Origin of the sequence: Streptomyces sp. NPDC007896, from assembly GCF_042959425.1 — a bacterium.
Taxonomy (GTDB): Bacteria; Actinomycetota; Actinomycetes; order Streptomycetales; family Streptomycetaceae; genus Streptomyces.
Genome location: NZ_JBIBKX010000017.1, coordinates 56028 through 113698, shown reverse-complemented (window position 1 = coordinate 113698; position 57671 = coordinate 56028). Strand labels below are relative to the sequence as shown.

The 57671-nt window shown below is 70.7% G+C and carries 48 protein-coding genes (2 of these 48 cut by a window edge); 20 read left to right on the top strand and 28 right to left on the bottom strand.

What is annotated here, in order from left to right; translation table 11 throughout:
• The 4 genes from ACFZDJ_RS41765 to ACFZDJ_RS41750 all read right to left on the bottom strand — a co-directional run.
• A protein-coding gene (locus ACFZDJ_RS41765) for an ATP-binding cassette domain-containing protein (protein ID WP_391067077.1) crosses the window boundary here: on the bottom strand, positions 1–1225 show its 5' portion. 284 nt of this gene lie to the left of the window's left edge; only the first 1225 of its 1509 coding nucleotides appear in the window; its start codon is at positions 1223–1225; the stop codon falls past the left edge of the window.
• The gene (locus ACFZDJ_RS41760) at positions 1222–2061 is read right to left on the bottom strand and encodes an ABC transporter permease subunit (RefSeq protein ID WP_391067074.1); all 840 of its coding nucleotides are present in this window, start codon (positions 2059–2061) and stop codon (positions 1222–1224) included. The genes ACFZDJ_RS41765 and ACFZDJ_RS41760 overlap by 4 nt, the downstream gene beginning before the upstream one ends.
• Complete coding sequence (locus ACFZDJ_RS41755) at positions 2058–2978, bottom strand: ABC transporter permease subunit (RefSeq protein WP_391067292.1); 921 nt, start codon at positions 2976–2978, stop codon at positions 2058–2060. The genes ACFZDJ_RS41760 and ACFZDJ_RS41755 overlap by 4 nt, the downstream gene beginning before the upstream one ends.
• A gap of 125 nt (positions 2979–3103) precedes the next feature.
• Positions 3104–4651: an ABC transporter substrate-binding protein gene (locus ACFZDJ_RS41750; RefSeq protein WP_391067071.1), complete on the bottom strand. Its 1548-nt coding sequence runs from the start codon at positions 4649–4651 to the stop codon at positions 3104–3106.
• A 278-nt stretch (positions 4652–4929) separates the two neighbouring features.
• On the opposite strand from ACFZDJ_RS41750, the gene ACFZDJ_RS41745 reads away from it, so the two are divergent.
• From ACFZDJ_RS41745 to ACFZDJ_RS41725, 5 genes are read left to right on the top strand one after another with little or no spacing between them, the layout of a single operon-like run.
• A complete protein-coding gene (locus ACFZDJ_RS41745; protein ID WP_391067068.1) occupies positions 4930–5952 on the top strand; it encodes a TauD/TfdA family dioxygenase in 1023 nt (340 codons plus the stop codon).
• A 46-nt stretch (positions 5953–5998) separates the two neighbouring features.
• Positions 5999–7006: an ornithine cyclodeaminase family protein gene (locus ACFZDJ_RS41740; protein ID WP_391067066.1), complete on the top strand. Its 1008-nt coding sequence runs from the start codon at positions 5999–6001 to the stop codon at positions 7004–7006.
• Positions 7003–8382 carry a Y4yA family PLP-dependent enzyme gene (locus tag ACFZDJ_RS41735; RefSeq protein WP_391067063.1) on the top strand — a complete coding sequence of 460 codons (1380 nt, stop codon included), beginning with the start codon at positions 7003–7005 and terminating at the stop codon, positions 8380–8382. The genes ACFZDJ_RS41740 and ACFZDJ_RS41735 overlap by 4 nt, the downstream gene beginning before the upstream one ends.
• A 55-nt stretch (positions 8383–8437) precedes the next feature.
• A complete protein-coding gene (locus ACFZDJ_RS41730) occupies positions 8438–9472 on the top strand; it encodes a pyridoxal-phosphate dependent enzyme (protein ID WP_391067059.1) in 1035 nt (344 codons plus the stop codon).
• A 5-nt stretch (positions 9473–9477) separates the two neighbouring features.
• On the top strand, positions 9478–10872 hold the full coding sequence (locus tag ACFZDJ_RS41725) for an MATE family efflux transporter (protein ID WP_391067056.1): 1395 nt from the start codon (positions 9478–9480) through the stop codon (positions 10870–10872).
• On the opposite strand, the gene ACFZDJ_RS41720 is transcribed toward ACFZDJ_RS41725, so the two are convergent.
• Entirely contained in the window at positions 10815–11870 is a 1056-nt protein-coding gene (locus tag ACFZDJ_RS41720) for a substrate-binding domain-containing protein (protein ID WP_390933475.1), read from the bottom strand. The two genes, ACFZDJ_RS41725 and ACFZDJ_RS41720, sit on opposite strands and share 58 nt — an antisense overlap.
• Before the next feature lie 127 nt (positions 11871–11997).
• Here ACFZDJ_RS41720 and ACFZDJ_RS41715 point away from each other — a divergent pair, with 127 nt between their 5' ends.
• Together ACFZDJ_RS41715 and ACFZDJ_RS41710 are read left to right on the top strand one after the other, a co-directional pair.
• A complete protein-coding gene (locus ACFZDJ_RS41715; protein ID WP_390933335.1) occupies positions 11998–13152 on the top strand; it encodes a Gfo/Idh/MocA family oxidoreductase in 1155 nt (384 codons plus the stop codon).
• Between the two features lie 166 nt (positions 13153–13318).
• Positions 13319–14761, top strand: a complete 1443-nt coding sequence (locus tag ACFZDJ_RS41710; RefSeq protein ID WP_391067290.1) for an alginate lyase family protein — start codon at positions 13319–13321, stop codon at positions 14759–14761.
• A gap of 52 nt (positions 14762–14813) precedes the next feature.
• Here the strand turns inward: ACFZDJ_RS41710 and ACFZDJ_RS41705 are convergent, their stop codons facing one another.
• The 6 genes from ACFZDJ_RS41705 to iolC all read right to left on the bottom strand — a co-directional run bounded on the left by ACFZDJ_RS41705 (position 14814) and on the right by iolC (position 21963).
• Positions 14814–15557: a GntR family transcriptional regulator gene (locus ACFZDJ_RS41705; RefSeq protein ID WP_282189986.1), complete on the bottom strand. Its 744-nt coding sequence runs from the start codon at positions 15555–15557 to the stop codon at positions 14814–14816.
• 136 nt (positions 15558–15693) lie between these two features.
• Positions 15694–17187, bottom strand: a complete 1494-nt coding sequence (locus tag ACFZDJ_RS41700) for a CoA-acylating methylmalonate-semialdehyde dehydrogenase (RefSeq protein WP_390933336.1) — start codon at positions 17185–17187, stop codon at positions 15694–15696.
• A gap of 44 nt (positions 17188–17231) precedes the next feature.
• The gene (gene iolD, locus ACFZDJ_RS41695) at positions 17232–19103 is read right to left on the bottom strand and encodes a 3D-(3,5/4)-trihydroxycyclohexane-1,2-dione acylhydrolase (decyclizing) (protein ID WP_391067053.1); all 1872 of its coding nucleotides are present in this window, start codon (positions 19101–19103) and stop codon (positions 17232–17234) included.
• Positions 19103–20011, bottom strand: coding sequence for a 5-deoxy-glucuronate isomerase (gene iolB / locus ACFZDJ_RS41690; RefSeq protein WP_168505813.1), 909 nt, complete (start codon positions 20009–20011; stop codon positions 19103–19105). Before iolB ends, iolD begins: the two co-directional genes overlap by 1 nt.
• Before the next feature lie 72 nt (positions 20012–20083).
• A complete protein-coding gene (locus tag ACFZDJ_RS41685; protein WP_097283329.1) occupies positions 20084–20962 on the bottom strand; it encodes a deoxyribose-phosphate aldolase in 879 nt (292 codons plus the stop codon).
• A gap of 29 nt (positions 20963–20991) precedes the next feature.
• Positions 20992–21963, bottom strand: coding sequence for a 5-dehydro-2-deoxygluconokinase (gene iolC / locus ACFZDJ_RS41680; protein ID WP_385382957.1), 972 nt, complete (start codon positions 21961–21963; stop codon positions 20992–20994).
• Positions 21964–22255: 292 nt separating this feature from the next.
• Between iolC and ACFZDJ_RS41675 the strand changes: the two genes are divergently transcribed.
• The 4 genes from ACFZDJ_RS41675 to ACFZDJ_RS41660 are packed head-to-tail and all read left to right on the top strand — an operon-like array spanning position 22256 to position 26178.
• A complete protein-coding gene (locus ACFZDJ_RS41675) occupies positions 22256–23275 on the top strand; it encodes a sugar ABC transporter substrate-binding protein (RefSeq protein ID WP_385382960.1) in 1020 nt (339 codons plus the stop codon).
• A complete protein-coding gene (locus ACFZDJ_RS41670) occupies positions 23275–24351 on the top strand; it encodes an ABC transporter permease (protein WP_168505817.1) in 1077 nt (358 codons plus the stop codon). Before ACFZDJ_RS41675 ends, ACFZDJ_RS41670 begins: the two co-directional genes overlap by 1 nt.
• An 8-nt stretch (positions 24352–24359) precedes the next feature.
• Positions 24360–25274, top strand: a complete 915-nt coding sequence (locus ACFZDJ_RS41665) for an ATP-binding cassette domain-containing protein (RefSeq protein ID WP_099925887.1) — start codon at positions 24360–24362, stop codon at positions 25272–25274.
• 1 nt (position 25275) lies between these two features.
• A complete protein-coding gene (locus tag ACFZDJ_RS41660; protein ID WP_168505819.1) occupies positions 25276–26178 on the top strand; it encodes a sugar phosphate isomerase/epimerase in 903 nt (300 codons plus the stop codon).
• A 114-nt stretch (positions 26179–26292) separates the two neighbouring features.
• Here ACFZDJ_RS41660 and ACFZDJ_RS41655 read toward each other — a convergent pair whose 3' ends face one another.
• From ACFZDJ_RS41655 to ACFZDJ_RS41605, 11 genes are all read right to left on the bottom strand, one after another.
• Entirely contained in the window at positions 26293–27705 is a 1413-nt protein-coding gene (locus ACFZDJ_RS41655) for an aldehyde dehydrogenase family protein (RefSeq protein WP_391067050.1), read from the bottom strand.
• A gap of 2 nt (positions 27706–27707) precedes the next feature.
• Positions 27708–29411, bottom strand: a complete 1704-nt coding sequence (locus ACFZDJ_RS41650; RefSeq protein WP_391067047.1) for a thiamine pyrophosphate-dependent enzyme — start codon at positions 29409–29411, stop codon at positions 27708–27710.
• On the bottom strand, positions 29408–30334 hold the full coding sequence (locus ACFZDJ_RS41645; RefSeq protein WP_391067044.1) for an SDR family NAD(P)-dependent oxidoreductase: 927 nt from the start codon (positions 30332–30334) through the stop codon (positions 29408–29410). The genes ACFZDJ_RS41650 and ACFZDJ_RS41645 overlap by 4 nt, the downstream gene beginning before the upstream one ends.
• Positions 30335–30377: 43 nt before the next feature.
• Positions 30378–32204, bottom strand: coding sequence for an NAD(P)-binding protein (locus ACFZDJ_RS41640; protein ID WP_391067041.1), 1827 nt, complete (start codon positions 32202–32204; stop codon positions 30378–30380).
• Positions 32205–32268: 64 nt separating this feature from the next.
• Positions 32269–33624, bottom strand: a complete 1356-nt coding sequence (locus ACFZDJ_RS41635) for an SRPBCC family protein (RefSeq protein ID WP_391067039.1) — start codon at positions 33622–33624, stop codon at positions 32269–32271.
• Positions 33625–33642: 18 nt separating this feature from the next.
• Positions 33643–34488 carry an SDR family oxidoreductase gene (locus ACFZDJ_RS41630; RefSeq protein WP_391067036.1) on the bottom strand — a complete coding sequence of 282 codons (846 nt, stop codon included), beginning with the start codon at positions 34486–34488 and terminating at the stop codon, positions 33643–33645.
• Complete coding sequence (locus tag ACFZDJ_RS41625; RefSeq protein WP_391067034.1) at positions 34485–36095, bottom strand: SMP-30/gluconolactonase/LRE family protein; 1611 nt, start codon at positions 36093–36095, stop codon at positions 34485–34487. The genes ACFZDJ_RS41630 and ACFZDJ_RS41625 overlap by 4 nt, the downstream gene beginning before the upstream one ends.
• A gap of 109 nt (positions 36096–36204) precedes the next feature.
• A complete protein-coding gene (locus ACFZDJ_RS41620) occupies positions 36205–37314 on the bottom strand; it encodes an acyl-CoA dehydrogenase family protein (protein WP_391067031.1) in 1110 nt (369 codons plus the stop codon).
• Positions 37314–38525 carry an acyl-CoA dehydrogenase family protein gene (locus ACFZDJ_RS41615; protein WP_391067028.1) on the bottom strand — a complete coding sequence of 404 codons (1212 nt, stop codon included), beginning with the start codon at positions 38523–38525 and terminating at the stop codon, positions 37314–37316. Before ACFZDJ_RS41615 ends, ACFZDJ_RS41620 begins: the two co-directional genes overlap by 1 nt.
• Positions 38526–38571: 46 nt before the next feature.
• The gene (locus ACFZDJ_RS41610) at positions 38572–39534 is read right to left on the bottom strand and encodes an acyl-CoA dehydrogenase family protein (protein WP_391067025.1); all 963 of its coding nucleotides are present in this window, start codon (positions 39532–39534) and stop codon (positions 38572–38574) included.
• Positions 39531–40679: an acyl-CoA dehydrogenase family protein gene (locus ACFZDJ_RS41605; RefSeq protein WP_390933348.1), complete on the bottom strand. Its 1149-nt coding sequence runs from the start codon at positions 40677–40679 to the stop codon at positions 39531–39533. The genes ACFZDJ_RS41610 and ACFZDJ_RS41605 overlap by 4 nt, the downstream gene beginning before the upstream one ends.
• A gap of 193 nt (positions 40680–40872) precedes the next feature.
• On the opposite strand from ACFZDJ_RS41605, the gene ACFZDJ_RS41600 reads away from it, so the two are divergent.
• The 3 genes from ACFZDJ_RS41600 to ACFZDJ_RS41590 are packed head-to-tail and all read left to right on the top strand — an operon-like array spanning position 40873 to position 44859.
• A complete protein-coding gene (locus ACFZDJ_RS41600) occupies positions 40873–41856 on the top strand; it encodes an acryloyl-CoA reductase (protein ID WP_391067022.1) in 984 nt (327 codons plus the stop codon).
• A 46-nt stretch (positions 41857–41902) separates the two neighbouring features.
• Positions 41903–43099 carry a MaoC family dehydratase N-terminal domain-containing protein gene (locus ACFZDJ_RS41595; RefSeq protein WP_390933350.1) on the top strand — a complete coding sequence of 399 codons (1197 nt, stop codon included), beginning with the start codon at positions 41903–41905 and terminating at the stop codon, positions 43097–43099.
• 29 nt (positions 43100–43128) lie between these two features.
• Positions 43129–44859 (top strand): AMP-binding protein, encoded by a 1731-nt coding sequence (locus tag ACFZDJ_RS41590; RefSeq protein WP_391067019.1) that lies wholly within the window; start codon positions 43129–43131, stop codon positions 44857–44859.
• Positions 44860–44897: 38 nt separating this feature from the next.
• Here ACFZDJ_RS41590 and ACFZDJ_RS41585 read toward each other — a convergent pair whose 3' ends face one another.
• From ACFZDJ_RS41585 to ACFZDJ_RS41575, 3 genes are read right to left on the bottom strand one after another with little or no spacing between them, the layout of a single operon-like run.
• Complete coding sequence (locus ACFZDJ_RS41585) at positions 44898–46169, bottom strand: acetyl-CoA hydrolase/transferase C-terminal domain-containing protein (RefSeq protein WP_391067017.1); 1272 nt, start codon at positions 46167–46169, stop codon at positions 44898–44900.
• Positions 46166–47059, bottom strand: a complete 894-nt coding sequence (locus ACFZDJ_RS41580) for an aldolase/citrate lyase family protein (protein ID WP_391067014.1) — start codon at positions 47057–47059, stop codon at positions 46166–46168. Before ACFZDJ_RS41580 ends, ACFZDJ_RS41585 begins: the two co-directional genes overlap by 4 nt.
• 20 nt (positions 47060–47079) lie before the next feature.
• Complete coding sequence (locus ACFZDJ_RS41575) at positions 47080–48201, bottom strand: CoA transferase (RefSeq protein ID WP_391067287.1); 1122 nt, start codon at positions 48199–48201, stop codon at positions 47080–47082.
• 150 nt (positions 48202–48351) lie between these two features.
• On the opposite strand from ACFZDJ_RS41575, the gene ACFZDJ_RS41570 reads away from it, so the two are divergent.
• From ACFZDJ_RS41570 to ACFZDJ_RS41555, 4 genes are all read left to right on the top strand, one after another.
• Positions 48352–49926, top strand: a complete 1575-nt coding sequence (locus ACFZDJ_RS41570) for an AMP-binding protein (RefSeq protein ID WP_391067011.1) — start codon at positions 48352–48354, stop codon at positions 49924–49926.
• Positions 49927–49960: 34 nt separating this feature from the next.
• Positions 49961–50764, top strand: a complete 804-nt coding sequence (locus tag ACFZDJ_RS41565; protein WP_168505846.1) for a FadR/GntR family transcriptional regulator — start codon at positions 49961–49963, stop codon at positions 50762–50764.
• 135 nt (positions 50765–50899) lie between these two features.
• The gene (locus ACFZDJ_RS41560; protein ID WP_391067008.1) at positions 50900–51676 is read left to right on the top strand and encodes an SDR family oxidoreductase; all 777 of its coding nucleotides are present in this window, start codon (positions 50900–50902) and stop codon (positions 51674–51676) included.
• 43 nt (positions 51677–51719) lie between these two features.
• Complete coding sequence (locus tag ACFZDJ_RS41555) at positions 51720–52292, top strand: TetR/AcrR family transcriptional regulator (RefSeq protein ID WP_054232974.1); 573 nt, start codon at positions 51720–51722, stop codon at positions 52290–52292.
• Here ACFZDJ_RS41555 and ACFZDJ_RS41550 read toward each other — a convergent pair.
• The gene (locus ACFZDJ_RS41550) at positions 52267–53433 is read right to left on the bottom strand and encodes a CoA transferase (RefSeq protein WP_391067005.1); all 1167 of its coding nucleotides are present in this window, start codon (positions 53431–53433) and stop codon (positions 52267–52269) included. The genes ACFZDJ_RS41555 and ACFZDJ_RS41550 overlap by 26 nt on opposite strands.
• Positions 53434–53509: 76 nt before the next feature.
• On the opposite strand from ACFZDJ_RS41550, the gene ACFZDJ_RS41545 reads away from it, so the two are divergent.
• Positions 53510–54682: an acyl-CoA dehydrogenase family protein gene (locus ACFZDJ_RS41545; RefSeq protein ID WP_390933358.1), complete on the top strand. Its 1173-nt coding sequence runs from the start codon at positions 53510–53512 to the stop codon at positions 54680–54682.
• Here ACFZDJ_RS41545 and ACFZDJ_RS41540 read toward each other — a convergent pair.
• The gene (locus ACFZDJ_RS41540; RefSeq protein WP_391067002.1) at positions 54679–55164 is read right to left on the bottom strand and encodes an HIT domain-containing protein; all 486 of its coding nucleotides are present in this window, start codon (positions 55162–55164) and stop codon (positions 54679–54681) included. The two genes, ACFZDJ_RS41545 and ACFZDJ_RS41540, sit on opposite strands and share 4 nt — an antisense overlap.
• Before the next feature lie 96 nt (positions 55165–55260).
• On the opposite strand from ACFZDJ_RS41540, the gene ACFZDJ_RS41535 reads away from it, so the two are divergent.
• Positions 55261–56277: a zinc-binding dehydrogenase gene (locus ACFZDJ_RS41535; RefSeq protein WP_391066999.1), complete on the top strand. Its 1017-nt coding sequence runs from the start codon at positions 55261–55263 to the stop codon at positions 56275–56277.
• Between the two features lie 161 nt (positions 56278–56438).
• Here the strand turns inward: ACFZDJ_RS41535 and lpdA are convergent, their stop codons facing one another.
• Positions 56439–57671, bottom strand: partial view of a dihydrolipoyl dehydrogenase gene (lpdA, locus tag ACFZDJ_RS41530; RefSeq protein ID WP_391066996.1) — the 3' portion only. 171 nt of this gene lie beyond the right edge of the window; the window shows 1233 of its 1404 coding nt (coding positions 172–1404); the start codon falls outside the window, past its right edge; its stop codon occupies positions 56439–56441.

The following is a 57671-nucleotide window of genomic DNA, read 5'->3' as shown; positions in this document are numbered from 1 at the left end:
GATGGCGGCGGGCGAAGTCGGCGGGCAGCTCGACCTGTTCGAGGAGTTCCGCCACCCGGTCGGACACCTGGCTCTTGGCGAGGGCCCGGTGCAGTCGCAGCGGGCGGGCCAGCGCGGCACCGACGGTGTGGGAGGGGTTGAGCGTACCCAGCGGGTTCTGCGGAACGAGTTGGATGCGCCGATGGTGCGTACGGCTGCGACGGCGTGCCGTGGCCCCGACCGGCTGCCCGTCCAGGGTGACGTTTCCCGCGTCGGGCCGGTGCAGGCCTGCCAGCACGCGCAGCAGCGTGGTCTTGCCGGAACCGGACGGCCCGACGATTCCGGTGGCGCTGCCAGGCCCGGCCGTGAAGTCCACGGCGTCCAGGGCGTGTTGTGCCTGTCCCCGGTGCCGGAAGGCGACGCTGATACCGCGCGCCGTGATGCCCTCGGCGGTGGCAGGTGCCCGTTCGATGGGGAGTGTCTCTGTCCTCGCCCGGGGCACCCGAGGCTGCGCGGGCGTCGGCAGATGGACGACCTGGTCGGCGCAGGCCGCGACGAGTTCGGGGTCGTGGCAGGCCATCACCACGGCGAGGCCGCGCCTGGTGGCGAGGTCGCGCAGCAGCTCGGCGATGTCGTCGCGCAGGGCGGAGTCCAGTCCGGCGGTCGGCTCGTCCAGGAGCAGGACGTCCGGGGTGCGGGCCAGCGCGCGGGCGAGGGCGACGCGGCGCTGCTGGCCGCCCGAGAGCGCGGTGGGGCGCCGGTCGGGCAGCCCGTCGTCGGTGGGCAGTCGGCATTCGCGCAGCAGCGCGAGCACCGCCTCGGCACCGCGGTCCGTGGCGGTCTCGGCCACCAGACGGCGTACCTTCATCCGCGGGTTGAGTGCGGAGCCGGGGTCCTGCCCGACGTAGGCGATCCGGGTGCGGCGTATTTCGCGCAGTGCCGGGGCCGGCAGCGTCGAGGGGTCGTGGCCCAGGACGTCCAGGGTTCCGGCGGACACGGTGGCGCCCGGCGGGAGGTGGCCGACGAGGGCGCGCAGCAGGGTCGTCTTGCCGGAGCCCGAGGCGCCGGTGAGGGCGGTGATCTCCTGGGGGCGTACGACCAGGCTGGTGGGGCGGAGCAGGAACGGGCCGTCGGGGAGGCGGACTTCGAGGTCGGTGACCGTCACCAGGGGAGCCGGGGGCTCGGCGGTGGGTGCCGGGGCCGGCTCGTCGTCGGGGACGTCTTGCGTGGTGGCCGGGTGGCTCACGAGGTGGTCACCGCCTTCCGTACGGGGCGTGGGGCGAGGGAGGAGGAGGCGAGGTTGACGCTGATCGCGAGCAGGGCGATGGCCAGGCCGGGGGCCACCACGGCCCAGGGGTTGAGGAGGATGCCCGGGGAGTTCTCCCGGACCATCAGCGCCCAGTCAGAGGCCGGGGGTTGGGGACCTATCTGGAGGAACCCGGCCATGGAGATGACATAGACGGCCTCCACGAAGCGCAGGCCGAACAGGGCGAGCACGGTGGCGCGCAGGTTGGGCAGCAGTTCGAGCAGGGTGAGGTACCAGAGCCTCTCGCCGCGGGCGGTGGCGGCCTCGACGTAGCCGGACTGTGCGAGGGGGGCCGCGGCGCCGGCGACGACCCGTACGGCGTAGGGGACTCCCAGGACGATGGCCGCGGTGTTGACCGCCAGGCGTCCGCCGTCCGGCCAGGCGAGCGCGATGAGCATGATGCCGAGGACCGGTGGCAGCAGGATGGCCACGTCGGCCGTCCGCTCCACCGCCCTGCCGAGCACGGGGCGCAGCACGGCGACGCAGCCGATCAGGGTGGCGAGGCCGGTCACGACCACGGCGACCAAGAGGGCGCTGCCGATGAGCGCCGTACCGCCGTGCAGGAGTCGGCTCAGGACGTCGCGTCCCAGCTGGTCGCCGCCGAGCGGTGCGCTGTCCCCGGCCGGGGCGTACGGGGCGGTCACAGGCTTGTCGATCGCGTGCGGGGCGAGGAACGGGCCGGTAAGGGCCACCAGGACGAGCAGCAGGCCCGGTGCGACGCGCCGCAGGACATGGGACGGGACGCGGCGGGGTGCCGCGGTGGCAGGCGTGCTCACGGGCGTGCTCCCAGCATCCGGGCGCGGACGAGATCGGCGGCGAGCAGGATGACACTGATGGTGGCGCCCGCGCAGATCACGACCCCGGCGATCAGCGGGGCGTCGCGACCGGCCACGGCGCCCGCCAGTACGGTGCCGATGCCCGGGTAGTTGAACAATGTCTCCACGGCCACCGCACCGCCCAGCAGCATGCCGGTGGAGGTGGCGATGCCGATGGCGATCGCGGGCAGCGCGCCGGGCAGCGCGTGCCGCAGCACGACCCGGTGGACGGGCAGTCCGTCCAGATGGGCGGCTTCGACGTGCGGCGTCGCGGCCTGGTCGGCGAGCGCGCCGCGCACGATCCGGGTGTTCCATCCGGTCTGCGGGATGGCCAGGGCCAGTACCGGCATGATCAGCATGGTCCAGGTGGTGGGGTCGCCGTCGGCGCCGGTGAGTGTGACGGCCGGCAGCCAGCCCGTCCACAGCGACAGGCCGAGCAACAGGCCGACGGAGACGACGAATTCGGGCACGGCGAACGCGGCGGTGGCCGCGTGGCCGATGATCCGGTCGACCGGCCGACCGGGGCGGCAGGCCGCCCAGCAGCCCAGCGCGAGCGCGGCGGCAACGGTGAGGACGAAGGCGACCGAGCCGAGCAGCAGTGTGTTGGGGAACGGGTCAGCGAGCAGGTCGGTAACCTTCTGGCCGCGCGCGGACGTGCCCAGGTCGCCGGTGGGCAGGGCCGTCATCCAGTCCCAGAAGCGCTCCCACAACGGCCGGTCGAGGCCTAGGAGATGGCGCCTGGCCGCCACATCGGCGGCGCTGTCCCCGCGTTCCGAGGTCGCCGTGGCGGCGTCGCCGGGCAGCGCCTCCACCGCGACGAACACCATGGCGAGGAGCACCGCGAGCATCAGGGCCCGCCGTGCCACGGCCGCCGCGATCCGCACGGCGATCCGCACGGCGATCCGCACGGCGATCCGCACGGCGAGCGGGCCCCCGCGACGCGGCGCGGTGGCCGCCCCCGAGCGGGCGGGGGCGGCCACCGTGTCGTCCTCGGCCGTGCGGCTCAACTCAGCCACACGTTCTCGAGCTGGACGCGGCCGTAGCCCGGCAGCTTGGGCAGGTTGCGCACCTTGGCGACCGCGAGGTCGATGCCGTCGGCCATGCCCCACAGCAGATAGCCGGACTTCTCGAACTCGATCTGCTGCAGCCCGTGCAGGGCCGTGGCGCGTGCCGTCTCGTCGGCGGTGCCGATGACCTTGCGGTACGAGGTGTCGAAGGCCTTGTCGTCGAAGCCTGCCTCGTTCTGTCCGGCCTCGCTGACCAGGGTCTTGGAGGCGAAGAAGACCACGGAGTCGTTGGTGCCCCAGTACGTGGTGTACAGGTCGCCCTTGAGCCAGGTCTTCTCGTAGAACGCGCCGGACTCCTGCTTGACGACCTTGAGCTTGATGCCGGCCTCGCGCGCCTGGGAGGCGAGCAGCGTGGCGGACTCGGCGAGGCCCGAGATGTCCTCGGTGGTCACCAGGTCGTAGGTCTTGGAGAGGTCGAACTTCGCGTCGGCGAGCAGCTGCCTGGCCTTGGCGAGGTCGCGCCCCCGCTGCGGGATGTCCTTGGCGTAGTGCGGGTCTCCGGTGCCCATGATGTCGTTGGCGACGGTGCCGTATCCGGACAGGACCTGCTTGACCATGGCGTCGCGGTCGACGGCCAGGCGCAGCGCCTCGCGCACGCGCACGTCGGCGAACGGGCCGCTCTTGGTGCGCATGACTAGGGGCATCGACATGTCGTTGGGGCGGCGGACGACCTGGACGTCCTTGCGGGACTCGGCGGTACGGGCGGCGACGGCGCCGACGTTCGAGGCGACGTCGATCTGGCCGGCGAGCAGCGCGCTGGACATCGCCTGCGGGGTCTCGAACATGGTCACCTCGATGGCGTCGAGGTGGACCGTGCCGCCGTACCACTTGTCGTTGCGGACCAGGCGGGCGTTGCCGCCGCGGTACCAGTCGAGCTTGAACGGGCCGGTGCCCGGCGCCTTCTCCAGCTCCTTGTCGGAGGTGTCCTTCTTCAGGACGAACGTCGTCAGGCGGGTCAGCAGGGGCAATTCGGCGTTGGCGTAGTCGGAGACGAGGACGACCGTGTCCTCACCTTCGGCCTTGATGTTCTTCGCCTCGATGCCGGGCAGCCGCGCGGCGCCGGAGGGGGTGTTGCGCAGCCGCTGGAGCGACCAGACGACATCGGCGGCGGCGACCGGGGTGCCGTCGTGGAAGGCGGCACCCTTGGCGATCTTGAAACGCCAGGTCTTCAGGTCCTCGGAGTGCTCCCACGAAGCGGCCAGGCGGGGCTTGGTGTTGGGCCCCGTACCGGGCACGGTGAGCGTGTCGTACACCAGGGCCAGGATCAGGTAGTCGCTCTCGTTGCCCTGCGTGCCGTGCGGGTCGCGGGTGAGGGCACCGGCCCGTCCCAGGGCTCCGATGCGCAGGGTGCCGCCCTTCATGGGCTTGTCGCCCGCGGCGGCCGGCTCGGCCGAGGTGTCGTCGCCCCCCGAACAAGCGGCCAGCAGTGCTGTCGCGCCTGTCGCTCCGCCGGCCCACAGCACTTGACGCCTGGTGATGTTCACGTACGTCCTCGATCCGATCTCACAGGAAACGAAAAGTTCTTAGGGTTGCCTACCCTAACGACAACCGTTTCCGCAAGGTGACCTAGCGCCGGTTCATCAGGCAAACAGCAGACCGGTCGTAGACAACTGATCCAGATCGATGGGGTGATGACGGTGTTTCAGCCACAGAAAAGTGAGTAAGGTTTGCCTTACCTAAGTTAGGTGCTAGCGTTCCGCCCGTTCACAGCGCAGGCACAGCCAACCCCCCACGCACCCCCAGAGAACGGGATCTCTTCGCCATGAGCACGGCAGCCGCACCTGTCCGCACGCTCGATGCCCACTCCGTGGGCGAACTCCGCCGGGCAGCGGAGAAAATACTGGCCGAATTCGGGACATCCGCCACGTCCGAAGCCCTGTTGAAGCGCGTCGCCCAGGCCGCCGACGCCTTCGGCGACACCCTCCGTCACCACTGCCGCCCCGTCGACACGGCCGACGGCCTGTACGTCCTCGCGGGACTCGATGTCGACGACCACGACCTCGGCCCCACGCCCACCAGTTGGGCCGGCGCGGGCGACAGCGGCGCCCTGCACGACATCACCCTGCTCCTGCTGGCCACCCTGATGGGTAACCCCATCGCCTGGGAGGGGCAGCAGGACGGCCGCTATGTCCACAACATCGTCCCCTCCCCCGGACACGAGGACGAACAGACCGGCGCCAGCAGCACGGTGCTGCTCAGCCCGCACACCGAGGACGCCTTCCACCCCGGCCGCGCGCATCTGCTGATGCTCAGCTGCATGCGCAATCACGACAACATCGCGACCACCGCCGCCAGCATCCGCCAGGTCGAGCTGGACGAGGCCGACATCGGCCTGCTGACCCGGCCGTTGCTGCCGATCCTGCCGGACGACGCCTACGCCGAGGCCCAGGGCTTCGACGGCGGCACGCCGCCCCGCGTACCCACCCTCTTCCACGCCCGGGACGGGCTGACGCTGCGTTTCGACCCGGCGTACACCCCGCTGGAGGACGCCTCCCCGGCGCACCGGGCCGCCTATGCGCGCCTGGCGGCCGAACTCTCCCGCGTCTCCCGCGCGGTGAGCCTGAACCCCGGTGAGGTCCTCGTCGTCGACAACGATCTGGTGGTGCACGGCCGGGTCCCCTTCGGGGCCCGTTACGACGGCACCGACCGCTGGCTCAAGCGTGCCTCCGTACGGGTGCCCGGGCGGAGCTCCCGCCCGCTGGCCGAGGCCCACGAACACGGCTACGGCCAGGCGGCCCTGGAAGCGCACGGCGACCGTGCTGCCCGTCGAGCGCACGCGAGCTGAGTACCCGGCCACCGCCCGGACCCCCACGCCCAGGAGGAACACGACCATGACCGACCTCACCGCCGTCCCCGGCGACGACCGGAGCCTGCTCATCCTGTCCACCGGCGACCTGGCCGGAATCGACATATCCCTGGCCGATGTCGTCGAGACCGTCGAGGGCGCCTACCGCACCCTGCACGCCGGACAGTCCGACAACCCCCGCAAACTGACGGTCAAGCCCGCGGACGGGCACTCGGTCGCCTACGCGATGCTCGGCCGGGACGGCTCCCGCGATGTCGTCGCGATCAAGACCTCGTACAAGCACGGCCTGGACAAGGGCCGCGACGAGCAGCACTACTACACCTCCCTGACCGTCTACGACGACGTCACGGGACTGCCGGTGGCGATGATGGACTGCTCCCGCATCGGCTCGCTGCGCACCCCGGCGGTCTCCGCGCTGCTCGCCCGTGAGTGCGCGGCGCCCGGCGCGCGCAGCGCCCTGGTCATCGGCACCGGGACGCAGGGGCGGCTCGCGCTGCCGTTCCTGCTCACCACGCTGCCGGACCTCGACCGGCTGATGCTGTCCGGCACCCACCCCGAGGGCATCGCCGCGGTGCGCGAGCAGTTGCGGTCGTACGTCCCCGACCGTGAGGTGGAGGTCGTCACCGATCTGCGGGCCGCCGCCGGGGACGCCGACGTCATCGTGGCGACGGCCGGCGGCCACACCCCGGCAGCCGTCGAGGCGGACTGGCTCAAGCCCGGGGCGCTGTCCGTCCTCGTCGGTCACGGTCTCGCGCCGTCCACCCTGCACCGCGCCGACCGGGTCATCGCCACCAGCGAGGCCCAGATGAACGTCACCGGCACCGACATGGCGGACGCCGACGGCAAACTCCCCGCGGTCGACGCGGAGTTCCCGCCGGTGCTGGCGGGCGTGACGGCGGGACGCGGCTCGGCGACGGAGCGGATCTTCGCGTACAACAGCGGTCTGATCGTCACCGACATCGCCCTCGGCCACCGGTTCGCGCAGCTCGCGCTGGCACAGGGGCTCGGTACGGAGGTGGCGCTGTGGCGGTGAGCGATGCCCCCTCCACCGGTTCCTCGCTGCCCTCGCTGCCCCCACTGCCCGATCCCGCGACCGACGCGGTGCTGGGCAGCGGCCTGCTCGAAGAGCTCTCGTACGCGTTCGGAGGGCCGTTCCACTTCCTGCTGCCCGACGCCTTCGACGCGAACCTGCGGGCGATGCGCGCGGCTCTCGACGAGGCGGGCGTGGACGGGTTCGTGTACTTCGCGAAGAAGGCGAACAAGGCCGCGGTGTGGGTGGAGCGCGCCGCGGCCGGGGGCGCGGGAGTCGACGTGGCCTCCCTCGGCGAGCTGAGGGCGGCACTCGGGCACGGGATGCGCGGCGAGCACCTCGTCGTCACCGGACCGGCCAAGGACGCTCTGCTGCTGCGCCTCGCGGTCCAGCAGGGCGCGTTGATCGCCGTGGACACGCTGGACGAACTCGACGCGCTCGTCACCACCGTCGTGAGCGGGCGGGTCCGGCCGGCCCGGGTGCTGCTGCGATGCCTGCCGGGCACCCAGCCGCACAGCCGGTTCGGCATGGACGACGCCGAGCTGACCACCGCCCTCAACCGGTGCGTCCAGGCGGGCGAGGCGGTACGGATGGAGGGCTTCAGCTTCCATCTGTCCGGATACGCCGTCCAGGCGCGGGCCGATCTCGCCGGGCGACTGCTCGAACTGTGCCTCAAGGCGCGCGTGCTGGGCCTGGAGGCGAGTCGGATCAGCGTCGGCGGCGGGCTGCCGATCGCCTACACCGACGCCAACAGCTGGGGCACCTTCCTCGGTGAGCAGCGCGGCGGGCACTATCACGCGGGCCGGACCTTCGACCCCGCCGACTTCTACCCGTACCACTCCCCCGTCGCCGGAGCGGACGCGCTGCGCGCCCTGCTCGCCGCCCGCCCCGAGGGATACGACCAGAGCCTCGCCGCCTTGCTGAACGACTCCGGAGTGGTCCTGCTGCTGGAACCCGGACGGGCGCTGCTCGACAAGGCGGGCGCGAGCGTCTTCCGGATCCAGGGCGTCAAGGAACGCGACGGGTACCGGCTGCTGACCGTGGACGGCACGAGCCTGAGCCTGTCCGAGCAGTGGTTCAACAGCGAGTACCTGCCCGAGCCGCACCTGCTCTCGCTCGGCGCGGTCGCCCCCGTGGGCACCTACCCGGCGGCCGTGGGCGCGGCCACCTGTCTGGAGTCGGACATGCTCACCTGGCGGAAGATCCCCTTCCCCCGGCGTCCACGCGCCGGCGACCTGCTCGTCTACCCGAACACGGCCGGCTACCAGATGGACTCCAACGAGTCGCCCTTCCACGACCTGCCCCTGCCGCCCAAGGTCGTCATCGACCAGACCGAGCGCCCACGTCCGCGCTGGCGCCTCGACCGCCACTTCGCCTGACCCTCCCCACATGCCCGACACCCCCACGTCGCCCGACTCCCCCAGGAGCCTTCGCATGCCCGGAGCACTTCAGCGCCCCGCCGTGGTCTCCCGCGTCTCCGACCTCATCGGATACACCCCTCTCCTCGAATTCGCCGCCACCGAGACCGGCAGCCGACTGCTGCTGAAGCTGGAGATGTTCAACCCGACCGGCACCGCCAAGATCCGGATGGCCCGGCAGATGATCACCGACGCCGAGGATCGCGGCGAACTGCGGCCCGGCGGCCGGATCATCGAGTCGACCTCCGGCAACACGGGCCTCGGACTCGCCGTCGTCGCCGCCGAGCGCGGCTACACCTTCACCGCCGTCGTCGACCACCACGCCAGCGCCGACAAACTGCGCGCTATGAAGGCCATGGGCACGGAACTCGTCTACGTCGACGACGACGGCGGCAGCTCCGAGGAGCTGGCCACCGCCGCGCGCGAGGAACTCGCCGAGGAGATGGCACGCGGCCAGGACAACACGATCTTCACCGAGCAGCACAACAACCCCAGCAACGGCGTGGGTTACTTCCCCGTCGCCCACGAGCTCCACGAGGCGCTAGACGGCAGGCTCGACGTGCTCGTCGGCGCGGTCGGCACCGGCGGCGGTCTCTGCGGCACGGCACGTGAACTGCGTACCCTCATATCCGACGTCACGACGATAGGCGTCGAGCCCAAGGGATCGATCGCGTTCGGCGGCCCCGCGCACGACTACTACCAGTCCGGCACCGGCACTCCCGAGGGCGCCGAGATCGGTGCGCTCGTCGACTTCGGGCTCATCGACGAGGGCGTCAAGGTCGGCGACGTCGAGGCGTTCGCGACCTGTCGTGCCGTGGCCCGGACCGGACTGCTCATCGGCGGTTCGGCGGGCGGTGTCGTGCACGAGGCGCTGACCCGGCTCGCCGCGCTGCCACCGGGCACGACTATGGTCGCCCTCGTCAACGACGGCGGGGAGAAGTACCTGGACACGGTGTTCAACGACGACTGGATGCACGCCCGCGAACTGCTCGCTCCCGCGACCGAACGGGAAATCGACGAGCTCCTCACCAAACTCCGCAGGAACCGATGACCCCCATGCCGACCACACTCCTCCGCGACAGCCGCGCACTCGCCACCCTCGCCGTGCCGCTCGTCCTCACCCAGCTCGCCCAGGTCGCGCTGACCACCACCGACACCGTGATGATGGGCCTGCTCGGCACCCGGGAACTCGCGGCCGGCGGCCTGGCCATCGTGATCTTCAACCAGGTGCGGACCATGGGCGTCGGCCTGGTCACCTCCGTGGGCAACCAGATCGCCGGCGCCGCGGCCCGCGCGGAGAACGCCGCCGAGGCCGAGCAGGGCAAGGCACGCGAGGACGTCCGCGGGATCGTCCGGGCGAGTCTGGCCGTGGCCACACTCGCCGGTGTCGCCGGGGCCGTCCTCATGATCATCGTCGGCCAGTGTCTGGGCCTGCTCGGGCAGGACGCGGCGGTCGTCGACAGCGCCCGGACGATGCTGTTCGCGCTGGCGCCCGGACTGCTGCCCTGTCTGTGGTTCCAGGCGATCCGCCAGTTCACCGTCGGGATGCGGCGCCCACAGGCGCTGCTCCGGATCACCGTGGCGTCCATCGCCGTCAACGCGGGCCTCAACTGGGGCCTGATCCACGGCACCTGGGGCCTGCCGAAGCTCGGCCTCACGGGCATCGGCGTCGCCACGTCCACCGTGTACCTGCTGTCCTTCCTCGCCCTGTACATCTCGGCGCGGCGGGACGCCGAGCTGGCACCGCTGCTCAGCCTGAACGTCGCCAAGGCCGACGCGGACACGGTCGGGCGCCTGGTCGGCCTCGGCGTCCCGATCGCGGCCACCTACGGCTCGGAGGCCGGGTTCTTCTCGCTCACCGCGCTGATGGCCGGTTCCTTCGGGCCGGCCGCGCTGGCCGCGCACACGGCCGTCAACCAACTCGTCTACATCGTCTTCCAGGTGGCGGTCGGCCTCTCCCACGCCGCGTCCATCAACGTCAGCCGCGAGCTCGCGCTCGGCCGTATCGACGACGCCCGGCGCATCAAAAACACCGCGCTCGCCTGCGCGGCGGCCGTGATGACGGTCGTCGGCGTCGTCTACGTCACGCTGCCGAGGCTGGTGCTGGCCCTGTTCCTCGACTCGGGCTCCGACCGGACGCTCGACATCGCCACGCAGCTGCTGGTCGTCACCGCGTTCCTGCAGTTCTTCGACTGCGCGCAGAACATCGGCGTCGGACTGCTGCGCGGCCTCGACGACACCAGGAGCGGCTTCCGGATCACGCTGATCGGCTACTGGGCCGTCGGGCTGCCCGCCGCCTGGCTGGGGGCCTACCCGCTCGGCCTCGACACCGTCGGCATCTGGCTCGGTCTGCTCACCGGCCTCGCCACCACCGCCGTACTCCTGCTGCGCCGCTACTCGGCGTCCCTCACCGCCCGCACCGCCGCCGCTCCGGCACCGGCTCCCGCCTGACCGAATGGGGGCGCCGTCGTACCCCGGACCTCGAGGGCCGGGGCGGTGAGGACGACCTCGCCCGGGCGGGCGGGGTCGGCGATCCGGTCGAGCAGGCACTGCGCGGCACGGCGGCCGACGTCATGGCCGGCGCTGTCCACGGTGGTGAGCCACAGGTGCCGCAGCCGTGAGAGGTAGGTGTTGTCGTAGCCGACGAGGGAGAGGTCGCGCGGCACCTGGAGGCCGAGTTCCTCCGCGGCCGAGAGGGCGCCGACGCAGGCTATGTCGTTGAACGCGAAGACGGCTGTGGGCCGTTCGCCGGTGCTGAGCAGCCGTACCGTGGCACGGTAGCCGCCCTCCTCGGTCAGGTCGCCCTGCTCCACGACCGCCTCCGCGGCCAGTCCGTGTTCGCGCATGACGGCCTCGAAGCTGCGGCGGCGCAGCTCACCGACCATCCCCTGCCCCGCGATGTGCGCGATCCGGCGGTGGCCGAGGCCGATGAGATGCTCGGTGGCAAGGCGGGCGCCGCGCTCGTCGTCGTTGGCGACCACGTCGACACCGGGCAACTCGGGCTCCCGGGCGCCCGCGACCACGGTGGGGATCTGCCCGGCCGCCGTCCGCAGCGCCTCGGCGGCCGGGAGGGTGCCGACGGCGATCAGACCGTCGACACGCAGGTCCACGAAGGTACGGGTGAGGTCCTCGCCCAGACGCCGGTTGAGATGGCCGTCGGCGAGCAGCATGTGCAGACCTGAGTCGTGCAGCCGGGAGTTCAGACCGTCCAGCAGCTCCACAAACCAGGGGTTGCGCATGTCGTTGAGAAGCACCCCGACCGTGCGGGTGCGCCGCTCACTGAGGCTGCGGGCCGCGGCGTTGGGCCGGTAGCCGAGCTCCTCGACGGCGGCCAGCACGGCCTGCCGCTTCTCGTCACGGACCTGGTCGGAGCCGCGCAGCACGAGGGAGACCAGCGACTTCGACACTCCGGCCCGCTCGGCGACGTCGCGAATCGTCGGTGCTCTCATGGTCTGCATGGCTCCATTCCTGGACCGTTCCATACGGTGGGTGAGCTTGTCAAAGGGGTTGACACGCACTGCAACGGCCTTCAGTGTGAGCCGGGAAATCGTTGGACCGGTCCAAAGAGGGGCAGTCATGGTGCGTTCGCTCGGCGTTGCCGTCGTGGGGTTCGGCTGGATGGGACGGGTGCACACCCAGGCGTACGCCCGCGTGCCCCACCACTTCCCCGGGCTGTCGCTGCGGCCCGAACTGGTCGCCGTCGCCGACGAAGTGCCGGGCCGGGCGGAGGAGGCCGCGGCCCAGTACGGCTTCGCCGCCGCCCACCGCGACTGGCGCGAGGTGGCCGCCGATCCCCGGGTCCAGGCGGTGAGCATCGCCGCGCCGAACTTCCTCCACCGCGAGATCGGCCTCGCCATGGCCGAGGCGGGCAAGCACATCTGGATCGAGAAGCCGGTGGGCCTGACCGCCGAGGACGCCCGAGCCGTGTCGGACGCGGTCGCCAAGGCCGGGGTCCAGGGCACGGTCGGCTTCAACTACCGCAATGCCCCGGCCGTCGCCGCCGCCCGCGAACTGATCGCCTCCGGCGAGATCGGCACCGTCACCCATGTCCGCATCCGGCTGTTCAGCGACTACGCGGCCCACCCCGAGGGCGCTCTGACCTGGCGCTACGAGCGGGAGCGCGGCGGCAGCGGAGTCCTCGGCGACCTGGCCTCGCACGGCGTCGACCTGGCGCGCTTCCTGCTCGGCGAGATCGAGGCGCTGACCGCCGACACCGCGATCTTCCTGCCTCGGCGGGCCCGCCCGACCGGCGCCACCGCCGGTCACACCCGCGCGACGGGCGGCGAACTCGGTCCGGTGGAGAACGAGGACTACGTCAACTGTCTGCTGCGTTTCGCCTCCGGTGCGCGGGGCGTGCTGGAGGCCTGCCGTGTCTCGGTGGGCGAGCAGAACAACTACGGCTTCGAGGTGCACGGCACCAAGGGCGCGGTCTTCTGGGACTTCCGGCGCATGGGCGAACTGGGCGTCAGCAGGGGTACGTCGTACCAGGACCAGCCCGTGAGCACGGTGTACGTCGGCCCCGGGGACGGCGCGTACGCGGCCTTCCAGCCGGGCTCCGCGAACAGCATGGGCTACGACGATCTCAAGGTCATCGAGGCCCACCACTTCCTGCGGTCGATCGCCGACAACACCCCGTACGGCGCGACGCTCGCCGACGCGGTGCACAGCGCGGCCGCGCTGGACGCGATGTCCCGCTCCGCCGAGCGGGGCGTGTGGGTACCCCTGGCATGACGGGCGTTCGCGATGGCCGGACCGGATCCGTCATCGCGTCCCTGAAGGACGGCCGGGCGACTTTCTGTTATCGGCCGCGTTCGACGGCGTCTCCTGTGCGTAGGCATCCCCGGGCACCGAGCGCTAAGGAACCACGTCAGTGACAGCACAGATCAGTCGCCGGAACATGCTGAAGATCGCCGGTGCGGCCGCGAGCGCCACCGTGGCCGGCACCGCCCTCGCGGCGGCCCCGGCAGCGGCGGCGGGCGGCGCCTTCGCGCACCCCGGGATGCTGCACACCCGGGCCGATCTGCACCGCATGGCGACCCAGGTGAGGGCCGGCGCGCAGCCCTACACGGCCGGCTTCGCCAGGCTGACGGCCAACCGGCATGCCCAGAGCACCTGGACGGCCAACCCCCAGGCGACCGTCTACCGCGGCTCGGGCACGCCCGAGAACTACGTCACGCTCTACAACGACATCCACGCCGCCTACCAGAACGCCCTGCGCTGGCACGTCACCGGAGACACCGCGCACGCCGACACCGCCCGCGACATCCTCAACGCCTGGTCGGCCAGGCTGACGAGGCTCGACGGCAGCGCCGACCGGTTCCTCGCCTCGGGCCTCTACGGCTACCAGTTCGCCAACGCCGCAGAGCTCGTCCGCGGCCACGACGGCTTCGAACTGGCGCGGTTCCAGAAGATGATGCTCGACGTCTTCCACCCGCTGAGCGAGGACTTCCTCGCCCACCACAACGGCTCCTACATCACCAACTACTGGGCCAACTGGGACCTGACGAACATCGCCTCCGTCCTCGCGATCGGCATCCTGTGCGACGACCGGGCGAAGGTCGACCGGGCCGTCGAGTACTTCAAGCACGGCGCGGGGATGGGCTCCGTCAAGAACGCCATCCCGGTCGTGTACGCCGACGGCCTCGCCGAATGGGCCGAGGCAGGCCGCGACCAGGGACATGCCCTGCTGGGCGTCGGCCTGATGGGCACCATCTGCGAGATGGCCTGGAACCAGGGCATCGACCTGTACGGCTATGACGACAGCCGCTTCCTCAAGGGCGCCCAGTACGTCGCCAAGTGGAGCCTGGGCGGAGACGTGCCCTACACCTCGTACACCCGTAAGAAGGGCGCGCCCGGTATCTGGTCGGGCTCGGAGACCGCGTCCGCGGCGGCGGCCGTCGACCCGGCCATGGCCCGGCCGATCTGGGCCATGATCGCCAACCACTACACCGAGCGCCGGGGGCTGGCCGCGCCGCACCTCACGAAGATCGCGGCCCGGTTCGCGCCCGAGGGCGGCGGCGGGGACTACGGCCCCAACAGCGGCGGCTACGACCAACTCGGCTTCGGCACGCTGGCGTTCACCCGCCCCCGGGCCACCGCCGCCGAGGCGACGGCGTCGCCGACGCCCACGACCAGTACATCCGGTGCGTCGCCCTCCGGCAGTACGTCCGCCACGCCCTCCGCCTCGGCGAGCCCCCTCGGCGGGAAGGGCGAGGACCTGGCCGCCACCGGTTCCTCCGACCTGCCGGCCTGGACCGCCGCCACCGGCGTCGCCGCCCTCGCGGGCGGCTTCCTCCTGCTGCGCCGCCGCGACCGGGCCCGCCGCGACGCCGGGGAGTGACGGGCGGGCGAGTGAGGGGCGGGCGGGCGTCCGCTCGTCGGTCGCGGCGCGCTCACGTACGCAGCAGCAACTGGAACTCGAAGGCGTACCGCGAGGAACGGTAGATGTGCGTGCCGTACTCGACCGCGCGGCCGGTGTCGTCGTAGGCCGTGCGCTGCATGGTGAGCAGGGCGGCACCCGCCGGTTCGTCCAGCCGCTCGGCCTCCTCCGGCGAGGCGGAGCGGGCGCCCACGGACTGGCGGGCGCTGTGCAGGGTGATGCCGACGGCACGCATCATGCGGTACAGGCCGGTCGACTCCAGCCGGGCGGTGTCGACGTCCAGCAGCCCTTCCGGGATGTAGTTGCACAGGGCCGCGACGGGGCGGTCGTGAGTGAGGCGCAGCCGGTCCACGCGGTGCACCGCGCCGCCTTCGGCGATGCCCAGGGCTGCCGCGACCTCGGCGGACGCGGGCTCGACCGCGTTGTGCAGCACCTGGGTCGTGGGACGCTGTCCGGCGTTCTCCAGGTCGTCGTAGAGGCTGCTGAGCTCCAGGGGGCGTTTGACCTGGCTGTGCACCACCTGGGTGCCCACGCCCCGGCGGCGGACCAGGAACCCCTTGTCGACCAGGTTCTGGATGCCCTGACGGACGGTGGGGCGGGACAGGCCGAGGCGGCCCGCGAGCTCGACCTCGTTGCCCAGCAGGCTGCCCGGGCTCAGCACACCACGCTGGATCGCGGCCTCCAGCTGTTGGGCGAGCTGGTAGTAGAGCGGTACGGGGCTGTTGCGGTCCAGCGCGAAGTCCAGGCCCACGGGCATGGCGGCCGCTGCTCGTGGGGATCGGGCGGTCCGGCGGACGGGAACCCTTGCCATCGCATCGTCCTGACGGTCGGTCCTGAGGACGGCCGGTGCGGGAAGCGAGGAGATCTGTCCCCGCACCGGCCGCCGCTGCGAGTCAGGAGTGGCTGGGGAAGCCGAGGTTGATGCCCGCGTCGGCCGGGTCGGGCCACCGCGTGGTGATCACCTTGCCCTGGGTGTAGAAGGCGATGCCGTCGTTGCCGTAGATGTGCAGGTCGCCGAAGAGGGAGTCCTTCCAGCCGCCGAAGGAGTGGTAGCCGACGGGCACCGGGATCGGCACGTTGATGCCGACCATGCCCGCCTGGACCTCCAGCTGGAAGCGGCGGGCGGCGCCGCCGTCCCGGGTGAAGATCGCGGTGCCGTTGCCCCAGCGGGAGGCGTTGATGAGCTTGATGGCCTCGTCGTAGGTGTCGGCGCGCACCACGCACAGCACCGGGCCAAAGATCTCGTCCTTGTAGGCGTCCGCCGTCACCGGGACCTTGTCGAGCAGCGAGACGCCGAGGAAGAAGCCGTCCTCGTGGCCGTCGACGGAGTAGCCGGTGCCGTCGACGACGACCTCGGCGCCCTGGGCCGCCGCGCCGGCGACGTACGACGCCACCTTGTCGCGGTGCTCGCGCGTGATCAGCGGGCCCATCTCGGAGGCGGGGTCGTCGCCGGGGCCGATGCGCAGGTTCTTCGCCCGCTCGGCGATCTTGCCGACCAGCTCGTCGCCGGTGTCGCCGACCGCGACCACGACCGAGACCGCCATGCAGCGCTCGCCGGCCGAGCCGTAGGCGGCGTTGATCGCCTGGTCGGCGGCGAAGTCCAGGTCGGCGTCGGGCAGGACGAGCATGTGGTTCTTTGCACCGCCCAGTGCCTGTACGCGCTTGTCGTGCTCGACGCCCTTGAGCTGGATGTACTTGGCGATGGGCGTGGAGCCGACGAAGGAGACCGCGACGACGTCCGGGTGCTCCAGGAGACGGTCCACCGCGACCTTGTCGCCCTGCACGATGTTCAGCACACCGTCCGGCAGCCCGGCCTCGGAGGCCAGCTCGGCGAGCCGGAAGGAGGCGGAGGGGTCCTTCTCGCTCGGCTTGAGCACGAAGGCGTTGCCGCAGGCGATGGCGAGCGGGAACATCCACATCGGCACCATGGCCGGGAAGTTGAACGGCGTGATGCCGGCGACGACACCCAGCGGCTGGCGGATCGAGGCGACGTCGACCCGGGTCGAGACCTGCGTGGACAGCTCGCCCTTGAGCTTCTCGGCGATGCCGCAGGCCAGCTCGACGATCTCCATGCCGCGGGCGACCTCGCCGAGCGCGTCCGAGTGCACCTTGCCGTGCTCGGCGGTGATCAGCTCGGCGATCTCGTCGCGGTGCGCGTCGAGGAGTTCGCGGTACTTGAAGAGGATCGCCGTGCGCTTGGCGAGCGAGGCGTTGCCCCAGCTCTCGTACGCCGACTTGGCGTTGGCGACGGCGGCGTCCACCTCGTCGACCGAGGCGAAGCCGACCTGCTTCTCCTGGGCGCCGGTGGCCGGGTTGTAGACGGGGCCGAAGCGTCCGGAGGCGGACTCGACGGGCTTGCCGCCGATCCAGTGGGTGATGGTCTTCATGGTGCGGGGGCCTTTCGGTGGCGGGGCAGGCGAAGAGGTCGGGATCAGAGGTGGCGGCGGCGGGCGGCGACGTGGCCGTCGTACCGTTCACGGGCGGCCGACGCGGCATCGCGGGAGGCGACTTCGGCGACGGGTACGTCCCACCAGGCCGCGGCCGGCGGTGCGGTGGGCATCGGGTCGGTCTCGACGTAGACGCAGGTCGGCCGGTCCGAGGCGCGCGCGGCGGCCAGGGCGTCGCGCAGTTCCCGTACGGTCTTGGCGCGGATGACGTCCATGCCGAGGCTGGCGGCGTTGGCGGCGAGGTCCACCGGGAGCGGGGCCCCGGAGAACGTGCCGTCGGCGGCGCGGTACCGGTAGGCGGTGCCGAAGCGCTCGCCTCCGACCTCCTCGGAGAGGCCGCCGATGGAGGCGTAGCCGTGGTTCTGGATCAGGACCAGGTTGACGGGCAGGCCCTCCTGGACGGCGGTGACGATCTCGGTGGGCATCATCAGGTAGGTGCCGTCGCCGACCAGCGACCAGACGGGCGTGCCGGGGGCGGCCTGCTGGACGCCGATGCCGGCCGGGATCTCGTAGCCCATGCAGGAGTAGCCGTACTCCAGGTGGTACTGGCGCGGGCCGCGCGCCCGCCACAGCTTGTGCAGGTCACCGGGGAGCGAGCCGGCCGCGTTGATGACCACGTCGTCGTCGCCGACGACGGCGTCCAGGGCGCCGAGGACCTGCGTCTGGGTGGGTACGGCGGAGTCCTCCGCCCGGTAGGCGGCCTCGACGACCTCCTCCCAACGTGCTTTGCCCGCGCGGTACTCGGCCTCGTACGCCGCGTCGACCCGGTGGCCGGACAGCCCCTCCGCCAGCGCCTCGAGACCCGTCCGCGCGTCCGCGACCAGCGGCCGGGCGGCGAGCTTGTGGGCGTCGAAGGCGGTGATGTTGAGGTTGACGAAGCGGACGCCCGGCTGCTGGAACAGTGTGTTCGAGGCGGTGGTGAAGTCCGTGTAGCGGGTGCCGACCCCGACGATCAGGTCGGCGGTGCGGGCGATGTCGTCGCAGACCGCGGTGCCGGTGTGGCCGATGCCGCCGAGATCGGCGGGGTGGTCGTGACGCAGCGAACCCTTGCCCGCCTGGGTGGAGGCGACCGGGATGCCGGTGGCCTCGACCAGGGCCTTGAGCGCTGCCTCGGCCTCGCTGTGGTGCACTCCCCCGCCGGCGACGATCAGGGGGCGCTCGGCGGCGCGGATCGCCCGTACGGCTTCGGCGAGTTCCAACGGATCGGGGGCGGGACGGCGTACGCGCCAGACGCGCTCGGCGAAGAACTCCTCCGGCCAGTCGTACGCCTCCGCCTGCACGTCCTGCGGCAGGGCGAGGGTGACGGCACCGGTGTCGGCCGGGTCGGCCAGCACCCGCATCGCGTTCAGCGCGGCCGGGATCAGCATCTCCGGGCGGGTGATCCGGTCGAAGTAGCGGGAGACCGGGCGCAGTGTGTCGTTGACGGAGACGTCGGCCTCGACGGGGTGTTCCAACTGCTGGAGCAGGGGGTCGGCGGAGCGCGTCGCGAAGTAGTCGCCGGGCAGCAGCAGTACGGGCAGGCGGTTGATCGTCGCGAGGGCGGCGCCGGTGACGAGGTTGGTGGCACCGGGGCCGATGGACGTGGTCACGGCCTGCGCGCAGAGGCGGTTGAGCTGGCGGGCGTAGCCGACCGCCGCGTGCACCATGGACTGTTCGTTGCGGCCCTGGTGGAAGGGCATGGTGTCCTCGCCGGCCTCCAGGAGGGCCTGGCCGATGCCCGCCACATTGCCGTGGCCGAAGATGCCCCAGGTGCCGGCGATCAGCCGGTGGCGCACGCCGTCGCGCTCGCTGTACTGCGCGGACAGGAAGCGCACCAGCGCCTGGGCTGTCGTCAGGCGACGGGTGGTGGTGCTCATCAGGACCTCTCGGGGGCGGTGTAGAGGGGCAGGCGGGGGTCGACCGGCCGCTCCGGCCAGGTGTCACGGATCCAGGCGTGGTCGGGGTGGTCGCAGATCAGCCAGGCGCGGTCGGTGCCGGGGCCCGCCATGACGTTGAGGTAGTACATGTCGTGGCCGGGCACGGCCATGGACGGCCCGTGCCAGCCGTCGGGGATGAGGACGACGTCGCCGTCGCGCACCTCGGCCAGCACATCGGTGTTGGCGCCGTGACCCGAGGGCGAGACGCGCTGGTAGCCGAGGCCGGGCGTGCCCTCGTGGGGGGCGAACTCGAAGTAGTAGATCTCCTCGAGTTCGGACTCCTCGCCGGGCCGGTGCTCGTCGTGCTTGTGCGGCGGGAAGGAGGACCAGTTGCCGCCGGGGGTGATCACCTCGACGGCGATCAGCTTGTCGCACTCGAAACCCTGTCCATCACCGCCTCCGGCGGGGGCTGCCGCGCCGAAGTTGTTGACCTGACGGGAGCAGGAGCCGGTGCCGCGCAGTTCGACGGGGACGCAGGAGGCGGGCCCGTAGCGGGCGGGCAGCCGGCGGGTGCAGCGGGCGCCGGTGAGCGCGAACCGGCCGCCGTCGCGCGAGGCGATCGAGACCTGGGCGTCGCGGGGCACGTACGCGAAGTCGCTCACCCCGCTGAAAACGCTCTCGCGCCCGGCGAGCCGGAACGTGTCGCCGCCGACCGCGACGGTGCAGCCGCCCGAGAGCGGGAGCACGATCCACTCGCTGTCGCCGGTGTCGAAGGCGTGCCAGCCGCCGGCGGGCAGTTCGAGCACCCGCAGGCTGGAGTGGCCCCAGCCGGCCGACTCGGGAGTGACGTCCACGGCGTAGACGTCGGCGGCGGCCTTGCCCGCGGGCAGATGGTGCGTGGTGGTCATCGGAAGTGGCTCCTCTACGGGAATCAGAGCGGGCCTTCGGGAGGCGGCGAGTCGGCGCGGGCGGGGTGGGAGTCAGAGCAGGCCGACCGCGGTGTCCACCGCGGTCTCCACGCTGCCCTCGGCGGGGTAGAGCAGCGAGCGGCCCACGACCATGCCCTGGACGGTGGGCAGCCGCAGGGCCTTGCGCCATCTCTCGTACGCGCCCTCCTGGTCGCCGCCGACCTCGCCGCCGAGCAGTACGGCGGGCAGGGTGGAGGCCTCCAGTACTCCGGCCATGTCGTCGGGGTCGTCGGTGACCGGGAGCTTGAGCCAGGTGTAGGCCGAGGTTCCACCGAGGCCGGAGGCGATGGCGATGGACCGGGTGACGGCCTCGGCGCTCAGGTCGTTGCGGACCTTGCCGTCCACCCGGCGGGATATGAACGGCTCGACGAACAGCGGCAGTCGGCGGGCGGCCATGTCGTCGATGGCGCGCGCGGTGGTCTGCAGGGTCTCCAGGGAGCCCGGGTCGTCGTAGTCGATGCGCACCAGCAGCTTTCCGGCGTCGAAGCGCAGCCGCTCGATGTCCTGGGCGCGGTGGCCGGTGAAGCGGTCGTCCATCTCGAAGGACGCGCCGGACAGGCCGCCGCGATTCATGGAGCCCATCACGACCTTGTTCTCCAGAACGCCCAGGAGCAGCAGGTCCTCCAGGATGTCGGCGGTGGCGAGCACCCCGTCCACCCCGGGCCTGGCCAGCGCGACGCAGAGGCGTTCGAGGAGGTCGGCGCGGTTGGCCATGGCCAGGCGGTGCTCGCCGACGCCGAGGGCGCCGCGCGCGGGGTGGTCCGCGGCCACGATCATCAGGCGGCCGCTGTCGCCGATCAGCGGGCGGCGGACCCGGCGGGCGGCCGCTTCGGCGATGGCCTCCGGATGCCGGGCGCGCACCGTGGCGAGGTCGGGGATGCTGATGCTCAAGACAGGCTCCGTTCAGGGGGTGGCGTCGGTCAGCCGCGCGCGAGGAGGTCCTCGACCTCGGACTCGGTGGGCATCGCGGAGGAGCAGGCGAGACGGGAGGCGACGAGCGCGCCGGCCGCGTTGGCGTACCGGATGGTCTTCTCCAGCTCCCAGCCGGACAGCAGACCGTGGCAGAGCGAGCCGCCGAACGCGTCTCCGGCGCCGAGGCCGTTGACGACCTCCACCGGGACCGGCGGGACCTCGGCGACGGTGCCGTCGCGGTGGACGGCCAGGACTCCCTTGGGGCCCTGTTTGACGACGGCGAGTTCCACGCCGGCCGCCAGCAGGGCTTCGGCGCAGGCGCGGGGTTCGCGTACGCCGGTGGCGATCTCGCACTCGTCGAGGTTGCCGACGGCGACGGTGGCGTGGCGCAGGGCCTCGGCGTAGTACGGGCGTGCCTCGTCCGGGTCGGACCAGAACATGGGCCGCCAGTCGAGGTCGAAGACGGTGGTGCCGGACTTGGCACGCGCCTTCAGAGCGGCGAGCGTGGCGGAGCGGCTGGGCTCCTCGCTCAGGCCGGTGCCGGTGATCCAGAAGATGCGGGCCGCGCGGATCGCGAAGAAGTCCAGCTCGTCGGTCCGGATCTCCAGGTCGGGTGCCTTGGGCCGCCGGTAGAAGTAGAGCGGAAAGTCGTCCGGCGGGAAGATCTCGCAGAACGTGATCGGCGTGGGGTAGGCGTCGACGGGCGTGACCCAGCGGTCGTCGACGCCGAACTCCTTGAGTGCCTGGTGGAGATAGGTGCCGAAGGGGTCCTGTCCGGTGCGGGTGATCACCGCGGTGGACCGGCCGAGGCGGGCGGCGGCCACCGCGACGTTGGCCGCCGAGCCGCCGAGGAACTTCCCGAAGGACTCGACCTGCGCGAGCGGCACACCCGTCTGCAGGGGATACAGATCGACGCCGATGCGTCCCATGGTGATGACGTCGAGGGATTCGGCGTCGAAGGATTCAGCGGACTCAGGCATGCGTGACGCTCCTGATGCGTGGGATGCGGGCAACGGGGCGCCCGGTGCCTCTTAGGTGTAGGACCCACGGCCCTCCGCTGTCAAGACTTTGTACTGACATTCGGACCTGCTCAGGAAATGATGTCTTAACAAAGTATTGACAGGGGGGTGCGTCAGGGACTTGTATCCCGTCCCAACGAAGCAGCCGCGTCACCCGCATCGACCCGGACGCCCTGTCCGAGCCCCGCACGGGCCCAGCGCCCCGGCGCCGTCCCGTTCCCTTTCCCCTGTCGCACAGTGAGGTGCTGGAAAGATGGACCGCACGTTTCACCCCCGTACCCGCAGAATCGCCCCGCTCGTCGCGACCGCAGCGGCATCCGTGCTGCTCATAGCCGGCTGCTCCAGCAGCTCCGGCGGAAAGAAGTCCGAGGAGAGCGGGGCGGCGGTGTCGGCCGGCAAGGCCGGCACGCCCCGCATGACAGTCGCGCTGGTCACCCACCAGGCACCCGGCGACACGTTCTGGGACATCGTCCGCAAGGGCGCCGAGGCTGCGGCCGCCAAGGACAACGTCAAGCTGGTCTACTCCGCCGACCCGAACGCGGGCAACCAGGCCAACCTGGTCCAGAACGCCATCGACCAGAAGGTCGACGGCATCGCGATCACCCTCGCCAAGCCGGATGCCATGAAGGACGTCGTGAGCAAGGCGACGTCGGCCAAGATCCCCGTGGTCGGCCTCAACTCGGGCGTCAGCGACTGGCAGAAGCTGGGCCTGATGGAGTTCTTCGGCCAGGACGAGACGGTGGCGGGTGAGGCGCTGGGCAAGAGGCTGAACTCGGAGGGCGCGAAGAAGGCCGTCTGTGTGATCCAGGAGCAGGGCAACATCGGACTCACCCAGCGCTGTGACGGCGTGAAGAAGACCTTCAGCGGCAAGACGGAGACGCTGTACGTCAACGGCACCGACATGCCGTCCGTGAAGTCGACGATCACCGCCAAGCTCAAGCAGGACAGCGCGATCGACTACGTGGTCACCCTCGGCGCCCCGTACGCCCTGACCGCGGTGCAGTCGGTGGGCGACGCCGGGAGCAAGGCGAAGATCGCCACGTTCGACCTCAACAAGGACCTGACCGGGGCCATCAGCAAGGGCACGATCCAGTTCGCGGTCGACCAGCAGCCGTACCTGCAGGGCTACCTGGCCGTCGACTCGCTGTGGCTCTACAAGACGAACGGCAACTACAGCGGCGGCGGCGAGCAGCCGATCCTGACGGGCCCGGCCTTCGTCGACAAGTCCAACGTCGACGCCGTCGCCCAGTTCGCCGCGAAGGGCACCCGGTGATGAGCATGGCCCAGCAGGCTGAGCCGGCGGTGACCACACCGCCGGCCCCCGGCCCCAAGGAGACCGACGGCCGGACCGCGCAGCGCTCCCTGACGCTGCGGCTGCTCGCCCGCCCCGAGGTCGGCGTCTTCCTCGGCGCCGTGGCGGTGTTCGTCTTCTTCCTGATCGCCGCGCCGTCGGTGCGCTCCGGCAGTTCGATGGCGACCGTGCTCTACCAGTCGTCGACGATCGGGATCATGGCACTGCCCGTGGCCCTGCTGATGATCGGCGGCGAGTTCGACCTGTCGGCCGGTGTCGCCGTGATCACCTCGGCGCTCACCGCCAGCATGGTCAGCTACCAACTGACCATGAACGTCTGGGTGGGCGTGATCGTCGCGCTCATCGTCTCGCTGGCGGTCGGCGCCTTCAACGGCTGGATGATGGTCCGCACCGGGCTACCGAGCTTCCTGGTCACGCTCGGCACCTTCCTGATCCTGCAGGGCGTCAACCTCGCGGTGACCAAGCTGATCACCGGTAACGTCGCGACCGACGACATCAGCACCATGGACGGCTTCGACCAGGCCAAGAAGGTCTTCGCGTCCTCCTTCGACGTCGGCGGCGTCCAAGTGAAGATCACCATCGTGTGGTGGCTGGTCTTCGCCGCGATCGCCACCTGGGTGCTGCTGCGCACCAAGTACGGCAACTGGATCTTCGCCGTCGGCGGCAACCAGGACAGCGCCCGCGCCGTCGGCGTACCGGTCACCTTCTCCAAGATCACGCTGTTCATGCTGGTCGGCTTCGGCGCCTGGTTCATCGGCATGCACCAGCTGTTCTCCTTCAACACCGTGCAGTCCGGCGAGGGCGTCGGCCAGGAACTGATCTACATCGCCGCGGCGGTGATCGGTGGCTGTCTGCTGACCGGCGGCTACGGCTCCGCGATCGGCCCGGTCTTCGGTGCCTTCATGTTCGGCATGGTCAACCAGGGCATCGTGTACGCGGGCTGGAACCCCGACTGGTTCAAGGCCTTCCTCGGCGTGATGCTGCTCGGCGCCACGCTCATCAATCTGTGGGTCCGCCGCGCGGCGACCCGGAGGTGAACCGACCCATGACAACCAACGGATCCGGACCCGCCGGCGCCATCCTCCCGGACGCTCCGCCCGAGGACGGCACCGCCCCGATCGTCGAACTGCGCAGCGCCGGGAAGGCGTACGGCAACATCCGTGCCCTGCACGGAGTCTCCCTCGCCGTCCACCCCGGCCAGGTGACCTGCGTCCTCGGCGACAACGGCGCCGGCAAGTCCACCCTCATCAAAATCATCTCCGGCCTGCACCAGCACACCGAGGGCGAATTCCTCGTCGACGGCGCCCCGGTACGCTTCTCCACCCCGCGCGAGGCCCTCGACAAGGGCATCGCCACCGTCTACCAGGACCTGGCGACCGTGCCGCTGATGCCGGTGTGGCGCAACTTCTTCCTCGGCTCCGAGATGACCAAGGGCCCCTGGCCGATCCAGCGCCTCGACATCGACCGCATGAAGAAGACCGCGGACGAGGAACTGCGCAACATGGGCATCGTCCTCGACGATCTCGACCAGCCCATCGGCACCCTCTCCGGCGGCCAGCGCCAGTCGGTGGCCATCGCCCGCGCCGTCTACTTCGGCGCCCGAGTGCTGATCCTCGACGAGCCGACCGCCGCCCTCGGCGTCAAGCAGTCCGGCGTCGTGCTCAAGTACATCGCCGCCGCCCGCGACCGCGGCCTGGGCGTCATCTTCATCACCCACAACCCGCACCACGCGTACATGGTCGGCGACCACTTCAGCGTGCTGCGCCTGGGCACCATGGAACTCAGCGCCGCCCGCAGCGAGGTCAGCCTCGAAGAGCTGACCAACCACATGGCCGGCGGCGCCGAACTCGCCGCGCTCAAGCACGAACTGGCCCAGGTCCGCGGCGTCGACGTCGAGGAACTCCCCGAAGCCGAGGACCTCAAAGCACCCGTGGCGGCCACTCCCGAAGGGACCTCCTGACATGACCGCTCCCCTGGACCGCATCCGGGTCGGCTCCGCACCGGACTCCTGGGGCGTCTGGTTCCCCGACGATCCCCAGCAGGTGCCCTGGGAACGCTTCCTGGACGAGGTGTCCGAGGCCGGCTACTCCTGGATCGAACTCGGCCCCTACGGCTATCTGCCGAGCGACCCGGCCCGGCTCACCGCCGAGATCGACAAGCGCGACCTGAAGGTGTCGGCCGGTACGGTCTTCACCGGGCTGCACCGCGGACCGTCCGTCTGGGACTCCACCTGGGAACACGTCAGCGAGGTCGCCGCGCTCACCCAGGCCATGGGCGCGAAGCATCTGGTGGTCATCCCCTCCTTCTGGCGCGACGACAAGACCGCCGAGATCATCGAGCCGCCTGAGCTGACCGCCGAGCAGTGGGCCCACCTGACCAAGGGCATGGAACGGCTGGGCCACGAGGTCAAGGAGACCTTCGGCCTCGACATCGTCGTCCACCCGCACGCCGACACGCACATCGACACCGAGGACCACGTGGAGCGCTTCCTCGACTCCACCGACTCCGACCTGGTCAACCTGTGCCTGGACACCGGGCACTACGCCTACTGCGGCGGCGACAGCGTCAAGCTCATCGAGACGTACGGCGAGCGCATCGGCTATCTGCACCTCAAGCAGGTCGACCCGGCGATCCTCGCCGACGTCGTCAAGAACGAGGTGCCGTTCGGTCCCGCCGTGCAGCGCGGTGTGATGTGCGAACCCCCGTCCGGCGTACCGGAGTTGGAGCCGGTGCTGGTGGCCGCCCAGCGTCTGGGCGTGGAGCTGTTCGCCATCGTCGAGCAGGACATGTACCCCTGCGAGCCGGACAAGCCGCTCCCGATCGCCGTACGCACCCGCAAGTTCCTGCGCTCCTGCGGCGCCTGACCCGTCCGGCGCCCCGCCCGCATCCGCCCGCACCCGGATGTCCACTCCGTGAGGCGGCCTCGTCATCCCGATGAGGCCGCCTCAGGCGTGCAAGGGTGTCGTCCGGATCGCCCCTCAGCCGAGAATGCCCTTGGTCTCCAGGTACTCGTGGAAACCGAACTCGCCCCACTCCCGGCCGTTGCCGCTCTTCTTGTACCCGCCGAACGGACAGCCGAAGTCGAACGCGTCGTTGATCGCGACCCATCCCGCCCGGATGCGACGCGCCACGGCACGCGCCTTCTCCAGGTCCGCACCCGCCACATAGCCGGCGAGGCCGTACTCCGTGTCGTTCGCGATCTCGACGGCGTGGTCGACGCTGTCGTAGCCGAGGATCGTCACCACCGGCCCGAAGATCTCCTCGCGGGCGACGGTCATGTCGTTCGTGACCCGGGCGAAGACGGTGGGCTTCACGTAGTAACCCTTCTCCAGCCCGTCCGGGCGTCCGGTGCCGCCGGCCACCAGGGTGGCGCCCTCGTCGATGCCCTTCCGGATCAGCGACTGGATCTTCTCGAACTGGGCCCCCGAGACCACCGGCCCCATCACGAAGTCGCCATGGGGGTCGCCCACGGTGATCCCGGACGCGGTCTCCCGGGCGATGGTGATGGCTTCGTCCATACGGGCGGCGGGGACGAGCATCCGTGAGGGCGCGCTGCACGTCTGCCCGGAGTTGCCCATCATGTTGGCCACGCCCTTGCCGACGTTCTCGGCGAAGTCCTCGTCGTCGAGAACGATGTTCGGGCTCTTGCCGCCCAGTTCCTGGGTCACCCTCTTCACCGTGGGCGCGGCGTTCCTCGCGATGTCGATGCCCGCGCGCGTCGAACCGGTGAAGGAGATCATGTCGACGTCCGCGTGGCCGGCGAGCGGCACCCCCACGCCGAGGCCGTCGCCCTGGACGAGATTGAACACCCCGGCGGGAACGCCCGCGGCATCCAGGATCTCGGCGAAGATCTGCCCGGTGAAGGGCGACTTCTCCGACGGCTTGAGCACCATGGTGCAGCCGGTCGCCAGCGCCGGGAACACCTTCACGGCCATCTGGTTCAGGGGCCAGTTCCACGGGGTGATCAGCCCGCAGACGCCGATCGGCTCCTTCACGACCAGTGTCGCTCCGCGCCGCTCCTCGAACACGAAGTCCTTCAGCACCGCGATCGCCGTGGTCAGATGCCCGGCTCCGAGGCCCACTTGGAAACCGCCCGCGAGCGCGGCCGGCGCGCCCATTTCCTCGGTCAGCGCCGCGGCGAGGTCACCGGCCCGCTTCTGGTACACGTCGAGGACGTTCTGGAGTACCTCGACCCGCTCCTCGCCCGTGGTCGTCGACCAGCCGGGGAAGGCCCGCCGGGCCGCCGCGACCGCCCGGTCGACGTCGTCCGCCGAACCTTGGGCCACCTTGCCGCAGACCTCCTCGGTCGCGGGATTCACGACCTCGAAGGTCTCCGCCCCGGCCGGATCGGTCCACCGGCCGCCGATGTAGAACTTCGCATACTCCCGCATGGTCACTGCGTCCCTTCCGCGTACCAGGTCCGGAACTCGTCGTAGCTCGGCATCTCTTCCGAATTCGCCTTGGGGTCGACCGCGACGTGCACGACTCCCGGCCTGCCACTGGCGTAGGCGCGCTTGATGGCGGGGGCGATGTCCTCGTCCCGTTCGACGTACTCGCCGTGGCAGCCGAAGCCTTCGGCGACCTTGTCCAGGCGCGTGTTCTTGCTCCAGTGCACGCCCGTCTCCAGCGACCCCTGGCCGAAGGTGCGTTTGTAGACGCCCACTTCGAGGCCCCAGGCGTAGTCGACGCCGACGACGCAGACGAGCGGCAGGTTCAGACGTGCGGCCGTTTCCAGTTCGGCGATGTGGAACTGGAACGACGAGTCCCCGGTGATCAGCATCAGGGGCCGCTTGCCGCCCTCCGCCACCGAGGCGCCGATCGCGTAGGGAAGTCCCGTGCCCAGATGGCCGAAGTTCTGGTTCCACATCACGTCATGGGGCTTGGCCTGCGAATACGTCCAGCCGAAGATGGTCGTGGCGCCGCCGTCGCGGACCATGATGCCGTCCTTCGGGAAGACCTTGGTCGCCTCGACGATCAGTCGTGCGGGATGCACGGGTGACATGCCGGAGGGAGCCGTCTCCGCGAGCTCCGCGAGGTGGGCCGCGTCCTGTTTGATCCAGCCCGCGAGCTCCGGAGTCGCAGTGCGCGGTGTGTCCTCGAGCGCGTCGACGAGTTGCGGGACGACCGCGCGCAGGTCGCCCACCAGTGGGACGTCGACCGAACGGTTCACGCCGATGGCCTGGGGATCCTGCTCGACGAGGATCCACCTGCGGTTCGCCTCGTTCGCGACCCAGTGCCGCCCGCGTCCGTAGTGGACCGGCTCACCGAGTTCGGTGCCGATGGCCAGACACAGGTCGGACTTCACCACCGCGTCGATCGCCGCCGCCGAGAAACCGTAGGGGAACGTACGGTCCTCGAGTCCCGCGATGTACGAAGTGCCGCCCGACGTCTGGATGACGGGGCAGGCCATCGCCTCGGCGAGCGCCCTGACCGGTTCCCCGGCACGGGAGGTGTGAACTCCGTGCCCCACGAGGAGAATCGGCTGCTTGGCCGCGCGGATGAACGCGACGGCCTCGGCGACCTTGTCCGGGCCGGCCGTCTGGCCCACCAGGCGATAGCCCTCGGGCGGCAGCGCCGGGGGTACGTCGAGGTCTTCCTGGATCACATGGGAGGGGTATTCGATGTAGACCGGGCCCGGTGTCCCCGACAGTGCCTTGCGCAGGCCCTCACGGATCACCTCGTCGGTCTGGTCGGCGTACTCGATGCTGGCGGAGTACTTGACCGAGGGCTCGAACAGCGCGGCCTGCTTGACGAACTGGATGCGGCCGCGGCGCACCCGTTGTTCCGTGATCCGTGCGCGCTGGCCCCCCAGGAAGACGACCGGTGAGTTCTCGACCTTGGCGCACATCATGGCGCCGGCCAGGTTGGCGACCCCCGGGCCCAGCGTGCCGATGCACACCGCGGCCTTTCCGGTCATGCGCGAGACCGCCTCCGCCATGAAACCGGCGGACTCCTCGTGGTGCGGGGCGACCACGTTCCAGCCGCGCTCCTCGGCAAGGTGGAACATGTGGACGAAGTTCGGGTCGGGTATGCCGAAGATGGTGTTGATGCCCTCGGCCTCGAAGAGTTCGAGAATGCGTGCAAAGACTTTCGTCACCGTGTTACCCCTTCACTGTGCCTGGCCATCGCGAAGCTGTTGCGGATGTGGTCGACATGGGCCGAGGGGACGACCGGCAGGATCCAGGGGTCTTTCGTGTCGCGGATGGCGGCGAGTTCCTCGCCGACCTGCTCGATCGACCATGAGGGTCGGTACATGCCCGGGGTCTCGGCGACGAAGGCCCGCGCCACCCGGCCGGCGATCGACACCAGCATCTCCCCGGTGACCGAGCAGGACTCGTGGGCCAGCCAGCCCACGACCGGAGCCGTCAGCTCCGGTCCCATCGGCGGATAGGCCGAGGTGTCGATGCCCTCGGCCATCCTCGTCACGGCGCCGGGGACGATGACGTTGCACTTCACGCCCGCGGCCGCGCCCTCCAGGGCCACCACGTTGGACAGCCCGATCATCCCGGCCTTGGCCATGCCGTAGTTGGCGACGCGGTGGTTGCCGTACAGGCCGCCGATCGACGAGGTCAGCACGACGCGGCCGTAACCCGCCTCGCGCATCAGCGGGAACGCGGGCCGTACGACATGGAAGGCGCCCCGCAGATGGACGTCCAGGACGGCGTCGAAGTCCTCGTACGTCATCTCGGTCAGCGGCGCCGAACGGACGATGCCCGCGTTGTGGACGAGGACGTCGATCCGGCCGTAGTGGTCGAGCGCCGACTCGACGATCGCCTGCCCGCCCTCGGCCGTCGCCACGGACTCGGCGCACGCGACGGCCTCACCACCGGCCGCCGTGATCTCCCGGACCACCTCGTCCGCGGGACCGGTGTCGCCGCCGTCCCCGGTCAGGCTCCCGCCGGGGTCGTTGACGACGACCTTCGCTCCCTTCGAGCCGAGCAGCAGGGCGTAGGCGCGCCCCAGCCCCCGGCCGGCGCCGGTGATCACGGCTACACGGTCGTCGAATCTGAGTTCGGGCATGAGGTGTTCCTCTCGCGGGGCGCGCGGTGCGGGACAGGGCTCGTCAGTCGTTCAGGACGAGGCCGCGCATCTCGCCCGTGTCGCGCCATGCCTGGAGCAGGTCCTCCAGGGCGTAGAAGCCTGGCCAGTAGGGTTCGCCCAGGTGTGAGCGGATCTGCTGCTCGCCCTCGTTGTTGTAATAGCCGGGCGTGCACTCCCGTTGAAAGGTGGTGTTGTCGACCGCGGTCTCCCGGACGGTCGCGCACCACTGGTCCTGCGCTTCCTCGGTGGGCTCCACGGTCGAGGCGCCGCGCGCCAGGGTCTCTTTGATGATGTAGGCGATGTGCTGGGCCTGCTGTTCGAACATCGCCGTCGTGCTCGCGGTCACCCCGCCCTGGAGGAAGCCGGTGAAGAACTGGTTGGGGAAGCCGTGGCTCATGACGCCGTGCAGGGTGCGGTAGCCCTTGGCCCAGTGGTCGTAGAGCGACAGCCCGGCGCGCCCGGCGAACGGCCGGATGCCGAGGCGGCGGTCGAGGTCGGTGGTGATCTCGAAGCCGCTGGCGAAGATGATGCAGTCCACCTCGTGCTCGACGCCGTGGGCGATGATGCCCTTCTGGGTGATGCGTTCGACGCCCTTGGTGTCCGACACGTCGACGAGGGTGACGTTCGGGCGGTTGAAGGTGGGCAGGTACTCGTCGTTGAAGCAGGGCCGCTTGCACAGGAAGCGGTAGTAGGGCTTCAGCGCCTGGGCCGTCCTCTCGTCCTCGACGACGGCGTCGACGCGGTCGCGCAGGCGCTGCATCGCCCGGTAGTCCTGAATCTCCCTGAGCTCCATGAACTTCTCCGGATCCGCCAGCGCGGACCAGCCGTCGGTGGCGTCCAGATGCGCGGCCAGATTGCGGCTGACCTCGGTCCAGCCGTCGCAGACCAGGTCCGGCTGGCCCGGCGCGAAGGCCTCGAACGCCGCGGTGTGGAAGTTGCGCTGCCGCTCCTTCTGCCAGCCCGGCTCCAGCGTCTTCACCCATTCCGGGTCGGTCGGTACGTTGCCGCGCTCGTCGATGTACGAGGGCGTGCGCTGGAACACGTAGAGGTGCCGGGCGAAGCGGGCGAGGTGCGGGACCACCTGGATGCCGCTGGCTCCCGTGCCGATGACGGCGACCCGCTTGTCGGCGAGCTTGTCGAGCCCGCCGCTCATGTCGCCGCCGGTGTACGCGTAGTCCCAGCGCGCCGTGTGGAAGGTGTGCCCCCGGAAGTCCGTGATGCCGGGGATTCCGGGGAGTTTCGGCCGGTTGAACGGGCCCTGGCACATGACGACGAAACGGGCGCGGATGTCGTCGCCCCGGTTGGTGCCGATCCGCCAGCGCCCGATCGACTCGTCCCACTCCATGGAGCGGATCAGGGTGCTGAGGATCGCGTGGTCGTAGAGCCCGAAGTGCTTCCCGATGCGCTGACAGTGCTCGAAGACCTCGTCCCCGAAGGAGTACTTCTGCTTCGGGATGTAGCCGACCTCTTCGAGCATGGGCAGATAGCAGTAGCAGTCCGTGTCGCACTGGATGCCCGGGTAGCGGTTCCAGTACCAGGCACCGCCGAAGTCACCGCCGAGTTCGATGATCCGGAAGTCGGTGACGCCTGACTGTTTGATCCGCGCCGCGGCGATCAGGCCCGAGAGGCCGCCGCCGAGGACCGCCACGTCGATGTCCTGCGAGATCGGGGGCCGGGGTACGACGGGCGTGTACGGATCGGCCTCGTAGTACTCCTCGAACTCGCCCTCGGCCTCCAGGTACTGCTTCTGCCCCTCGCCGCGCAGGCGCTTGTCGCGCTCCAGCAGGTACTTCGCCCTGAGGGCCGCGTGGTCTGTCTGAGGCGTCTGTGTCGGTGCGCATTTCGGCATGCGAAGTCCTCGGCTCGGGCGGTCACTCGGGTCGTTCGTCCTCAGGGCATTTGGGGGGCGGGATTCAGACGAGGTCGCGGGGCTCGCCGGTACCCATGTAGGTGGCCAGGTTGTGGTGCAGGTTCACGATGCTGCGCTCGCGGTACGGGTTGGGCTTCGGGCCCGAGAAGCCGCGGGCCTTCATGCCCTTCTGGACGGCGGCCATGTTGGTGAAGTCCTGCGGCAGGACCGTGCGCCAGTGCGGGGCGTCCTGCGGCGTGTACACCCACTCGGTCGCCGGCTCCTCGCCGGGCGGGTACAGCTCGTACACGGCGACCTCGAAGACGCACTTGTCGGGGTCGTAGCCATGGGGCCGGGCGCTGTAGCACAGCATGTTGTTCAGCGCGTGCCCGATCTGGAAGTTCGGGAAGATCTGCCAGGCGGTGCCGCTCTTCGCGACGTGCGCGGGTTCCACGGTCGGCCAGCTCACACCGCGCTCGGCGTCGGTGCGCCGGGCCGTGTCCAGCCAGTGCCTGAGCACGTCGGCGGCCGTGGCGTCCTTGGGCACTTCCTCGACCAGCCGGTTCGCCGCGTCGACCAGGGTCTGGGTGGTGTTGGTGTTCGCGTTCGCCCAGGTGAAGTTCTGCAGCTCGGCCGTGGACTCGCGGGGGTCGGTGCCGCCGCCGATCCGCAGCTTCGCCTGGTTCTCGTCCAGGCCCTTGGGCGCGTCGTAGCCGATGTTGCTGTGCTTGCCCTGGGCCCTTGACCAGCCGAGGAAACTGCCGAACTTCATGAACTCCGGGTGGGTGTACGGCACATGGTAGGTCTCCATGAACGCCTCGAGGGCGGTCTTCCAGTTGCAGTCGAAGACGAGCCAGCGACGCCACCGGTAGCGCATGTTCTCCAGCTGGAAGGGGTCGAGCAGGGTGGCCGCGGGCTCCAGATAGTCGCGCAGCGGTTCGCACTCCGGGTCCATGTTGATCCAGATCCAGCCACCCCAGGTGTCGACCTCGACCCCGCTCAGGCCGGTGTTCCCCGCGGACAGCCCGCACGGCCAGTCCTCCCGTTCGGGCACATGGGTGCACTGACCGTCCAGGTTGTACCGCCACCCGTGGAACCCGCAGACGAACCGCCTGCCGCGGCCGCGGGCGTCCCTCTTGCCCGGCGGGGTGTCGAGGAGGCGGCGCCCCCGGTGCGAGCAGACGTTGTGGTAGGCGCGGAGCGTGTCCGGCGCCGTGCGTACGACGATGACCGAGTCGTCGAGGATCTCGTAGGTGAGGTAGTCACCGACGTCGGGGAGTTCCTCGACACGCCCGACCTGTTGCCACACCTTGGTCCACAGCTTGTCCCGCTCGGCCCGGGCGTACTCCTGCGAGATGTACGCCTCCACACCGATGGTCAGCGGCTGCGACAGGGCTTCGTTCTCGGCGGTTTCGCTCATGACATTCTCCAGCCCGCGTCAGCGCGTTATGGCGGCTCGGAACGACTCGTCCTTGAGGAAGAGAGAGGTGTTGTCGGCGGCCAGGTGGGTCCATTTGAGATTGAGGCCGCCGTCGACCAGCAGGGTCTGGCCGGTGATGTACGTCGACAGGTCGGAGAGCAGGAAGAGAATGGCCCCCGCCTGTTCCTCGGGGCGGCCGCGTCGTCCCATCGCGATGGCGCGGCGGTCCCGCTCGGCGTCCTCGTCGACGTACGTCCCCGAGGCCGGCGTCTCGGTCACGCCGGGCGCGATGGCGTTCACCCGGATGCCGTCCCCGGCCAGTTCGACGGCCATCGTGCGGGTCGCCGCCACCAGCGCCGCCTTGGCCGTGCCGTAACCGATGTGCAGGGGCGCCGAGTTCATGCCGCTGATGGAGGAGACCGAGACGATCGACCCCGGCCGGCCCCGCGACGTGAGCTCGGCGGCGACCGCCTGGCTCATGAAGAACATCGTTTCGAGATTCTGGGTGAACAGCGCGCGCCAGTCCGCCCGGGTCACCCGGGTCGAGGGCATCCAGGTCGACGGTGCGGCGCCGCCGGCGACGTTCACGAGGCCGTGCAGGTCGCCGGCGGTCCGGCCGACCTCCTTCATCACGAGCGCGATGCCGTCGTCGGTGGAGGCGTCGGCCGCGACCGGCACGACCGCGAGGCCCTCCGCCGCCAGCGGCGCGACATGCTTCTCGAGGTTCTCCGGAGAGCGGCTCACCGCGACGACGGTCGCCCCGGCACGGGCGACCATGCGCGTCACCGAGGTGCCGATGCCCCCGCCCGCCGCACCGCTGACGATGACGACACGTCCGTCGAGGCCCAGGAAGTCCTGCGTCATGGCGCGGTTCCTCCTGTCTCGCGCAGGGCCAGCACGCTGCCGTCGGCGTCGGCGGAGACGTAGAGCGTGCCGTCCGGCCCGGCGGCGATGCCGGCGAAAGGGCCCTGGGGCCCGGAGAACGGCGGCAGCCCCCGCAGCGGTTTGGGGGTCACGCCGGGCGGCGCGCCCACCGGCAGGTCACGGGCGAGGGTGTGCCGGACCTTGCTCTCGAGATCGACGCCGATCACCGCCTTGGCGCCGGTGTCGACGATGTAGAGCCGTCCGCCGCGCACCAGGATCCCCTGGGGTTTCTCCAGGCCGTCCACCACCGTGTCCACGCCGGCACCGGTGACCGCGACGATCCGTCCGGCGCCCGATTCGGAGACCAGGCAGCTGCCGTCGGGTCCGAACGCCACACCGAGCGGCTGGTTCAGGCCGGAGGCGAGTTCCTCGACCTGGCCGGACCTGATGGACAGCACACGGCCGGTGCCGAACTCGGCGGTCACCACGGCCCCGTTCGGAGCGACCACCACGCCGTAGAGCTGGTCGAGGTCCTGTGCCAGTACCTCGCTCTCCCTGTTCTCGGGCGAGTAGCGCGCGACCTGGCCGCCCGAGGTGGTGACGACGAACTCGCCCCCGCCGACGGCGGTCACCCCGCGGACGAAGCCCGGATAGCCGGGGGTGAAGAGCATCCCGAGTGTCTGCAGCTCACCGCCGGGGCGCAGGGCGTAGAAGAAGGTCCCGTCGGCGACGTAGAGGGTGCCGTCGTCGCCCACGGTCAGATCCAGCGGCCAGTTGAGGCCACCGGGCAGCGTGGTCCGGGTCTCTCCGCCGCCCAGGATCTCCGTGATCTCGCCGGTGAAGTTCGAGACGAACAGCCGGTCGCCCACGAAGGTGCAGTTGTCGAGACCGGGGTTCAGGGCGGCCAGCACCGTGCGCGCGCCGCTGCGGGGATCGATGCGCAGCACCTCGCCGGTCGCCACCTGGGTGGAGACGATGTAGCCCTCGGAGTCGAACTTCACGGAGTCGGGGACGCCCAGGTCCCCCACGACCCGTTCGGGCTCGCCGCCGTCCGGATGGATCCGCCAGATGTCGTTGGTGCCCATCACCGGGTAGTAGAGGAGGCCGTCGGGGCCGACCTCCATGGCGTTGGGCATCGCCACGTTCTCGAGCATCACGCGGGGTGCGCCGCCGTTCGGATCGAGCTCCAACAGGCGCCCGCCGATGCGGCATTCGCCGATGAACAGGCGGCCCTGGTGCACCGTGATGCCGTTCGCGCTGGGGAGGTCGTCGCACAGGACGCGCGTACGGCCGTCGGCGCCGCGCACGCTCACCCGGCCGTCCATGACCTCGGTGGCGTAGAGGTCGCCCTGCGGGCCGAAGGCCACGTCGTCCGGCGCGATGATGTCGCCGCCCTTGGCGCTGATGGTCTCCAGGCGGCCCGTCCCGACGTCGATGGCGCTGATCTGACTGCCGGTCACCTGCGCCACGTAGACGCGGCCGTCCGGACCGGTGCGCAGACCATTGGCGCCGAACAGGCGGCTGGGTGGGGTGAGTCGTTCCAGACTCCAGCCCTCGGCGAGGGTTGTCGATGTGGCGCTGGTGTAGCGCGCCCCTGGCAGCAACATGGTGGCGGACTCCCGGAGACCTCGTCGTTGAGGTGAATGAGCTTCTCCATATAGAGAATCTCACTCTCATTTCAATCTAGCGTTTGTTAGGGACGCAGGCAATGGAAAGTCATCGGTACCGCCCGGCCAGCCGTCGGCGGTGGGCGGCCGGTGAGCCGAACAGAGAACGGTTGAGCGTGGCGCGCTTGAGGTGGACGTGGATTCCGCTCTCCCACGTGTAACCCATGCCGCCGTGCAGTTGCATCGCCTTGCCGACGACATCGACCGCGGCGGCGCAGACGTACGACTTCGCCATCGAGGCCGCGGCTCCCGCCTCGACATGGTCCTCGGCGATCAGGCGCACGGCCTCGGACACCAGGTGCCGGGAGACCGAGAGCCGTACCAGCATGTCCGCGCAGGCGTGCTTCACGGCCTGGAAGGATCCGACCGGACGCCCGAACTGCTCACGGCCGCGGGTGTGCGCGACCGTCGCCTCCAGCATGGCCTCGGCGAGACCGAGGCTGTCGCAGGCCGTCGCGACGGCCGCGCGGTCGAGCAACCGGTGCACGGCGCGCCGCGGTTCGCTTGCGAAGCGCAGCACGCATCCCTCGTCCGGGGCCACCGCCTCGGCACGCACCCGAGCGAACCGGCGGGTGGCGTCCAGGACCGGCTGCCCGGTCACCGTCAGCCCCTTGGCCCCCGGGGCGAGGAGGACGACGACCGGTGTGCCGGCCGGGTCGAGCGCCAGAAGCAGCAGTCGGTCGGCCTCGGCGGCGTCGGGCACGAAGCCCGCGTGACCGCTCAGCCGTGGCCCCGCCGGGGAGTCCTCGATCCGGAAGGGCACGGCGCCATCCCCGTCGTCGAGGGTGCCGGCGACCAGGGTGTCGTCGGTGGCGTCCACCAGGGCGGCGGTCAGGGCCTCCGCCCCGTTCGCCGTCCGGCGCAGCAACGCGTCCCGCTCGGCGGTGGGTTCGAGCGCGGTCAGTGTCCCGGCGGCCAGCACGGCCGCTCCGAAGTACCCGGTGCGGGCGGCCGCCCGGCCGAGTTCCTCCAGCACCACCGCCGTCTCCGCGAAGGTCACCCCCGCGCCGTCCAGCTCCTCGGGAACCTCCAGGCCGAGCCACCCGGCCTCGGCCAGGCGCCGCCGGGGCACCCCTTCGGACGCCTGTCCCTTCGCGAGCAACTCGCGGGCGACCACGCGCAGTTCGGCGCGCACCTCGGTCTCCGGCGCGGCGGCCATCAGTTCCCCACCGGCTCTCGGGGCAGTCCGAGACCGCGCTCGCCGATGATGGTGCGCTGGATCTCGCTCGTCCCGCCCGGGATGGTCCACTCCCACGAGCCGATGAAGTCGAGCAGCCAGGCGCCGGACTCCCAGCCGCTGGAGGCCGGCTTCGCCAGCACCGTGTGCCCGGCCGGTCCCGCGATCTCGACGCCGAAGTCCATGGTGCGCTGGAGCAGTTCGCTGTAGTAGAGCTTGACGATCGAGGCGTCGGCCGGGCCCACGGCGCCGAGGGCGTGCCGCTCCACCAGGTCGCGGCACAGCGCCCGCAGGCCGGTGATCTCGGTCTCCAGGGCCGCCAGCCGGTCGGTCACACAGGGGTCGTCCAGGGGCCGCCGCCCGTGCGGACCGGTCCTTGCGCACGTCTCCACCAGCCACCGGAACCCGGCGTTGCCCAAGCGCTCGGCCAGTTCCAGCATCGTCATGCCGCGCTCGGCGCCCAGCGTCCGCTGGGCGACACGCCACCCTTCGTTCACGGGCCCGACCAGGTCGGCCGCGGGAACGACGACGTCGTCGAGGAAGATCTCGCAGAAGTGGGCGCCGCCGGTGGCCTGACGGATCGGCCGTACGTCGATGCCCGGGCTGCGCATGTCCAGCAGGAAGTACGAGATGCCGTGCCGTTTCGGCGCGTGCGGGTCGGTCCGCGCGAGCAGCAGGCACCGGTCGGCGTGCAGCGCGCCGCTCGCCCACAGCTTCTGGCCGTTGACGAGGTAGCCCTCGCTCTGCTCGCGGGCGGTCGTGCGCAGGGCGGCGAGATCGGACCCGGCCTCGGGCTCGGAGAAGCCCTGGACCCAGATCTCACCGTCCAGGATCGCCGGGAGGTGGCGTCGGCGCTGCGCGTCGGTGCCCGCGACGAGCAGCGTGGAGGCGGCGTGGTGGATCGCGACGAAGGCCAGGACCAGTCTGGGCGCGTCCCGTGCGGCCAACTCCTGGTAGAGCACGATCTGCTGGGCGACCGGCATCCCGCCGCCCCACTCCCGCGGCCAGTGCGGGACGGCCAGGCCGGCCCCCCGCAGCCGCTGGAACCACTCCTTCTGGAACTCGACGAACTCCGCCTCCGGCACGCCGGTCTGGTTCCGCCGCCACTGCGCGGGCACGTGCTCCCGACACCACTCCCGCACGGCGACACGGAACTCGCCGAGGTCGTCCGGCCAGGTCGACCGGTGTGTCATGGTCACCGCCCCTTCCGGAGTGCCGCGAGCTGCCGCTGGTCGTGTGTCACCATGTCGGCCGTCCGTATGGGTCGTCGGCGTCGTTGAACAGCCCGGTCAGGCCCCGCCGGTCCACCAGCCGTGCCAGCCGGTCGCGGGTGGCGGACAGGCCGAGCGGCAGTCGGCGTACCGGCTGGCTGTAGCGCGACAGCCAGGACAGGAACGCCTCGTCGCAGAACCCGGTGGCGCCCTGCAACTGGTGTGCGACGCGGAACACGGTCTGGGCCGCCTCCAGCGCCGCCAGTCGGAGTGCGAGCGCGTCGGCGAGCGCGTCCGCGGGGCTGTCCCGCAGGCTCCACAGCGCGTACTTGGCCAGCATCTCGACGCCGCCGCGCTCGACTTCGGCGTCGGTGAGCTGGAACTGGACCGCCTGGAAGGCCGAGAGGGGCTGGCCGAACTGGGTGCGGACGACCACGTGCGCGCGGGTGAGGTCGATCGCCCGGTCGAGCATCCCGAGCAGGGTCCAGCACGGCAGGACCAGTCCGAGCACGGCGTCCGCCGCCCCGTCGCCGTCGATCCGCGTCAGGTCGAGGTCGGCGACGAAGGCCGAGTGGCGGGGCGGTGAGCTCCGCGGCAGGGCGAGGGCGTGGCTGCGCTCGCCGTCCAGTGTCACGGCCACCCAGCGCAGGTCGAGGTCGGCCACCGCACCGGCCGGGGCGTTGTCGCCGACGACGAGCAGCGCGTCGGCGTCGAGGTCGGTGGGCCGGGAGAGGCGCTCGGCCACCGGGTAGGCCAGGGCCCAATGGCCGGCGGCCCGGCAGACCGCGGCCGCCGCCTCCAACTCGTCGGCGCTGCCCCGTACGTCCAGCTCCCAGGCGCCGAGCTCGGCCAGGACCGGCGCCACGAGTTTCTCGCGACGGTCCGGCTCCTCCTCGGCCTGCTGTACGAGCCGGTCGCCGCCGGCCGCCTCCAGGGCCCGCAGCACCTGGCGGCCGTACTCCGTCGCCTCCCTGCTCAGGTCGATGTTCACGCGGCCGCCAGCAGGGCCCGGGCCAGCAGGATGCGCTGCATCTCGATGCTTCCCGACGCGACGGTGGACGCCTGCGCGTACCGCCAGTGGTCCTGGACCGCGCGCCGGAATCGGCGACCGTCCGCATCGGTGAGCCGACCGTGCCCGGCGATCTCCATGAGCACCTCGGCGCTGTCCTGGTCGAGTTGGGTGACCGCGATCCGGTAGGCGGCGGTGTCGGCCGGGCTGACCCTTCCTTCGAGTTGGAGCGACAGCACGCGGTAGGCCAGCAGCCGGGCCCGTCGGCAGTGCACCAGCATCCCCGCCCATCGGCCCCGCAACTCCCCGGGCAGGGTGTCCCATTGCTCTCCGAGGGCGGACGGTGCGGACTGCAGGAGGCGCTCGCAACGCGCGTACCGGGCGATGCCCACCCGCTCGAACGCGAGTACCTCCCGTACGACCTTCCAGCCGTCGTCCACCGTGCCCAGGACGTCGGCCGGGCCGACCCGGACCTCGTCGAGGAAGACCTCGTTGAGGTGGTGCGGGCCGATCATGGAGCGGATGGGCCGGACCTCGATGCCCGCCCGTTCCATCGGCACGAGGAAGATGGTCAGCCCGTGCTGCTTCTTGGCCCCCCGCGAGGTGCGGGTGAGCAGGAAGCACCACTGGGCCATGGTGGCGTAGGAGGTCCAGATCTTCTGGCCGGAGACCTGCCAGCCGCCCCCGTCCGGGCGGGCCGCCGTACGCAGGGACGCCAGGTCGGATCCGGCGTCCGGCTCGCTGAAGCCCTGGCACCAGATCACCTCACCGCGGGCGATCGGGGGCAGGTGCCGGCGCTGCTGTTCTGCTGTGCCGTGCCGCATGATCGCGGGCCCCACCCAGTTGACGCCCATGTACTGCGCTCCCCGGGGTTCGTGGTGCGCCCACATCTCCTCGCGGACGACGGTCTGCTCCCACACCGAGGCGCCCCGGCCGCCGAACTCCTCGGGCCAGGCCAGGCACAGCAGTCCCCGGTCGGCCAGCAGCCGGCAGAAGCGCTGGGCGACCTCCAGATCGGCCGGGTCCTCGGTGAACGCGCCCAGGAAGTCGGCCGGGACGTGCTCGCGCACCATGCCGCGCAGCTGTGCCCGCAGCGTGGTGGCCCTCTCCCCCATCCGGAAGTCCATGGCGCCCACGGTATTTCAATCCTTGCAATGATTGCTAGCCTTGAGAACGAACAAGGCGAGAGTCTCCCAGCCGGTTGACGCCGACACGTCACCGTGGAAGCATCATCCACACATATGGAGAATGCCATTCTCGATCGCGAGATTGCGGTATGCATCAGCGTCTGAGGCGGCCGAGGTAAGGACGAGTTCTGCGATGTTTTCGGCGCTCCTGATCGAGAAGGGCGAGACGGGTCGGGCGGTCTCGCTCACGCGGCTGGACGAGGCGGATCTGCCCGACGGCGACGTCGGCATCGAGGTGGAGTATTCGACGCTGAACTACAAGGACGCTCTCGCCATCACGGGCACCTCACCCGTGGTCCGCAGCTTCCCGATGGTGCCCGGCATCGATCTCGCGGGCGTCGTCACCGACAGCGCGCACGCGGACTGGCACAAGGGCGACCGCGTCGTACTCAACGGCTGGGGCGTCGGCGAGAACCACTGGGGCGGCCTCGCGCAGCGCGCCCGCGTCAAGGGGGACTGGCTCGTGTCCCTGCCCACCGCCTTCACCGCCCGGCAGGCGATGGCCATCGGCACGGCGGGCTACACGGCGAGCCTGTGCGTGGGCGCCCTGCTGGAGCACGGGGTCCGCCCGGAGCAGGGCGAGATCCTGGTGACGGGGGCGACGGGCGGCGTCGGGGGCGTCGCGATCGCGCTCCTGACGAAGGCCGGCTTCGAGGTGGCCGCCGCGACCGGCAAGGCGTCGGAGGCCGAGTACCTCCAACAACTCGGCGCCGTGGCCGTGTTGGACCGCGCCGCATTCTCGGCGGCCGGCCGGCCGCTGCAGAAGGAGCGCTGGGCGGGTGTCATCGACTCCGTCGGCAGCCACACGCTGGCCAACGCCTGTGCCCAGACGCGCTACGGCGGCACGGTCGCCGCCTGCGGCCTGGCCCAGGGCATGGACTTCCCTGCGTCGGTCGCCCCGTTCATCCTGCGCGGGGTGTCCCTGCTCGGGATCGACAGCGTGCGGGCACCACGCACGGCACGGACGACCGCCTGGGACCGGCTCTCGCGCGACCTGGACGGGGACGCGCTGGACGCGATCGCCCAGGAGATCGGCCTGAGCGACGCGATCGCCGCGGCGGGCCGGCTCATGGAGGGCGAGGTGCGCGGCCGCGTCGTCGTCGACGTCAACCGATAGACCGTTCAGCCGTTGAGCCGTTCAACCGGGAGCATCGGGAGCAGGCGTGAGCAAGAAGTCCACCGAAGCAGAGATCACCGAACTCGACCTCTCCGACGTCGACCACCGCGTGGGCAAACCGGTCGGTGGCGGGCAGTTGTGGGACCCGTGCAGCACCTCCGACATCCGCCGCTGGGTGATGGCGATGGACTACCCCAATCCGCTCCACTGGGACGAGGAGTTCGCCCGCGACTCCAAGTTCGGCGGCCTCGTCGCACCGCAGTCCATCGCGGTCGGCCTGGACTACGGGCACGGCGCCCAGCCCGCCTGCGTGGGATACATCCCCGGCAGCCACCTGATCTTCGGCGGCGAGGAATGGTGGTTCTACGGCTGCCCCGTACGGGCCGGGGACAAGCTCTTCCAGGAGCGGCGCTTCCACGACTACAAGGTGGTGGAGACGAAGTTCGCCGGACCCACGATGTTCTCGCGCGGCGACACCACCCACACCAACCAGCACGGCACGCTCGTGGCGCGCGAGCGCTCCACCGCGATCCGCTATCTCGCCCTCGAAGCGGAGAAGCGCGGCATGTACCAGGACCAGAGTCTGGTGGTGAAGCGCTGGAGCGACACCGAGCTGAACGAGATCGAGAAGCTGCGCCACGAGTGGCTCCTGTCGAACCGGCTGGGCGTGTCACCGCACTTCGAGGAGGTGCGCGTAGGCGACAAGCTGCCCCGGCGTGTGATCGGTCCGCACAGCATCGCCAGCTTCACCACCGAGTACCGCGCCTTCCTCTTCAACATCTGGGGCACGTTCCACTGGGTGGCGCCGCCCGGCGTCAAGGACCCCTGGATCAACCAGGATCCCGGCTGGGTGGACGGCTTCGGCTTCGACGAGGAAGGCGCCAAGATCGACCCGCGCAAGCGCGACGGGCTCTATGTCGGACCCTCGCGCGGCCACATCGACAGCGACAGGGCGAGCGAGATCGGCATGGGGCGCGCCTACGGCTACGGCGCCACGCTGGGCGCCTGGTGCACCGACTACCTCTCCTACTGGGCCGGCCACGACGGCATGGTGCGCCATTCCAAGGCGAACTTCCGCGGCCCCGCCTTCGAGGGTGACGTGACCTATTTCGACGCCGAGGTCGTCGGCAAGGAGACGGAGTCGACATGGGGCGTGCCGCTCGTCCAGGTGAAGCTGCGGCTCAGCGACCAGAACGGCGGCCTGCTGGTGGACTGCACGGCCGAGGTCGAGCTGCCGTACTAGCACGGCGAGGAGCTATGGGGCGGTGGGCGATGGGCACTGAGACGAACGCCGAGTCCGTACGGACCCTTTCGATCGTGTCGGGGCCGCCGTTGAGCGCCGAACCGGGGCTCGGGCCGCTCACGTTGCCCGGCTTCCTGCGCGAGGTGACGGCGCTGTACGGCGACCGCGAGGCGCTGGTGATGCGTACGGCGGAGGGCACCACCCGCTGGACGTACGCCGAGCTCTGGGAGCGCGCCCTCGAGGTGGCGCGCTCCCTGCGGGCGTGCGGCGTGGGCAAGGACAGCCGGGTGGGCGTCCTGATGACCAACCGCCCCGAATGGATCGCGGCGGTGTTCGGCACCTCGCTGGCGGGCGGGGTGGCCGTCACGCTCAGCACGTTCTCGACACCGCCCGAGCTGGAGCATCTGCTCCAAGTGTCCTGCGTTTCCGTGTTGTTGTTCGAGCGACGGGTGCTGAAGAAGGATCTGGCCGCCGTTCTCGCCGAGTTGGAGCCCGAGATCGGCAAGGGAGTGCCCGGCACACTGCGGTCGGCGAAGTTCCCGTTCCTGCGCCGGCTCGCCATGGTCGGGGAAGCGCTGCCTGACGACGCCATCGACACCTGGGAAGCCTTCCTGGCGCGCGGGCACGAGGAGTCGCGCGAGCTGGTCGAGGCGACGGCCGCGGCGGTGCGGCCGAGCGACACGGCCGTGCTCTTCTTCTCCTCGGGCTCGACGAGCAGGCCGAAGGGGATCCTGAGCGCGCATCGCGGTGTCGCCATCCAGCTGTGGCGTTTCCGGCGCATGTACGGATTCGCCCCGGAGGACGACATCCGCTGCTGGACGGCCAACGGCTTCTTCTGGTCGGGGAACTTCGCCATGGGCCTCGGTACGACCTTCGCCAGCGGCGGGTCCCTGGTGCTGCAGTCGACCTTCGCCGCCGCCGAGGCGCTCGACCTCATGCAGGCGGAGCGGGTGAACTTCCCCCTCGCCTGGCCGCACCAGTGGGCCCAGCTCGAAAGCGCGCCCAACTGGAGCCAGGTGGATCTGAGCAGCGTACGGTTCGCGGATTTCAGGACCCCGATCGCCCAGCACCCCACGGTGTCGGGCCAGTGGCACGAACCGGGAAGCGCCTACGGCAACACGGAGACCTTCACGATCACGACGTGCTTCCCGGCCGACACCCCGCCGGAAGTGACCGCGGGCAGCAGTGGCGAGCCGCTGCCGGGCGTGGCGGTCAAAATCATCGATCCCCTCACGGGCGCCGTCGTCGAGCGTGGCGAACGCGGTGAGATATGCGTCAAGAGCCCCACCCTGATGCTGAGTTACCTCGGCACACCGCTCGACGAGACGCTCGACGCCGAAGGCTTCTTCCCCACCGGCGACGGCGGACACCTCGACGAGAGCGGCCGGCTCTTCTGGGAGGGCAGGCTCACCGACATCATCAAGACGGGCGGCGCGAACGTCTCACCGCTCGAGGTGGACGAGGCACTCTACGACTGTCCCGGCGTCAAGGTGGCCCGCACCGTGGGCGTCGCTCACGAGACACTCGGCGAGGTCGTCACCGCCTGCGTCGTCCCCCACGAGGGCGCGGGCCTCGAACCCGGGGAGATCCTCGCGTTCCTGCGGGAACGCCTGGCGAGCTACAAAGTGCCGCGCCATGTGCTCTTCTTCCGCGACGAGGAGATCACGCTCACGGGCAGCGCGAAGATCAAGTCGAGCGATCTTCGCGAACTGGCCGCCGATCGGCTGCGCGGACAGCCGACCACGCGGCTGCACGGGTAGCCGTACGCCACGGCCCCCTTCACGGCACGGCCCTCGTGTCAGAAGCCCCGCCGCTGGATGGTGTGGGCCGCCCGCGCCAGTTCTTCCTGGAAATCGGGGTGGGCGACGGCGATCAGACGCCGGGTGCGCTCGGCCAGGGTCTGTCCCCTGAGCTCGGCCGCGCCGAATTCGGTGACGATCACATCCACGTCGCTACGGGCGGTGGTGACCGGTCCCGACAGGTCGGCGGTGATCCTGCTGACGGTGCCGCCCTTGGCGGTGGCGGGCAGCGCGATGATGGCGTGCCCCCCGGGCGAGCGGGCGCCGGCACGGACGAAGTCCACCTGCCCGCCGGTGCCGCCGAGGTAGGAGGGACCGCTCTGTTCCGCGTTCACCTGGCCGGTCAGATCGACCTCCAAGGCCGAGTTGATGGTGACCAGTCGGTCCAGCCGGGCGAGCACCGCGGCATCGTGGGTGTACGAGGTGGCGCACATGCGGATCCGCGGATTGCGGTGGGCGAATTCGTAGAGGCGCTTCGTGCCGATCAGGGCGCCGTTGACCGAGACCCCACGGTCGATGCGTTTGCGCGCGTTGGTGACGACTCCCGCCTCCACCAACTCGACCAGGCCGTCGCCCAGCATGCCGGAGTGCACACCGAGGTCCTTGCGGTCGTGCAGCAGTCGAAGGAGGGCGTCCGGGACGGCGCCGACCCCGGTCTGGATGACCGAGCCGTCCTCGACATAGGCGGCGGCGTGTCGCGCCATGGCCGCCTCCGTCGCGCCGATCCTCCCTGGTGGCACCTCCACCGGCAGGCGGGAGACATGTACGGCGACATCGATCTCCGCCGCGGGCAGCAGTTCCCCGTGGGTGAAGGGCACCTGTTCGTTCACTTCCGCCACGACGACGCGCGCCTTGGTGACCGCGGCCCGCACATGGTCGCTGATGAGGCCGAAGCTGTGGTCTCCGTTCGCGTCGGCGGGACTGACCTGTACGAAAGCGACGTCGCAGCCGATGGTCCCGGCCTCGATCATCGGGGCGATCTGGCTGACATGGCAGGGGATCACGCCGAGCCTGTGTTCCTTGGTCAAGGAGCGCAACGCGCCGATCGCCCCCATGCTGGCCAGGGAGAACCCGCTCACCGCCGCCGGGGTGAAACGTCCGGAGAAGCTGGTCGCTATGAAGGCCGAGAGACCACCGATGCCGGGGCCCTGTTCGATCAACGCCTCGACCAACGTGGTCGGTTCACCGCAGGCCTGGCCCATGACGATGTGGTCACCGGGTCGCAGGAACGCGGTCAGGTCCAGGTCACCGACGTCGGAAACGGCCTTCACGCCCGTCCCCCTGAAGCCAGCAGCGCCTGTGCGCGGGCGAGATGGGGCCGGTCGAGCATGGCGCCCCGGTGGCCGATGGCGCCGACACCGGGACGGGCGGCGAAGAGATCGACGATCTCCTGGGCCGCGGCCAGTTCCTGTTCAGTGGGGGTGAAGGCCGCGTTGATCACATCGACCTGGGCGGGGTGAATCGCCAGCATGCCTCGGTAGCCGTCACGGCGTACCTTCTCGGCCCGCTCGCGCAGTCCCTCCCCATCACGGAAGTCGCCCTGGATGGTCTCGATGGGGGCCACACCGGCGGCGGCCGCTCCCAGGAGACACAGGCTTCTGGCCAACTCGTAGGTGAATCCGTAGCTTCCGTCGGGGTTGCGGTTCTCGCTGGCGCCCACGGAATCGGCGAGGTCCTCCGCCCCCCAGGTCATGGCGACCATCCTCGGCGCGCCCTGGTAGGTGCCGGTGGTGAACATGCCCTCGGCCGTCTCGGTCACCAGGACGATCACCTTCGTCGAGCCCTGCTCCCTGCCGGCGGAGACCTCCAACGCGGACAGATAGTGGTCCAGAACATCCACATCCGCACGGCCGCGCACCTTGGGAAGCATGATGCCGCCGGGCCCCGCGGGGATCACCGCCGCCAGGTCCGCCAACGCGTGAGGGCCGTCCAGGGGATTGATCCGCACCCACAGCCGGCCTCTCTCCTCGGGCGACCGGACCGCCAGGAAGGAGGAGATCATCGCTCGGGACTTGGGCTTTCCCTCCTCGGCCACCGCGTCCTCCAGGTCGAGGAGCACGATGTCCGCCGGACCGGCGGCCGCCTTCTCCATCTTCCGTTCGCTGTCGCCGGGGGCGAACAGCCAGGAGCGTGCGCTGAAGGGTTCTCCGGTACTGGTCACTGCTTCTGCGACTCCCTCGCTCAGGTGTCTGCCCTGCCCAGGTCGGCCATGATCTCCTCGGTGTGGGCGCCCAGCCGAGGGGCAGGACCGGCGACACGACCTGGAGTTCGTGAGAACCAGGCCGGCATGCCGGGAAAACGGACGGGGCCGTTCGGACTGTCCACCGTCTCGAAGAACCCCGCTTCGTTCAGATGCGGATTGTCGAACAGCTCGTCGAGGGTGCGGACCGGCGCGGCGGGAATGTCGAGGGATCTGAGCAGGTCGAGCCAGTCCTGCGTCGTACGCTCCAGGAAGGTCTCCCCCAACAGGGCGTACACGGTGTCGATCTGACGGGCGCGCTGTTCGAGGGTGGCGAAGTGCTCCCCCGCCCACGTCGGCTTCACGGCACTCACGAAGGCCGACCACTGCTTGTCGTTGTAGACCAGCGCGGAGATGTGGCCGTCCTTGGTCCGGTAGGGCTTCCGGTGGGGCGTCACCGCGCGGGGGTACGCCGCGGAGCCCAAGGGAGGGCTGAACATCGCGCCGTTGGCGTGCTCGACCAGCATGAACGCGGCCATGGTTTCGAACATGCTGACTTCCACCTCCTGGCCCTCACCGGTCCGCTCGCGGTGGAACAGCGCCATCATGGTGGCGTACAGGGCGGTCATTCCGGCCACCTTGTCCGCCATGATGGTGCCGACATAGCTGGCCTGCCCGGTCAACTGCTCCTGCGCGAACGGCAGACCGCACTCCGCCTGGATGGTGTCGTCATAGGCGGTGAGATCGGCGTCGGGGCCGCGGCGGCCGTATCCGTAACAGTTGGTGTAGATCACCGACGGATTGACGGCGGCCACTTCCTCGTAGCCGAATCCGAGCCCGGCGATCGCCTTCGCACGCATCGAATGGATGAACACATCGCCGCTCCTGATGAGTTCGCGCAACGCGTCCTTGCCGTCGCCGGAACGCAGATCCAACACCACGCTGCGCTTCCCGCGGTTCACATTGACGAAGACGCCCGCCATGCCCGGTTCCGGCCCGACCGATATGTAGCGGGTGTTGTCGCCGTCGGGGGGCTCGATCTTGATCACGTCCGCCCCCATGTCGGCCATGATCTGGGTGCAGTAGGGGCCCATGACCATCGCCGTCAGATCGATCACACGCACTCCCGACAGCGGGCCGGTGTGTGTCCTCGGGCCGATCCGCGGCGCGCCTGCCTTCACGTGTCGACCACTCCTCCATCAGCGGGGGCGGACCTGGCATGCGGCCCGAGCCTATAGGATGAATCTTTACAAGGATAGTGATAATAAGATGGCATGAGCCGTACCGATGCCGGTGGCACACCGCAGTACGCACATGAGGGTTCCCGGGGCCTGACGTCCGGTCGGGGAAGGGCCGTCCCGGGGAGCATCGCCGAGGTACTGGACGCCTCGCTCACCGCCCGCCCGCACGCGACGGCGATCGAGGCCGTCTCCGGCGCCTGGTCGTACGCCGAACTCGACGACCGGGCCCGACGCGCGGCCGGCGCGCTGTGGTCGCTCGGCGTACGCCCCGGCGACCGCGTCGCCGCCTGCCTCCCCAACGACCTCGACATCGTCGCCGCTTTCCACGGCGCGCAGCGGATCGGAGCCGTCTGGGCGGGCATCGGTGAGGCGCTCGCGGCAGGCGAGCAGCGGGAGTTGTACGAGCTCTGCGAGCCGACGGTCGTCCTGGCCGGACCGCGCTGCCGACTGAGCTCGCCCGACTGTGTCGACCCCGATCGATGGTCCGGGCTCGTGGCGAGCGCCGCACCGGCTCCCCGGGTCGAGCAGGCTCTCGACGCCCCGGCCGGCATCGCGTTCACCAGCGGTACGTCGGGACGCCCCAAGGCGGTCGTGCACAGCCAGCGCAACCTGCTCCTGCCCGGCGCGGCCCTGGTCGCCACCCGCGGCTGGGGCCCCGAGCTGCGCAAGGGCGACAGCTTCCCGCTGACGATCCTCAACCTCATGGTGCTGTCGACCCTGCTCACCGCACAGGCCGGGGGATGCTCCGTGGTCATGGACCGGCGTGATGTCGACGGGGTCGCCGACTGGATCTCCGCGCGGCGCGTCACGGTGTGGAACGGCGCCCCCGCCCAGCTCTACGACCTCGCCGCGCGCCCGCACCTCGACCTCGGCCCGCTTCAGGAGGTGTGGAGCGGGGGCAGTGACACACCGGACGCGCTGCGCCGGGCGTTCGCCGAGGCGCACGGGCTGGTCCCCCGGGTCACCTACGGCCTGACCGAGGCACCGACCGTCGTGTCCATCGACCCACCGGGCCACGAGTGGCACCCGGGCACGAGCGGGCTGGTGCTGCCGCACTACGACGTCGCGGCGTACGACGACGAGGGGCGACGCCTGCCGGCCGGGGAGCTGGGCGAGTTGCGGCTGGGCGGGACCACCGTCGGGCCGTGGGCCAACATGTGGCGGCCGATGCTCGGGTTCTGGGAGCGCGGCGGCGTCCGGCGACCGGAGCCCGGCCCGGTCCCCACCGGTGACATCGGCACCGTCGGCGGCGAGGGGTGGCTGACGGTGCTGGACCGCAAGAAGCTCGTCATCATCCGGGGCGGCGCGAACGTCTACCCACTGGAGGTGGAACGGGTCGTCGCGACGCACCCGGACGTCGCCGCGGTCGCCGTGTGCGCGGTACCGGACGACCGACTCGGGCAGAGGGTGGCCGCGGTGGTCCAAAGTGCCGGCCCCCCGCTCGACGTCGAGGCCCTCACCGCGCACTGCCGGCGCGCGCTCTCCCCGTACAAGGTTCCGGAGATCTGGTCCCAGGTGGACGCCCTGCCGTTGAACGCGATGGGCAAGGTGCAACGCACCCGGCTGGCCGAGCTCGTGGACCCGCGACGGCGGCCCGGAACAGCCTGAAGTCCCCCCGCGTATCACTGCTAGCCTTGCAATCATGGAACGTACGGGGTCCGAGCACACCAAGATCGGGCAGATGCGCATGGCGGAGCTGGTGGCCGCCGCGCTGCGCGACCGGATCCTCGCGGGAGGCATCGGCGACGGCTCCACGCTCCCCAAACAGGACGAGCTCGTCGCGGAGTTCGGTGTCAGCTACCCCTCGGTGCGCGAGGCGCTGCGGATCCTGGAGACCGAGGGCTTCATCACCGTGCGCCGTGGCAACCGCGGCGGCGCCACGGTGCACGCTCCCGACATCGGGACCGCCGGCTACGCCCTCGGTCTGACGCTCCAGGCGATGCAGGTCGGGGTTCCCGACCTCGGCGCCGCCCTCGCCACCCTCGAACCGCTGTGCGCGGCTCACTGTGCGCAGCGGGCGGACCGCGAGCGCGCGGTGGTGCCGCAGCTGCGGGAGTTGCTCGCCGCGAGCGAGAGCTGCATCGACGACGGTGCGGCGTTCACCCGGGCCTCGCGCGAGTTCCACGACGTCGTCGTCGGGTTCGACCCCAACGCGACCCTGCGCGTCGTCGTGAAGAGCCTCACGTCCCTCTGGTCGGTCCAGGAGGAGGCCTGGGCGGACCTCCAGGTCTCGCGGGGCGACTACCCCTCGCGCGCCGACCGCGCCCTCGCGCAGCGGGCGCACGAACGTCTCGTGACGAGCATCGAGCAGGGCGACGCCGACGAGGCCGCGCGGATCGCCGAGGAACACCTCACGGCGACCCAGCGCTGGGTGTGCCGCACGCTCAAGAACCGGGTCATCGACGCCGCGTCCGCCCGTAGCCGCATGCGGTTCCGCCGCGGCTGACGCCTGGCGACATGAAATCAGTAAGCTGTTAATCCTTGTAAGGATGGAGAGCCCGGCCTAGGATGCCTGCCGGGCCGGTCCGCGGTCAGCGCCTCAGCCGCCCCCGACACGCCCTGCCGTCGAAGGGAGACCCGCGTGGCGCCCGACCCCGATGTCGCCGCACGGATGTTCGGCCTCGACGGCCGGGTGGCGGTCGTGACCGGTGCCTCGTCGGGTCTGGGAGCGTCGGTGGCTCACGCACTCGCCTCGCTCGGCGCCCGGGTCGCCGTGGTGGCCCGCCGTCACGACCGACTGGCCGAGCTCGCCCAGGGGATCGACGGTCTCGCCGTCCCCTGCGACCTGTCCGACCTCGACCGGATCGGCTCCGTGGTGCCGACGGTCGTCGAGGGACTGGGACCGCCGGAGATCCTCGTCAACGCCGCCGGGAACATGTTCACGACCGAGCGCGCGGAGTCCGAACCGCTCGACGCCGTCCGCCGCACCATGGACCTCAACCTGTTGGCCCCGTTGCTGCTCGCGCAGGCCGTCTTCCCCCACATGCGCGCCCTCGGCCGGGGCGCGATCGTCAACATCTCGTCCATCAGCGGCCGGGTCGGCATCCCCGGCATCCCGCAGGCCTCGTACGCGGCGAGCAAGGCGGGCCTGTCCGGCCTGAGCGCCGAGCTCGCGGTGCAGTGGGCGCGGCATTCGATCCGGGTGAACACGGTCGCCCCCGGCTTCTTCCGCAGCGAGATCACCGGCCCGCTCTACGAGGGTGAGCGCGCCGCCGAGTACCTGCGCCGCAACACCCCGCTGCCCAAGGAGGGGACCGCCGACGACATCGTCGGCGCGGTCCTGTGGCTCGTCGGCGACGCCGGAAGCTATGTCACCGGACAGACGGTCGTCGTGGACGGCGGCTGGACCGCCCGCTGACAGCACCTCCTGCCGAGTAAAGGGGAACGGCTACGCTGAGGTCATGCCGTCCACACGTCGCACAGCGCGCCAGACCGACCTGCTGGAACGGCTGGTCGCCCTGCTGGCGGCGGAAGGTTTCGCCTCGTTCACGCTCGACGAGCTGACCGAGCGGCTGCGCTGCTCGAAGACGACGTTGTACCAACTGGCGGGCAGCAAGCAGGAGTTGGTCCGCGAGGCCGTGAAGCACTACTTCCGGAGTGCGGCCGAGGCCATCGAGAAGCAAGTGGCGGACACCTCCGCGCCCGCGGAGCGCGTGGTGGTCTACCTGAACGCGGTCGCCCAGCAGTTGAGGCCGCTGTCCCGGCGATTCCTCGACGACATGGCCGGATTCGAACCGGCCCGCGAGGTGTACGAGGCCAACACCCGCCTGGCCGCGGGCCGGATCAGACAGCTGATCGCGGACGGCGTCGCCGCAGGCGCGTTCCGTGACGTCCACGCGGCCTTCGTGGGCGAGGTCGTCGCCGCCACCATGCAGGAGATCCAGCGCGGCGAGGTGTCCGCGCGCACGGGACTGACCGACGCCGAGGCCTACGCCGAGTTGGCGTCGCTCATCGTGCACGCGGTCTCGCCCTGACCGCGGGGGTGGCGGCCGGGGAGCCGACACCCCAGTCCCGCAGCACCGACTCGGTGTCCGCGCCCGGCGCACCCGGAGCCGAGGGCCGCCGGTTGGGCGTGCGCGAGAAGCGCGGGGCCGGTGCGGCCTGGAGGATGCCGTCGACCTCGACGAGGGTGCTCCGGGCCACCACGTGCGGGTGCGCTCCCGCCTCCGCGAACGTCAGCACGGGGGTGACGCACGCGTCCGTACCCGCGAAGTGCGCGGTCCACTCGTCGCGTGTACGGGAGGCGAAGCGCTGCGCGAACCAGGCCCGCAGCGTGGGCCAGCCGCCACGGTCGCCCTGGGCGGGCAGCTGGGCCCCGGCGATGCCCAGTCCCTCCAGCAGCGCCGCGAAGAACTGCGGTTCGAGTGCGGCGACGGCCACGTACTTGCCGTCGCCGCACTCGTAGGTGTCGTAGAAGGGGGCGGCCCCGTCGAGGAGGTTGGCGCTCCGCTCGTCCGACCACTCGCCCATGCCGCGCAGCGCGTACGTCATCTGGCCCAGCAGGGCGGTCCCGTCGAGCATGGCGGAGTCCACGACCTGCCCGGCCCCGGAACGTGAGCGCTCCCAGAGCGCGGCCAGGACGCCGATGACCAGGAGCATGGACCCACCCCCGAAATCTCCCACCAGATTGAGCGGCGGGGGCGGCGGATCACCGGCACGGCCCATCGCGTGGAGCAGCCCGGTGAGACCGATGTAGTTCAGGTCGTGCCCGGGATCCTGGGCGAGCGGGCCGTCCTGACCCCAGCCGGTGACGCGTGCGTAGACGAGGCCCGGGTTCTCCCTACCGCAGTCCTCGGGGCCGACGCCGAGGCGCTCGGCGACGCCCGGCCGCAGGCCCTCGATCAGCACATCGGCCCGGGCGGCCAGCGCCCGTACCAACGCACGTCCCTCGGACTCCTTGAGATCGGCGAAGACCGACCTGCGGCCGCGCCGCACGATGTCGGTGGCGTCTTCCGGGCCGAGCCGCAGCGCCCGGCCGGAGGGCCGCTCGACGCGCACCACGTCGGCGCCGAGATCGGCCAGCACCATGGCCGCGTGCGGAGCCGGCCCGAGTCCCGCGAGCTCAAGGACGCGTAGACCGACGAGGGGGCCCCCGGATCCATCGCTGGACTGCATGGCATCACGGTACCAAAAACGATACTGTTGTATCGCTCGCCGTATCAATAATCTCCAGAGCGACCGAGGAAATCCCATGCCAGCTACCCGTACGCTTCCCGCGCCGGAAGCCGTCGACCTGATCGGCCTGACCCGTGAGCTCGCCGAGAAGGAGCTCGCGCCTCGCGTCGCCGAGGCGGAGGCCGAGGAGAAGTTCCCCCGTGAGGTCTTCCGCACGCTCGGCCGGGCGGGCCTGCTGAGCCTGCCCTACGCCGAGGAGTACGGCGGTGGGGACCAGCCCTACGAGGTCTACCTCCAGGTCCTCGAGGAGATCGCCGCCGTGTGGGCCAGCGTCGGGGTCGGCGTCTCGGTGCACGCGTTGTCCTGCTTCGCCCTCGCCTCCTTCGGCACCGAGGAGCAGCGGAAGGAGTGGCTGCCCGACATGCTCAGCGGCGAGCTGCTCGGCGCCTACTGCCTGTCCGAGGCCCACGCCGGTTCCGACCCCGCCGCGATGCGCACCCGGGCCGTCAGGGACGGCGACCACTACGTCCTGAACGGCGCCAAGGCGTGGACCACGCACGGTGGGCACGCGGACTTCTACACGATCATGGCGCGCACGTCCGACGCGGGCTCGGGCGCGATCTCCTGCTTCCTCGTCCCGGCCGACACCCCTGGCCTGATAGCCGATCCGCCCGAGCACAAGATGGGTCTGACCGGGTCGGCCACCGCGACCATCCGCCTGGAGGACGTGCTCGTCCCGGCCCATCGCCGCATCGGCGAGGAGGGCCAGGGACTCAAGATCGCCTTCGCCGGACTGGACTGCGGCCGACTGGGCATCGCGGCCGTCGCCACGGGCCTGGCCCAGGGAGCGCTGGACCACGCGCTGCGCTACTCGCGCGAACGGGAGACCTTCGGCCGCCCGATCATCGAACACCAGGGGCTGGCCTTCGTCCTCGCGGACATGGCCGCGGCGGTCCAGGCCTCCCGCGCCACCACGCTCGCCGCCGCCCGGCTCAAGGACCAGGGGCTCCCGTTCGCCTGCGAAGCGTCCATCGCCAAGCTGATCGCCACGGACAACGCCATGAAGGTCACCACGGACGCCGTCCAGGTCCTCGGAGGCGCCGGCTACACCCGCGACTTCCCGGTCGAGCGCTATATGCGGGAGGCCAAGGTCATGCAGATCTTCGAGGGCACCAACCAGATCCAGCGCCTGATCATCGGTCGCGCGCTGCGGGAGAGCGACCGGGGCACCCTCAGGGTTCAGAACTAGGGCGTGTCCGGCGGACCCCAGGAGTGCGGGAGCCCGTGAAGCCGGGCTCGTAGGGCGCGGGCCATACGGTCCGCGCCTTCCGTTGTCACCCGCTCCGGCTCCGGGCGGTCCAGGAGCCCGAAGATGCCCGGCCCACGGTGTGCGGCGGACAGATCCGCCATGCGCGGCACGATGTGGAAGTGCACGTGCGCGAAGCCCTGGGACTCGGCGAACTGGACGACGTAGGTCTTGAGGCAACCGGTCGCCTCGCGCAGCGCCCTGGAGAGCCTGACCTGCCACACTCCCAGGGCCCCGGCCTCGGCGTCGGTGAGGTCGTGGACGGCCGTGACATGCCGTCGCGGCAGCAGCACCAGCCAGCCGGGCACCGCGGTGTTGAAGCTGTGAGCCACCCGCCAGTACTCATCGGACACGACGCGTTCGCGGGGCGGAAGTTCGCCGAACCGTGCTTCCTGGCCGCAGGCGTAGCAGAGGGGAGTCGTCATGCCCCGGGATCGTAGAACGGACTTCAACCGCGGCACCAACGGTGACACTTCACGGTACAGATCTCGGCACGGATCACGTACGGAGAGGAAGCCGTCATGGCTGTCATGCGCGCAGTGCGTCTGCACGTCCCGACCCACGAGCTGCGGGTCGAGGAGGTGGACCGGCCCACCCCCGGTGCGGGAGAGGTCCTGGTCAAGGTGGAAGCGGCCGGAGTGTGCCTGTCCGACGTCCACCTGATCTCCGGAGAACTCGGCGGCACACCCGCGCGGTTGCGGGGCGACACGGTGACCCTGGGGCACGAGGTGGCCGGCACCGTCGCCGAGCCGGGTCCGGACGCGGGCGGCTGGGCGGTCGGCGACCGCGTCGTCCTCCAGGCCGGCGAGTACCGCGACGGGCGGGGCTGGACCCGTGGTGTCGACTACGACGGAGGCTGGGCCGAGTTCGCGCTCGCCCGGATCGACACCCTGGTCCCGCTCCCGGACTCGATCCCCTTCGAGCAGGGAGCGGTCATCCCCGACGCGGTCTCCACCCCGTGGGGCGCCATCACCGACACCGCCGGTGTCCGCCCCGGCCAGGCGGTCGGGGTCTGGGGCATCGGCGGTCTGGGCGCGCACGGGGTGCAGCTGCTGCGCATGGTGGGCGCCTGCCCCATCATCGCCGTCGACCCCTCCCCCGCCGCCCGCGACCGCGCCCTGGCCTTCGGCGCGGACCTCGCCCTCGATCCGGCCGACCCCGGTCTGGCGGACAAGGTCGCCGCCGCCACCCGCGGGGCCGGAATCGAGGCCGCCTTCGACTTCGCCGGCGTCACCCCGGTGCGCGAGCAGGCCCTGTCCGTGCTGGCCGACGGCGGCAAGCTGGTCCTCGTCGGGCTGAGCGGAAAGCCGGTCACCATCGCGGACAGCACCACCTTCAGTACCCGCGAGCTGCGGCTCCTGGGCCACTTCGGCTCCGGCGCGAACGCGGTGGCGCAACTCATCCACCTCACCGAGAACGGGCGGCTGGACTTCTCCCGCTCCATCTCGGACGTACTGCCCCTGGATCAGGCGGCCGAAGCCGTCGAACGGCTGGAGCAGAAGAAGGGCGATCCGATCCGCCTGGTGCTGCGCCCCTGAGGGCGCCGTTCGCGTCGTCAGCACCGCCACCCCCTCGAGAGCGCCAGCCGCCCGCGATGGAAATCACCGCGGGGGCTGCGCTACGGGCGTCAAGGTGTCGAGCCCGGCGCGCAGGAAGGCGACCTCCTCGCGCGGCCGGTGCTCCAGCGCGTCACACGGACTCAGAAGTTGATCATATGTCCGGCCAGGCCGTGCACGGCTTCCTTCACCGCTTCGCCCAGGGTCGGGTGGGCGTGGACATTGCGGGCGACCTCGTGCACGGTCAGGTCCCACTGCTGCGCCAGCGTCAGTTCCGGCAGCAGCTCCGTCACGTCCGGACCGATCAGATGGCCCCCGAGGAGCTCGCCGTACTTGGCGTCGCTGATCAGCTTCACGAAGCCGACCGTGTCACCCAGGCCGTGCGACTTGCCGTTGGCCGTGAAGGGGAACTTGGCGACCTTGACGTCGTAGCCCCGCTCCTTCGCCTGTGCCTCGGTGTAGCCGAAACTGGCGATCTGCGGCTGGCAGTACGTGGCACGCGGGATCATCACATAGTCCAGCTCCATGGTCTCCGCGTCCGCGATCGTCTCGGCCGCGATGATCCCCATGGACTCGGCGTTGTGCGCGAGCATCAGCTTCGCGGTCACATCCCCGATCGCGGAGATGTGCGGTACGGACGTACGGCAGCGGCCGTCGACGTCGATCGCGCCGCGCTCGGTGACCCGTACTCCCGTGGCCTCCAGGCCGTACCCGGTGACGTTCGGCGCGAAGCCGATCGCCTGGAGGACCTTGTCGGCCTCCAGCACCTTCTGCGCACCGTCCTTGCCGGTGACCGTCACCCGCACCTGCGGGCCCGACTCGTCGATCGACTCGACACGCGTCGAGGTGAGGACGTCGATGCCCAGCTTCCGGTACTGCTTGGCGAGTTCGGCGGAGACGTCCGCGTCCTCCAGCGGGGCGACCCGGTCCAGGAACTCGACGACCGTGACCTTCACGCCGTAGTTGTGCAGGACGTACGCGAACTCGATGCCGATGGCCCCGGCGCCCGCGATCACGATGGAGCGCGGCAGGTCCTCGGCGAGGATCTGCTCCTCGAAGGTGACGACACGGTCGCTGCGCCGGGTGCCGGGCAGCAACTTGGGGGTGGCACCGGTGGCGATGATGCAGTCGTCGAATCCGACCGTCTTCGTGGTGCCGTCGGCGAGGGCGACCTGGAGCGTGTGGGCGTCGAGGAAGGTGCCGCGGCCGTCGATCTCGGTGATCGCGTTCTTCTTCATCAGGAAGTGGACGCCCTTGACGCGGCCGTCCGCGACCCGGCGGCTGCGCCGGAACGCCTCGCCGTAGTCGAAGGAGACCTCGCCGTCGACCTTGATGCCGAACGTCTTCGCCTCCCGCGTGAAGATGTGCGCCAGCTC

Coding starts and splice junctions, on each gene's coding strand:
- ACFZDJ_RS41590 (WP_391067019.1), top strand. CDS start 43,129: ATGGGCACTGAGACGAACGCCGAGTCCGTACGGACCCTTTCGATCGTG.
- ACFZDJ_RS41700 (WP_390933336.1), bottom strand. CDS start 17,187: ATGAAGACCATCACCCACTGGATCGGCGGCAAGCCCGTCGAGTCCGCC.
- ACFZDJ_RS41710 (WP_391067290.1), top strand. CDS start 13,319: ATGCTGAAGATCGCCGGTGCGGCCGCGAGCGCCACCGTGGCCGGCACC.
- ACFZDJ_RS41660 (WP_168505819.1), top strand. CDS start 25,276: ATGACCGCTCCCCTGGACCGCATCCGGGTCGGCTCCGCACCGGACTCC.
- ACFZDJ_RS41615 (WP_391067028.1), bottom strand. CDS start 38,525: ATGACACACCGGTCGACCTGGCCGGACGACCTCGGCGAGTTCCGTGTC.
- ACFZDJ_RS41570 (WP_391067011.1), top strand. CDS start 48,352: ATGAGCCGTACCGATGCCGGTGGCACACCGCAGTACGCACATGAGGGT.
- ACFZDJ_RS41545 (WP_390933358.1), top strand. CDS start 53,510: ATGCCAGCTACCCGTACGCTTCCCGCGCCGGAAGCCGTCGACCTGATC.
- iolB (WP_168505813.1), bottom strand. CDS start 20,011: ATGACCACCACGCACCATCTGCCCGCGGGCAAGGCCGCCGCCGACGTC.
- ACFZDJ_RS41725 (WP_391067056.1), top strand. CDS start 9,478: ATGCCGACCACACTCCTCCGCGACAGCCGCGCACTCGCCACCCTCGCC.
- ACFZDJ_RS41745 (WP_391067068.1), top strand. CDS start 4,930: ATGAGCACGGCAGCCGCACCTGTCCGCACGCTCGATGCCCACTCCGTG.
- ACFZDJ_RS41620 (WP_391067031.1), bottom strand. CDS start 37,314: ATGGCCGCCGCGCCGGAGACCGAGGTGCGCGCCGAACTGCGCGTGGTC.
- ACFZDJ_RS41705 (WP_282189986.1), bottom strand. CDS start 15,557: ATGCCCGTGGGCCTGGACTTCGCGCTGGACCGCAACAGCCCCGTACCG.
- ACFZDJ_RS41535 (WP_391066999.1), top strand. CDS start 55,261: ATGGCTGTCATGCGCGCAGTGCGTCTGCACGTCCCGACCCACGAGCTG.
- ACFZDJ_RS41670 (WP_168505817.1), top strand. CDS start 23,275: ATGAGCATGGCCCAGCAGGCTGAGCCGGCGGTGACCACACCGCCGGCC.
- ACFZDJ_RS41720 (WP_390933475.1), bottom strand. CDS start 11,870: ATGAGAGCACCGACGATTCGCGACGTCGCCGAGCGGGCCGGAGTGTCG.
- ACFZDJ_RS41600 (WP_391067022.1), top strand. CDS start 40,873: ATGTTTTCGGCGCTCCTGATCGAGAAGGGCGAGACGGGTCGGGCGGTC.
- ACFZDJ_RS41630 (WP_391067036.1), bottom strand. CDS start 34,488: ATGACGCAGGACTTCCTGGGCCTCGACGGACGTGTCGTCATCGTCAGC.
- ACFZDJ_RS41605 (WP_390933348.1), bottom strand. CDS start 40,679: ATGGACTTCCGGATGGGGGAGAGGGCCACCACGCTGCGGGCACAGCTG.
- iolC (WP_385382957.1), bottom strand. CDS start 21,963: ATGCCTGAGTCCGCTGAATCCTTCGACGCCGAATCCCTCGACGTCATC.
- ACFZDJ_RS41540 (WP_391067002.1), bottom strand. CDS start 55,164: ATGACGACTCCCCTCTGCTACGCCTGCGGCCAGGAAGCACGGTTCGGC.
- ACFZDJ_RS41715 (WP_390933335.1), top strand. CDS start 11,998: ATGGTGCGTTCGCTCGGCGTTGCCGTCGTGGGGTTCGGCTGGATGGGA.
- ACFZDJ_RS41625 (WP_391067034.1), bottom strand. CDS start 36,095: ATGTTGCTGCCAGGGGCGCGCTACACCAGCGCCACATCGACAACCCTC.
- ACFZDJ_RS41550 (WP_391067005.1), bottom strand. CDS start 53,433: ATGCAGTCCAGCGATGGATCCGGGGGCCCCCTCGTCGGTCTACGCGTC.
- ACFZDJ_RS41655 (WP_391067050.1), bottom strand. CDS start 27,705: ATGCGGGAGTATGCGAAGTTCTACATCGGCGGCCGGTGGACCGATCCG.
- ACFZDJ_RS41565 (WP_168505846.1), top strand. CDS start 49,961: ATGGAACGTACGGGGTCCGAGCACACCAAGATCGGGCAGATGCGCATG.
- iolD (WP_391067053.1), bottom strand. CDS start 19,103: ATGAGCACCACCACCCGTCGCCTGACGACAGCCCAGGCGCTGGTGCGC.
- ACFZDJ_RS41665 (WP_099925887.1), top strand. CDS start 24,360: ATGACAACCAACGGATCCGGACCCGCCGGCGCCATCCTCCCGGACGCT.
- ACFZDJ_RS41640 (WP_391067041.1), bottom strand. CDS start 32,204: ATGCCGAAATGCGCACCGACACAGACGCCTCAGACAGACCACGCGGCC.
- ACFZDJ_RS41645 (WP_391067044.1), bottom strand. CDS start 30,334: ATGCCCGAACTCAGATTCGACGACCGTGTAGCCGTGATCACCGGCGCC.
- ACFZDJ_RS41740 (WP_391067066.1), top strand. CDS start 5,999: ATGACCGACCTCACCGCCGTCCCCGGCGACGACCGGAGCCTGCTCATC.
- ACFZDJ_RS41730 (WP_391067059.1), top strand. CDS start 8,438: ATGCCCGGAGCACTTCAGCGCCCCGCCGTGGTCTCCCGCGTCTCCGAC.
- ACFZDJ_RS41555 (WP_054232974.1), top strand. CDS start 51,720: ATGCCGTCCACACGTCGCACAGCGCGCCAGACCGACCTGCTGGAACGG.
- ACFZDJ_RS41675 (WP_385382960.1), top strand. CDS start 22,256: ATGGACCGCACGTTTCACCCCCGTACCCGCAGAATCGCCCCGCTCGTC.
- ACFZDJ_RS41635 (WP_391067039.1), bottom strand. CDS start 33,624: ATGAGCGAAACCGCCGAGAACGAAGCCCTGTCGCAGCCGCTGACCATC.